Annotated in this window: 49 protein-coding genes (1 of these 49 running past the window's edge); 21 read left to right on the top strand and 28 right to left on the bottom strand. The window is 38.7% G+C overall.

The window, feature by feature from the left end:
* From nuoJ to ndhC, 9 genes are all read right to left on the bottom strand, one after another.
* Nucleotides 1–288 carry the 5' portion of an NADH-quinone oxidoreductase subunit J gene (gene nuoJ / locus AC1PJ9_RS02075; protein WP_014205902.1) on the bottom strand. Its footprint begins 231 nt before the window's first position, so only the first 288 of its 519 coding nucleotides appear in the window; it begins with the start codon at nucleotides 286–288; its stop codon lies off the left edge, out of view.
* Complete coding sequence (gene nuoI, locus AC1PJ9_RS02070; RefSeq protein ID WP_263613019.1) at nucleotides 288–830, bottom strand: NADH-quinone oxidoreductase subunit NuoI; 543 nt, start codon at nucleotides 828–830, stop codon at nucleotides 288–290. The genes nuoJ and nuoI overlap by 1 nt, the downstream gene beginning before the upstream one ends.
* 18 nt (nucleotides 831–848) lie before the next feature.
* Nucleotides 849–1,865, bottom strand: a complete 1,017-nt coding sequence (gene nuoH, locus AC1PJ9_RS02065) for an NADH-quinone oxidoreductase subunit NuoH (RefSeq protein WP_311070184.1) — start codon at nucleotides 1,863–1,865, stop codon at nucleotides 849–851.
* A gap of 3 nt (nucleotides 1,866–1,868) precedes the next feature.
* Complete coding sequence (gene nuoG / locus AC1PJ9_RS02060; protein ID WP_263613017.1) at nucleotides 1,869–4,553, bottom strand: NADH-quinone oxidoreductase subunit NuoG; 2,685 nt, start codon at nucleotides 4,551–4,553, stop codon at nucleotides 1,869–1,871.
* Nucleotides 4,554–4,564: 11 nt separating this feature from the next.
* A complete protein-coding gene (nuoF, locus tag AC1PJ9_RS02055; protein ID WP_263613016.1) occupies nucleotides 4,565–5,896 on the bottom strand; it encodes an NADH-quinone oxidoreductase subunit NuoF in 1,332 nt (443 codons plus the stop codon).
* Complete coding sequence (gene nuoE, locus AC1PJ9_RS02050; RefSeq protein ID WP_002050341.1) at nucleotides 5,893–6,402, bottom strand: NADH-quinone oxidoreductase subunit NuoE; 510 nt, start codon at nucleotides 6,400–6,402, stop codon at nucleotides 5,893–5,895. Before nuoE ends, nuoF begins: the two co-directional genes overlap by 4 nt.
* Nucleotides 6,403–6,415: 13 nt before the next feature.
* Nucleotides 6,416–8,203: an NADH-quinone oxidoreductase subunit C/D gene (gene nuoC / locus AC1PJ9_RS02045; protein WP_151687800.1), complete on the bottom strand. Its 1,788-nt coding sequence runs from the start codon at nucleotides 8,201–8,203 to the stop codon at nucleotides 6,416–6,418.
* An 84-nt stretch (nucleotides 8,204–8,287) separates the two neighbouring features.
* The gene (locus tag AC1PJ9_RS02040; protein WP_002050353.1) at nucleotides 8,288–8,965 is read right to left on the bottom strand and encodes a NuoB/complex I 20 kDa subunit family protein; all 678 of its coding nucleotides are present in this window, start codon (nucleotides 8,963–8,965) and stop codon (nucleotides 8,288–8,290) included.
* A gap of 6 nt (nucleotides 8,966–8,971) precedes the next feature.
* Entirely contained in the window at nucleotides 8,972–9,523 is a 552-nt protein-coding gene (gene ndhC, locus AC1PJ9_RS02035) for an NADH-quinone oxidoreductase subunit A (RefSeq protein WP_263613015.1), read from the bottom strand.
* Between the two features lie 425 nt (nucleotides 9,524–9,948).
* On the opposite strand from ndhC, the gene AC1PJ9_RS02030 reads away from it, so the two are divergent.
* Together AC1PJ9_RS02030 and AC1PJ9_RS02025 are read left to right on the top strand one after the other, a co-directional pair.
* Complete coding sequence (locus tag AC1PJ9_RS02030) at nucleotides 9,949–11,370, top strand: GGDEF domain-containing protein (protein ID WP_311086636.1); 1,422 nt, start codon at nucleotides 9,949–9,951, stop codon at nucleotides 11,368–11,370.
* A gap of 92 nt (nucleotides 11,371–11,462) precedes the next feature.
* Nucleotides 11,463–11,816: a hypothetical protein gene (locus AC1PJ9_RS02025; RefSeq protein WP_263613013.1), complete on the top strand. Its 354-nt coding sequence runs from the start codon at nucleotides 11,463–11,465 to the stop codon at nucleotides 11,814–11,816.
* 21 nt (nucleotides 11,817–11,837) lie between these two features.
* On the opposite strand, the gene bfmS is transcribed toward AC1PJ9_RS02025, so the two are convergent.
* Genes bfmS through AC1PJ9_RS02010 form a run of 3 tightly spaced genes read right to left on the bottom strand, consistent with a single transcriptional unit; the run spans nucleotide 11,838 to nucleotide 14,439 of the window.
* Nucleotides 11,838–13,487, bottom strand: coding sequence for a sensor histidine kinase BfmS (bfmS, locus tag AC1PJ9_RS02020; protein WP_004710386.1), 1,650 nt, complete (start codon nucleotides 13,485–13,487; stop codon nucleotides 11,838–11,840).
* Between the two features lie 32 nt (nucleotides 13,488–13,519).
* Nucleotides 13,520–14,236, bottom strand: coding sequence for a response regulator transcription factor BfmR (gene bfmR, locus AC1PJ9_RS02015; RefSeq protein WP_000076440.1), 717 nt, complete (start codon nucleotides 14,234–14,236; stop codon nucleotides 13,520–13,522).
* Nucleotides 14,233–14,439 carry a hypothetical protein gene (locus AC1PJ9_RS02010; protein WP_263613012.1) on the bottom strand — a complete coding sequence of 69 codons (207 nt, stop codon included), beginning with the start codon at nucleotides 14,437–14,439 and terminating at the stop codon, nucleotides 14,233–14,235. The genes bfmR and AC1PJ9_RS02010 overlap by 4 nt, the downstream gene beginning before the upstream one ends.
* Before the next feature lie 329 nt (nucleotides 14,440–14,768).
* Between AC1PJ9_RS02010 and AC1PJ9_RS02005 the strand changes: the two genes are divergently transcribed.
* From AC1PJ9_RS02005 to AC1PJ9_RS01990, 4 genes are all read left to right on the top strand, one after another.
* Nucleotides 14,769–17,603, top strand: coding sequence for a ribonucleoside-diphosphate reductase subunit alpha (locus tag AC1PJ9_RS02005; protein ID WP_311086635.1), 2,835 nt, complete (start codon nucleotides 14,769–14,771; stop codon nucleotides 17,601–17,603).
* Between the two features lie 56 nt (nucleotides 17,604–17,659).
* Nucleotides 17,660–17,794 carry a hypothetical protein gene (locus AC1PJ9_RS02000; RefSeq protein WP_002120013.1) on the top strand — a complete coding sequence of 45 codons (135 nt, stop codon included), beginning with the start codon at nucleotides 17,660–17,662 and terminating at the stop codon, nucleotides 17,792–17,794.
* 138 nt (nucleotides 17,795–17,932) lie between these two features.
* Nucleotides 17,933–19,216 carry a ribonucleotide-diphosphate reductase subunit beta gene (locus AC1PJ9_RS01995; protein ID WP_016804659.1) on the top strand — a complete coding sequence of 428 codons (1,284 nt, stop codon included), beginning with the start codon at nucleotides 17,933–17,935 and terminating at the stop codon, nucleotides 19,214–19,216.
* A 126-nt stretch (nucleotides 19,217–19,342) separates the two neighbouring features.
* Nucleotides 19,343–20,122, top strand: a complete 780-nt coding sequence (locus tag AC1PJ9_RS01990; RefSeq protein WP_311086634.1) for a tetratricopeptide repeat protein — start codon at nucleotides 19,343–19,345, stop codon at nucleotides 20,120–20,122.
* Nucleotides 20,123–20,222: 100 nt separating this feature from the next.
* Here AC1PJ9_RS01990 and AC1PJ9_RS01985 read toward each other — a convergent pair whose 3' ends face one another.
* The 3 genes from AC1PJ9_RS01985 to AC1PJ9_RS01975 all read right to left on the bottom strand — a co-directional run bounded on the left by AC1PJ9_RS01985 (nucleotide 20,223) and on the right by AC1PJ9_RS01975 (nucleotide 23,920).
* Nucleotides 20,223–20,798 (bottom strand): hypothetical protein, encoded by a 576-nt coding sequence (locus tag AC1PJ9_RS01985; protein WP_311086662.1) that lies wholly within the window; start codon nucleotides 20,796–20,798, stop codon nucleotides 20,223–20,225.
* 706 nt (nucleotides 20,799–21,504) lie between these two features.
* Nucleotides 21,505–22,875: a PIN-like domain-containing protein gene (locus AC1PJ9_RS01980; RefSeq protein WP_202724713.1), complete on the bottom strand. Its 1,371-nt coding sequence runs from the start codon at nucleotides 22,873–22,875 to the stop codon at nucleotides 21,505–21,507.
* A gap of 445 nt (nucleotides 22,876–23,320) precedes the next feature.
* Nucleotides 23,321–23,920, bottom strand: a complete 600-nt coding sequence (locus AC1PJ9_RS01975) for a TetR family transcriptional regulator (protein WP_311086633.1) — start codon at nucleotides 23,918–23,920, stop codon at nucleotides 23,321–23,323.
* A gap of 121 nt (nucleotides 23,921–24,041) precedes the next feature.
* On the opposite strand from AC1PJ9_RS01975, the gene AC1PJ9_RS01970 reads away from it, so the two are divergent.
* Together AC1PJ9_RS01970 and AC1PJ9_RS01965 are read left to right on the top strand one after the other, a co-directional pair.
* Nucleotides 24,042–24,371: a darcynin family protein gene (locus AC1PJ9_RS01970; RefSeq protein WP_311070337.1), complete on the top strand. Its 330-nt coding sequence runs from the start codon at nucleotides 24,042–24,044 to the stop codon at nucleotides 24,369–24,371.
* Between the two features lie 266 nt (nucleotides 24,372–24,637).
* Nucleotides 24,638–28,414: a YobI family P-loop NTPase gene (locus tag AC1PJ9_RS01965; protein WP_311086632.1), complete on the top strand. Its 3,777-nt coding sequence runs from the start codon at nucleotides 24,638–24,640 to the stop codon at nucleotides 28,412–28,414.
* Nucleotides 28,415–28,480: 66 nt separating this feature from the next.
* Here the strand turns inward: AC1PJ9_RS01965 and AC1PJ9_RS01960 are convergent, their stop codons facing one another.
* Nucleotides 28,481–29,035: a TetR/AcrR family transcriptional regulator gene (locus AC1PJ9_RS01960; RefSeq protein WP_311086631.1), complete on the bottom strand. Its 555-nt coding sequence runs from the start codon at nucleotides 29,033–29,035 to the stop codon at nucleotides 28,481–28,483.
* A 692-nt stretch (nucleotides 29,036–29,727) separates the two neighbouring features.
* On the opposite strand from AC1PJ9_RS01960, the gene AC1PJ9_RS01955 reads away from it, so the two are divergent.
* Nucleotides 29,728–30,144: an NF045616 family extracytoplasmic (lipo)protein gene (locus tag AC1PJ9_RS01955; protein ID WP_409070584.1), complete on the top strand. Its 417-nt coding sequence runs from the start codon at nucleotides 29,728–29,730 to the stop codon at nucleotides 30,142–30,144.
* A gap of 52 nt (nucleotides 30,145–30,196) precedes the next feature.
* Here AC1PJ9_RS01955 and AC1PJ9_RS01950 read toward each other — a convergent pair whose 3' ends face one another.
* The 4 genes from AC1PJ9_RS01950 to AC1PJ9_RS01935 form a co-directional block, all read right to left on the bottom strand.
* The gene (locus AC1PJ9_RS01950) at nucleotides 30,197–30,688 is read right to left on the bottom strand and encodes a flavin reductase (protein ID WP_032014964.1); all 492 of its coding nucleotides are present in this window, start codon (nucleotides 30,686–30,688) and stop codon (nucleotides 30,197–30,199) included.
* A gap of 185 nt (nucleotides 30,689–30,873) precedes the next feature.
* Complete coding sequence (locus tag AC1PJ9_RS01945; protein WP_311086630.1) at nucleotides 30,874–31,917, bottom strand: methionine synthase; 1,044 nt, start codon at nucleotides 31,915–31,917, stop codon at nucleotides 30,874–30,876.
* Nucleotides 31,918–31,938: 21 nt separating this feature from the next.
* Nucleotides 31,939–32,925: a DUF1852 domain-containing protein gene (locus AC1PJ9_RS01940; RefSeq protein WP_020992410.1), complete on the bottom strand. Its 987-nt coding sequence runs from the start codon at nucleotides 32,923–32,925 to the stop codon at nucleotides 31,939–31,941.
* A 370-nt stretch (nucleotides 32,926–33,295) separates the two neighbouring features.
* A complete protein-coding gene (locus tag AC1PJ9_RS01935) occupies nucleotides 33,296–34,168 on the bottom strand; it encodes a LysR family transcriptional regulator (RefSeq protein WP_311086629.1) in 873 nt (290 codons plus the stop codon).
* 255 nt (nucleotides 34,169–34,423) lie between these two features.
* On the opposite strand from AC1PJ9_RS01935, the gene AC1PJ9_RS01930 reads away from it, so the two are divergent.
* Complete coding sequence (locus AC1PJ9_RS01930; RefSeq protein WP_200000991.1) at nucleotides 34,424–35,032, top strand: LysE family translocator; 609 nt, start codon at nucleotides 34,424–34,426, stop codon at nucleotides 35,030–35,032.
* Between the two features lie 100 nt (nucleotides 35,033–35,132).
* Here the strand turns inward: AC1PJ9_RS01930 and AC1PJ9_RS01925 are convergent, their stop codons facing one another.
* Nucleotides 35,133–36,158 (bottom strand): fatty acid desaturase, encoded by a 1,026-nt coding sequence (locus tag AC1PJ9_RS01925; RefSeq protein ID WP_311086661.1) that lies wholly within the window; start codon nucleotides 36,156–36,158, stop codon nucleotides 35,133–35,135.
* 215 nt (nucleotides 36,159–36,373) lie between these two features.
* On the opposite strand from AC1PJ9_RS01925, the gene AC1PJ9_RS01920 reads away from it, so the two are divergent.
* Nucleotides 36,374–37,381: an AraC family transcriptional regulator gene (locus tag AC1PJ9_RS01920; RefSeq protein ID WP_311086628.1), complete on the top strand. Its 1,008-nt coding sequence runs from the start codon at nucleotides 36,374–36,376 to the stop codon at nucleotides 37,379–37,381.
* Between the two features lie 57 nt (nucleotides 37,382–37,438).
* On the opposite strand, the gene AC1PJ9_RS01915 is transcribed toward AC1PJ9_RS01920, so the two are convergent.
* Together AC1PJ9_RS01915 and AC1PJ9_RS01910 are read right to left on the bottom strand one after the other, a co-directional pair.
* Nucleotides 37,439–38,806: an amidohydrolase gene (locus tag AC1PJ9_RS01915; RefSeq protein WP_311086627.1), complete on the bottom strand. Its 1,368-nt coding sequence runs from the start codon at nucleotides 38,804–38,806 to the stop codon at nucleotides 37,439–37,441.
* A 33-nt stretch (nucleotides 38,807–38,839) separates the two neighbouring features.
* Nucleotides 38,840–40,225 carry an outer membrane protein transport protein gene (locus tag AC1PJ9_RS01910; protein ID WP_311086626.1) on the bottom strand — a complete coding sequence of 462 codons (1,386 nt, stop codon included), beginning with the start codon at nucleotides 40,223–40,225 and terminating at the stop codon, nucleotides 38,840–38,842.
* Nucleotides 40,226–40,523: 298 nt separating this feature from the next.
* Between AC1PJ9_RS01910 and AC1PJ9_RS01905 the strand changes: the two genes are divergently transcribed.
* The 6 genes from AC1PJ9_RS01905 to tcuB all read left to right on the top strand — a co-directional run bounded on the left by AC1PJ9_RS01905 (nucleotide 40,524) and on the right by tcuB (nucleotide 47,617).
* Entirely contained in the window at nucleotides 40,524–41,453 is a 930-nt protein-coding gene (locus AC1PJ9_RS01905; RefSeq protein WP_311086625.1) for a LysR family transcriptional regulator, read from the top strand.
* 278 nt (nucleotides 41,454–41,731) lie between these two features.
* Entirely contained in the window at nucleotides 41,732–43,042 is a 1,311-nt protein-coding gene (tcuC, locus tag AC1PJ9_RS01900) for an MFS transporter (RefSeq protein WP_311086624.1), read from the top strand.
* Nucleotides 43,043–43,128: 86 nt separating this feature from the next.
* The gene (locus AC1PJ9_RS01895; RefSeq protein ID WP_311086623.1) at nucleotides 43,129–43,923 is read left to right on the top strand and encodes a substrate-binding domain-containing protein; all 795 of its coding nucleotides are present in this window, start codon (nucleotides 43,129–43,131) and stop codon (nucleotides 43,921–43,923) included.
* 131 nt (nucleotides 43,924–44,054) lie between these two features.
* Nucleotides 44,055–44,984 carry a LysR family transcriptional regulator gene (locus tag AC1PJ9_RS01890; RefSeq protein WP_005302910.1) on the top strand — a complete coding sequence of 310 codons (930 nt, stop codon included), beginning with the start codon at nucleotides 44,055–44,057 and terminating at the stop codon, nucleotides 44,982–44,984.
* A 103-nt stretch (nucleotides 44,985–45,087) separates the two neighbouring features.
* Complete coding sequence (gene tcuA / locus AC1PJ9_RS01885) at nucleotides 45,088–46,494, top strand: FAD-dependent tricarballylate dehydrogenase TcuA (protein WP_311086622.1); 1,407 nt, start codon at nucleotides 45,088–45,090, stop codon at nucleotides 46,492–46,494.
* Nucleotides 46,484–47,617 (top strand): tricarballylate utilization 4Fe-4S protein TcuB, encoded by a 1,134-nt coding sequence (tcuB, locus tag AC1PJ9_RS01880; RefSeq protein WP_311086621.1) that lies wholly within the window; start codon nucleotides 46,484–46,486, stop codon nucleotides 47,615–47,617. The genes tcuA and tcuB overlap by 11 nt, the downstream gene beginning before the upstream one ends.
* A 77-nt stretch (nucleotides 47,618–47,694) precedes the next feature.
* On the opposite strand, the gene AC1PJ9_RS01875 is transcribed toward tcuB, so the two are convergent.
* Nucleotides 47,695–48,228, bottom strand: coding sequence for an HPP family protein (locus tag AC1PJ9_RS01875; RefSeq protein ID WP_311086620.1), 534 nt, complete (start codon nucleotides 48,226–48,228; stop codon nucleotides 47,695–47,697).
* 96 nt (nucleotides 48,229–48,324) lie between these two features.
* Here AC1PJ9_RS01875 and AC1PJ9_RS01870 point away from each other — a divergent pair, with 96 nt between their 5' ends.
* On the top strand, nucleotides 48,325–48,873 hold the full coding sequence (locus tag AC1PJ9_RS01870; RefSeq protein WP_004703632.1) for a TetR/AcrR family transcriptional regulator: 549 nt from the start codon (nucleotides 48,325–48,327) through the stop codon (nucleotides 48,871–48,873).
* A 14-nt stretch (nucleotides 48,874–48,887) separates the two neighbouring features.
* Complete coding sequence (locus AC1PJ9_RS01865; RefSeq protein ID WP_311086619.1) at nucleotides 48,888–49,547, top strand: VOC family protein; 660 nt, start codon at nucleotides 48,888–48,890, stop codon at nucleotides 49,545–49,547.
* Nucleotides 49,548–49,632: 85 nt separating this feature from the next.
* Here the strand turns inward: AC1PJ9_RS01865 and AC1PJ9_RS01860 are convergent, their stop codons facing one another.
* The 3 genes from AC1PJ9_RS01860 to AC1PJ9_RS01850 all read right to left on the bottom strand — a co-directional run bounded on the left by AC1PJ9_RS01860 (nucleotide 49,633) and on the right by AC1PJ9_RS01850 (nucleotide 53,683).
* A complete protein-coding gene (locus AC1PJ9_RS01860; RefSeq protein ID WP_311086618.1) occupies nucleotides 49,633–50,862 on the bottom strand; it encodes a CaiB/BaiF CoA transferase family protein in 1,230 nt (409 codons plus the stop codon).
* A 52-nt stretch (nucleotides 50,863–50,914) separates the two neighbouring features.
* Nucleotides 50,915–52,237, bottom strand: coding sequence for an MFS transporter (locus AC1PJ9_RS01855; RefSeq protein WP_311086617.1), 1,323 nt, complete (start codon nucleotides 52,235–52,237; stop codon nucleotides 50,915–50,917).
* A 225-nt stretch (nucleotides 52,238–52,462) separates the two neighbouring features.
* Nucleotides 52,463–53,683: an acyl-CoA dehydrogenase gene (locus AC1PJ9_RS01850; RefSeq protein WP_032048091.1), complete on the bottom strand. Its 1,221-nt coding sequence runs from the start codon at nucleotides 53,681–53,683 to the stop codon at nucleotides 52,463–52,465.
* A 245-nt stretch (nucleotides 53,684–53,928) separates the two neighbouring features.
* Here AC1PJ9_RS01850 and AC1PJ9_RS01845 point away from each other — a divergent pair, with 245 nt between their 5' ends.
* Nucleotides 53,929–54,876, top strand: coding sequence for a LysR substrate-binding domain-containing protein (locus tag AC1PJ9_RS01845; RefSeq protein ID WP_001254611.1), 948 nt, complete (start codon nucleotides 53,929–53,931; stop codon nucleotides 54,874–54,876).
* Between the two features lie 90 nt (nucleotides 54,877–54,966).
* Here the strand turns inward: AC1PJ9_RS01845 and AC1PJ9_RS01840 are convergent, their stop codons facing one another.
* Complete coding sequence (locus AC1PJ9_RS01840; RefSeq protein ID WP_311086616.1) at nucleotides 54,967–56,142, bottom strand: zinc-binding dehydrogenase; 1,176 nt, start codon at nucleotides 56,140–56,142, stop codon at nucleotides 54,967–54,969.
* A 401-nt stretch (nucleotides 56,143–56,543) separates the two neighbouring features.
* Here AC1PJ9_RS01840 and add point away from each other — a divergent pair, with 401 nt between their 5' ends.
* Nucleotides 56,544–57,539 carry an adenosine deaminase gene (add, locus tag AC1PJ9_RS01835; protein WP_311086615.1) on the top strand — a complete coding sequence of 332 codons (996 nt, stop codon included), beginning with the start codon at nucleotides 56,544–56,546 and terminating at the stop codon, nucleotides 57,537–57,539.
* Nucleotides 57,540–57,671 lie beyond the last annotated feature (132 nt).

The following is a 57,671-nucleotide window of genomic DNA, read 5'->3' as shown; positions in this document are numbered from 1 at the left end:
TGCTGGATATGCCCAAGCATCTGAAGAAAGCCATTTACGCTCTTGTTCCACAGTGTGTTGCCCTAAGTTAAGCATCATCACAACGAATACGAACAAGACCATAATTGCACCAGCATAAACAATGATTTCGAGGGCGCCGGCAAACGGCGCACCTACGATCATGAAAATACCAGCAACAGCAAGTAATGAAACAATCAGACTAAGCAATGCATGTACAGGGTTCGTGTTAGTCACTACACGAACCGTAGAAACGATGGCCACGAGCGCCATCAAATAAAACGGCCACATCATGGTAATAGACTCCGTACATCGATTGGTGCACTTTCTTTTTGTGCTTGACCTTTCTCTTTACCGTTAATTGCCATACCGGTTACGCGGTAGAAGTTGTAGTCTGGGTATTTACCTGGACCTGAAATAAGTAAGTTTTCTTTCTCATAAACAAGGTCTTGACGTACGTATTCGCCTAACTCGAAATCTGGAGTCATTTGAATCGCTGTGGTTGGACATGCTTCTTCACACATACCGCAGAAAATACAACGAGAGAAGTTGATACGGAAAAATTCCGGATACCAACGACCATCTTCTTTTTCAGCTTTTTGTAATGAAATACAGCCAACTGGACATGCAACCGCACAAAGGTTACATGCCACACAACGCTCTTCCCCATCTGGGTCACGCGTCAACACAATACGACCACGAAAGCGTGGTGGCACAATCTGTTCAGCCGGTACTTCTGGATATAAAATCGTGTCACGTTTACGCGTTGCATGGCTAAATACCATAAACAACGAACGTACAATCGATCCGAATCCAGCTAGAAATTTATACATTTTGTACTCCCTGCTGTCCTAGGCCTGATTCATCAGAATCACAGCACCAGTCACTAACAAGTTGACCAACGCCAATGGCAAACAAATTTTCCAACCAAAGTTCATGACTTGGTCATAACGTGGACGCATTAAAGAACCACGTGCCAATACGAACATCATTACGAAGAATGCTGTTTTAATCACGAACCAGAATACTGGTGGAACAAATGGAATTTCTAAATTGAATGGCGCTAACCAGCCACCAAAGAATAAAGTCACGATTAATGCAGAGATAAGTACAACGTTTACATATTCAGCAACGAAGAACATACCCCATTTCATACCGCCATATTCAACATGGTAACCTTCAGCCAATTCTTGTTCTGCTTCAGGTTGGTCAAATGGGTGACGGTGAGTTACCGCAACACCTGCAACAACGAAAATCAAGAAACCTAAGAACTGTGGAATGATGAACCAAACATCACGTTGTGCTTCAACAATTTCACGAAGGTTAAATGAACCAGCAATTGCAACCACGCCCATTAATGAGATACCCAAGAACACTTCATAAGAAATGGTTTGAGCAGCTGAACGTAAACCGCCGAGTAATGAATATTTGTTATTTGATGCCCAACCACCGAATAACACTGCATAAACCGCAATACCTGCCATTGCCATAAAGAACAACAGACCGATGCTCATGTCTGCAACACCCAATGCAGGGCTTACAGGAATAACCATGAACGAAAGCACCGCAGTTGCCATCGCAACTGCCGGAGCTAAACGGAAAGTTAATTTATCAGCAAATTTTGGTGTCCAGTCTTCTTTGAACATGATCTTAAGCATGTCGGCAACGATCTGGAACATACCACCAGGACCAACACGATTTGGACCATAACGGTCTTGCCACAAAGCAAGCAAACGACGCTCAATAAAAGACATCAACGCCGCAACTAAAACTACAACAAGCAAAATCACAACTGCTTGAACAACTGCGTAAGCAATTGGCCAGTTCTCAGCCCAAAGTGGCGTTTGACGTATAATTTCTTGATTCATGAATTACACTCCTAATGCCACTGAAACAGGCTCAGCTAAGGATACTGTCGGCGCTAAACCAACTGGGTAACCGATATAACCTGTAGGTAAATATTCAATTACTTGTACAGGTAAGCTCACTGTAGTTTCGCCTGCTTTAACTGTAATACGTTGGCCTTCTTGTAGATTCAAACGCGTTGCATCTTGTTCGCCCACAGCAAATACAGCTTCAGGAATACGAGTTTCCATTGCAGGTGTTTTAATCGTGAATTCACCAGAACCAAAAATGTGGTGCATTGGTACAAGACGGAAGCTTTCAGGGTTTGCAACTACCGCAGTTGGAGCAACATAGCTACGTGCTGGACGTTTTGCTAAACGATCGAATAAACGAACGCCTGAATCACCACCTTTTAAGTGACCACCCACTTCATCTTGGTATTTGTTCCAAGATTGTGGAGAGTTCCAACCTGGAGCCCACGCAAATGGTACAAGTGAAGATGCTTTTTGTGGACCTACATAACCTTCCATAGAGAATGTTAATGCTGAGTCTGGATCTGTTGGTTGTTTAGGTTCATGAACCGATAAAGGTGCACGAATTGCTGTACGACCAGAATAACGACGTGGTTCACGCGCAATTTTCAAACCATGTACACGGTAGCCTGCATCTGGTGCAACGTCTTGAATTGCTTCAAGTACCGGAACATTTTTAACGATAGTTTCAATCACGTCATCAAGCAATGTCCAATCAACTGGCTTACCTTTAAGACCAGTTTCAATGGCATGCAACCAACGCCACGATTCTTTAATCGCGTATTCAGGCTTGTAGTAGCTTGGATCGTAAACTTGATAGAAGCGTTGAGCACGGCCTTCTTGGCTTACAACGGTACCATCACCTTCGGCAAAGCTTGCTGCTGAAAGTACAATATCCGCCTGTTTCACAGTTTCTGTTTCGCTGTGATCAAGCACGATTACTGTTTCAGCTTTATCAAGTGCTGCTTTAACTTGAGCAGCAGGTAAACGACGGAACAAGTCATTTTCAACAATAACAAGTGTGTCGTAGTCTTGAGCAAATGCTTGTTCAAGGCTTAAACCGCCAAACAATGCTAAGCCCATAGAGTTCACTTCAGGAACTACAAGACTTAAACCAGCTTTTGAACCAAGGTTTTGCGTTAACTCTGCTGCCGCTTCCATAATTGAAGCATCTTGCAAGCTCGTACCCGCAATAATTAATGGTTTGTTTGCTGCTTTTAAAGTGTCTGCAATAGTTTGAGCAAATGCTTTTGCATCGTCATCCAAACCATTAACTGTTTCACCTTTAACTGCCGCAGCAACTGCAAAACCTAAACGCGCGATGTCATTTGGAGATGCAACAACTTCACCAGTCGCAACATCGGCAAGACGAGTTTGAGTTGCAGCCAAAATATAGATCGGAGATTTCGCTTCCTGACCAATACGTTGTACAGGCTCAGCCAACCAATCTGGCGTACGTGTTTTTGCAGCCATTTCGCGAGCTTTGTTTTTCGCAGCTTGACGAACTGACAAAGCCATACGTGGTGCAGTTTGAGTTAAATCTTCACCCAAAATTAATACTGCATCATAGCTTTCAATTTCACGCATGTTCGGGTTGTAAATGCCCTCTGTTTGCATGATTGAAGCAGCAAGTTCAACAAGACTTTGCTCTTTTTGTGCAACACCTGTTGAGTAGTTTGCTTGGCCTACAAGTTCACGTAATGCATAGTTTGATTCTAAGCTTGCACGTGGTGAACCAATACCTAAAACTTTTTTACCTTCAAGTTTCGCAATCGCTTGATCTAAAGCTTGGTCAACAGAAACAGTTGCTACTGTTTCACCATTACGGAATTGAGGTTGACGTGGACGATCTGCACGGTTTACATAACCTGTGCCAAAACGGCCTTTGTCACAAAGGAAGTATTGGTTAACCGAACCATTGAAACGGTTTTCTACACGACGGATTTCGCCATAACGCTCACCCGGAGAGATGTTACAACCTGAAGAACAGCCATGACACACGCTTGGTGCATATTGCATGTCCCATTTACGGTTATAGCGCTCTGAATGAGTTTTATCGGTAAATACACCTGTTGGACATACTTCAGTCAAGTTACCAGAGAATTCAGACTCTAAAGTACCTGACTCTGGACGACCAAAGTAAACACGTGATGCATTGGCAAACACACCAAAGTCTGTACCGCCCGCATAGTCTTTGTAGTAACGAACACAACGGTAACAAGCAATACAACGGTTCATTTCATGCGCAATGAATGAGCCTAGTTCTTGGTTGTAATGTGTACGCTTAGTAAAACGGTAGCGACGACGGTCATGACCAGTCATTACAGTCATATCTTGTAAATGACAGTGACCACCTTCTTCACACACTGGACAGTCGTGTGGGTGGTTGGTCATTAAGAACTCAACGATAGATTCACGAAAATCCGTTGCTTCTTTGTCTTCAATCGAGATATAGGTATTGTCAGATGCTGGTGTCATACATGACATCACAAGACGTCCGCGCGTATCTTCAGGATTTGCATACTGAGTTACGGCACATTGACGACATGAACCAACAGAACCTAAGGATGGGTGCCAACAAAAATACGGAATATCAATGCCAAGGGATAAACATGCTTGTAGCAAGTTTTCTGATCCATTGACTTCGTACGATTTTCCATCGACATGAATTGTAGCCATAGTCGAATCCCTTAAGCTTGTTCTACGTTGCTAGTTTGCACGACAGGACGATTCGTCACTTTCGCTTCAAACTCGCTACGGAAATGTTTGAGTGCGCCCATAAGCGGCTCCATCGCACCTGGTGCGTGGGCACAGAAAGTTTTACCAATCCATAATTTACGAGTAAGTTCTTGTAAATGGTCGATATCTTCTTTCTTACCTTCACCTGTCTCAAGTGCTTTAAGCGCTTTAACAGCCCATGGCAAACCATCACGGCACGGTGTACAGAAACCGCATGATTCACGCGCAAAGAATTCTTCAAGATTACGGGTCAACGACACCATACATTGGGTCTCGTCTACCACCATCAATAAACATGTTCCTAAACGAGAACCTGCTTTCATAATGGTTTCAGCATCCATTGGTAAATCAATGGTATCTGCAGGTAAAAAGTCAGTTGACGCACCACCTGGTAACCATGCTTTAAGCTTTAAGCCTTCACGCATACCGCCGGCATGATCTTCAATTACTTCACGTGCAGTCGTACCAAATGGTAGTTCCCAAAGACCAGGGAATTTGACTTTACCTGACGCACCATAAATCTTAGTGCCTGGATCTTTTGATTTACCAGCTGATAAACCGATATACCACTCTGGACCACGAAGCATGATTGCTGGCAAGTTGTTATAAGTTTCAACGTTGTTCACAATCGTAGGACGACCCCATGCACCAGCAACTTGCGGGAATGGTGGTTTAGTACGTGGGTTAGCACGGCGACCTTCAAGCGAGTTAATCAATGCAGTTTCTTCACCGCAGATATAACGACCTGCACCAGTGTGCACGTGTAACTCGAAGTTCCAGCCAGAACCTAAAATGTTGTCACCTAAGTAACCTTTAGCGCGAATTTGCTCAAGCGCTTCATTTAGGTATTGAGCAGCCTCGATGTATTCACCACGAATGAAGATATAACCTTGAGTTGCTTCTAGGGTATAACCTGCAATCAACATACCTTCGATCAATTGGTGAGGAAGTTTTTCCATCAACAAACGGTCTTTAAAGGTACCTGGTTCCATCTCATCGGCGTTACAGATTAAGTAACGTGGACCACCATCATTTGGCGCCATAAGAGACCATTTGATCCCTGCTGGGAAGCCTGCACCACCACGACCTTTTACAGTTGCCGCTTTAATGACGTCTAACACTTCAGCAGGTTTCATGCCTAATGCTTTTTTAAAGCCCGCATAACCTTCGAGTGCTTCATAGTCATCAGCGCTACGTACTGCTTCTTGTTTGCTTAAACGCCAAGTCAGTGGATGAGTTTCCGGATTACCGTCGCCATAAATTGGTTTTGGTTCAGTATTCATACATACTTCTCCAATAACTGTTTGACTGATGTCACTTCAACTAAACCGTGAGTATCTTCATCAATCATTAACGTTGGGCCTTTGTCACAGTTGCCTAGACAGCAAATTGGGAGCAGTGTAAAACGACCATCTTGTGTCGTTTGACCAAACTGAATACCTAATTCGCGCTGGAATGCTTCAGCTAGTGTTTCAGCACCCATTAAGAAGCAAGCAATTGAGTCACAAAGCAAAATTACGTGACGACCTACAGGTTGGCGATAGATACGGTTGTAGAACGTTGCTACACCCTCTAAATCGGCAACACTAATCGTCAATAATTGTGCGATGGCGTTCATTTGAGCATCATCTACCCAACCATTGCGGCGCTGTACGCACTTTAGTGCATCTAAAGAAGCTGCACGTGGGTATGGATAGTGACCAATGTGATGTTCAATTTCATGGATTTCTTCAGCAGTCAAAATCCCTTCAACATTCACACGTGGTTTTTTATCAGTCAGAATCATCATTTTGCGTTACCTCTTAGCGATCCACGTCAGCCATAACCACGTCAATGGTCGCCAGATAAATGATTAAGTCAGACACTAAACTGCCGTTAATCACTGAAGGAATTTGCTGTAAGTGAGTAAACGTCGGTGTACGGATACGAGTACGATAACTCATTGTTGCCTTATCCGAAGTCAAGTAATAAGTACTTGCACCTTTCACAACTTCAGTCATAAATGACGCTTCACCAGCAGGCATGACAGGACCCCATGACACGCTCAAGAAGTGCGTAATCAAAGTTTCAATATCTTGTAACGTCTTATCTTTTGGTGGTGGAACAGCCAATGGGTGATCCGCTTTATATGGACCAGAAGGCATGTTATCCAAACACTGTTTGATAATTTTGAGTGACTCAGTAATTTCACGGAAGTGAACAAGAACACGAGCGTACGCATCGCCTTCATACTCAACTGGCACGTCAAAATCGAAGTTTTCATAGCCACTGTATGGACGATATTTACGAACGTCGAAATCAATACCTGTTGCACGTAAACCAGTACCAGTTACACCCCATGCAAGTGCAGATTTTGCATCGTATTGAGCAACATTACGTGTACGACCAATAAACACAGAGTTTTTAAGCGCAGCTGTGTAGTATTCGTTGAGACGTTTTGGCATCCACTCTAGCAATTCTTTAACAAGTTTTTGCCAGTTGTTTGGAAGGTCATGTGCTGTACCACCTATACGGAACCATGCTGGGTGCATACGGTAACCCGTAATTGCTTCAACGATGTCGTATACTTTTTGACGGTCTGCGAACATATAGAATACTGGTGTCATACCACCGGCATCCTGAATTGCCGTACCACAGTAAAGTAAGTGGTTATTAATACGGAACAATTCGTTCAACATGACACGAATCACTTGCGCACGTTCAGGAACTTTAATTCCTGCAAGCTGTTCAACTGCCATTACATATGGCATGTTTTGCGCACAACCACCTAAGTAGTCAACACGGTCAGTATAAGGAATGAAAGAGTGCCATGTTTGACGCTCAGCCATCTTTTCCACACCACGGTGGTGATAACCGATATCAGGAACACAGTCCTTCACTTCTTCGCCATCTAACTGCAATACAATACGGAACGCACCGTGTGCAGATGGATGGTTAGGACCCAAGTTCAAGAACATGAAATCTTCGTCAGCGTTACCACGCTTAAGACCCCAATCTTCAGGCACAAAGCGTAAGTGTTCCTGTTCGAAATCTTGCTTCGCTTTGTCTTGCATATACGGCGTATATTCTGTCGCACGTGCTGAATATTCTTTACGAAGCGGGTGACCTTCCCAATACGTTGGCAACAAGATACGACGGAGCATTGGATGCCCTTCGAAATTGATACCGAACATATCGTAAGCTTCACGTTCATACCAGTTGGCATTTGGCCAGATATTTGTCGCTGTCGGGAGGTTAAGATCATTTTCGTTCAAGGCAACCTTGATACGAATGTCACTATTACGCTCAAGCGATAATAAATGATAGAACACAGTGAAGTCAGATGCTGGTAAACCATCACGATGTTGACGTAAACGCTCATCCATCGCTGATAAGTCAAACAGCATTACATAAGGACGTTCCACTTTACGCAGGAACATGAGGACTTCTTGCACGCGTGCGCGCTCAACCCAGACTGTTGGAAACTCTTCAAAAGTCGCCTGCACATAGAAGTTCTCACCAAATTTGGTTTTGAGCTCTTCTACGATTGCAAATGCTGGGCGTGAATCAACTGGTGTTGATTCTGGCATAGCAATGTCAGTTTCAGCCATTGGCTTGGCTTCCTATTTAATACAAATTCTGTCAATTTTCTCGATGAACATATCGGTTAGATATGTCAAAACACCGTCAAAAAATTATTTAATCTCATCCATAGAGCGTAAGTTTTTAACGGCAATACGCTGCGCATTCTTACGATCACGTTCTGGCATCATCTTTGGCTTATACACTGGCTGAAGATCATCACCGATCACGGCAGAAAGCGGGCGTCGCTCTAATTGAATCTGGTCTTGCAAAAGCATTAACGCTTGGATTAATGCTTCAGGACGAGGCGGACAACCTGGGACGTACACGTCAACAGGAATAATTTTGTCTACACCTTGTACTACTGAATAGATGTCGTACATACCTCCAGAGTTTGCACAAGCACCCATCGAAATAACCCATTTAGGTTCTAACATTTGTTCATACAAACGTTGAATAACCGGAGCCATTTTTACAAAGCAGGTACCTGCAACAATCATCAAGTCAGCCTGACGAGGTGAAGCACGAATAACCTCTGCACCGAAACGGGACAAGTCATGCACGCCTGTTAAAGTCGTTGCATATTCAACGTAACAACATGAGGTACCAAAGTTAAATGGCCACAAAGAGTTTTTACGTCCCCAGTTTACTGCTGTATGCAAGACATCCTCTAAGCGAGTCATGAATACGTTTTTATTCACTTCCTCTTCTAGCGGATCAGTCACAATTTGACGTTCTTGCAATGGGTATTGATCAGCATCCGGATTCGCGCGGGTCAGAGTATATTTCATCCCGACTTACTCCTTTTCAGATGACAATGCAGGTGTAGTTTTTGACTTAACACGACCTGATGATTGGGCTGGAATCTGGCCTGTAGGGTCAGTTACGAGCTCTTCAATAGAGTTAAAGCGTGTAATTTCAGCAATGTTCATTGATGGTGAACCGACTTTAATCTTCTCACCAGCTGATTTACGACGATCTGCTGGTGACCAACTTAAGGCACCTACAGAGAAGGCATAAACAAGCGCAATTAACAGGTCAACGACAAAGATCACAACAGTGGTATATCCCAACCACCCTACTTCACGCACCGAAGTAGACCATGCATAGAGGTAAAGTGCCTCTAAGTCGAAAACAACGAAGAAAATTGCAACTAGATAGAACTTTGCAGACAGGCGAATGCGAGCGCCACCAGCACTCACGACACCTGATTCAAACTGCTCTTGCTTAGCACGTCCCCACGATTTTCCCCCGAGGAGTAAGGGAACTGTGAGCATAAAGACGCAAAGAAATGTAACGCCGATCACGAAGGCGATAATCGCCCAGTCGTATGGAGTAATGGCACTCATGCGGGGATAACTCCTGGCAGGCCTATTATTTAACAAAGAATGTATGTATTGGCCTTTGAATACACCAAACACAAAATTAATCCCGCCAATTGTACCTGATTTCTAATTTCGCATGCTAGTTGAAGCGTCTTAGTCTTTTGGATGATTTTCTAATCAAAAGTATTCATCTATGTCTTGTAGAGGGGGTTTCACCGTTCATAATCGGTTTATTTGATAGTTTTTATACTTGTGATGATTTTTTTCATTTTTTGATTTTTAATATTATTTGAACAATTACTCATTTGGTCAAATTAAACAACTTACTTTTTTATAATATTAGGCGGTTTTTTATTGTATTCATCTTCCGCTCTGAATTATGATGAATGTTTAATCATGCATAATAGTTATTACTCTTGGATAAGGGTATTTATCATTAAGGGCAGCTGATGCCATACTCACTTCGTGAACTTTCATTTTCTTCCTTCTTGAAATTTTTTCTCTTATTTACTGTCATTATTTCAATATGCTGCTTCATTGGAATTGCGTCTCGCCCGCTTAGTTTTCTGGCTTTTTTCTGGCCTGCCAATTCGGTTCTACTAGGATTACTTGTTCGTTACCCTCAAACACGTAAACTCGGTACTTTTCTTGGCGCGTATACTGGATATGTAATTGCCGATCTTATTCAAGGCACACCATTTTTACTAACTATTATCCTAACCACTTCTAATTTTCTTTATGTGGTTACCTCTCTAACGCTATACCTTTTTTTAAATCAACATATTAAAGCTGCTCATCGTGGCTACTCTTATCTATTTTTATTTGCATTATGCGGAATTGGCAGCTTAGTAGGCGCTTATTTTGCTGCAACTTTTGTACCGATGTTTAATACCAAATTTATGCTTGGCAGCTTTTGGGCCGAATTTGGTTACTGGATGACTTCCGAATTACAAAATGCCCTACTTCTACTCCCTATACTCATAAACTTCCCTCCTTATCCTCAAATAAAGCGCTATCTGAAGGGTAATCGGCAACATATAACTACGATTGATTTATTACCATTTTTGGCAGTATTAATTTCAATTACCGTAAGTTATTACGACTCAGGACCGGGTTCTTTACTCTACCCTATAGCAGCCTTAACTTGGTGTGCTATACGCTATAAACCAATTATTGTGGCACTGATTACCTCATTTACCAGTGCTTATACTATTTATCATGTCTCTGGACATTATTTATTACTTTATCCAAATGAATACTTAAGCAATACCATCTCAATTCGTATTGGATTAATTATGATGACGCTTGCCCCTCTTACCGTTTCTAGTATTAGTGCGCTTCATTCTGATTTAATTCAAAAACTACAACATGCAATTGCCCATGATGAGCTCACATCTAGTTTAACTCGACGTCAATTTTTACAATCAGTTCGTCTACTTCAAGAAAAAGTACAAAAGGAAAATAAGACCTCCGCATTTTTTATGTTGGATGTCGATCACTTTAAAAAAGTGAATGATAGTTATGGTCATTTGATTGGTGATAGAGCCTTACAAACCTGTGTGATCACCATACAAAATATTCTGCATCCTCATGACTTACTCGGTCGTTTTGGAGGTGAAGAATTCGCAATTTTTATTCCAGACACAACTAAAGAAGCTGCTTTTGAACTTGCAGAAAGAATACGCATTAAAATTAGTCAGCAACCGATTTATGTCTATGGCAAATTACCCATTTTTGTGCAGGTCAGTATTGGCATTAGTTTATATTCTCCAAACTATCATCGCCCTATTGAAAGCTTGTTTAAAGAAGCAGATGACGCACTCTATCAAGCAAAGCGCCAAGGACGTAACCGAGTTTTTATTTCTTTGTAATATTTTCAAGTCATCATCTAGTGTAATGAATTTTATACAATAACTTCTGTTTTGCCATGTATGCTAGTAACAGATAATAAGGAGAAAAATGTATGAATCTAGAATATACGCATAAACCAGACTATTACTTGTTTGCACAATTACTCGTGCGACACATAGAAAGCTATATTCAAAAACATCCAGATGCAGATAATGCCATTTTTGACTTGCGTGATGTCTATGAAATTTTTAGACAAGATTTCGCGTCAACCACAACAAACCTAGAAGGCATTTTACATATTGCGGATTCATATAGAGTTGAAACATTGAATGGAGACCAACCTCTTATTCAAAAATATCAAATCGATGCTAAAAACAATTCGCTGTTAATTGACTTTAATATAGATGCGCTAAACAGTCTAAGAAGTGGAAAACCAATTTTAGAACCTGATGCCACTCAGTTATAAATAAACCAATAAAAAAGCACCTTATGCAGGTGCTTTTTTATTTGCCTTTAATGGCGGTTGTTTAAAGCGATGTGCTGGCCACGTCATAATAAAGCGTGCCCCACCCAAACTTGGACTTTCATCTACTTTAATCTCACCACCAAACCAGTAAGCAATACGACTTACAATGGAAAGCCCCAAACCATAACCACCAGATGCACGTGTACGACTGTCATCTAAACGTGCAAAGGCTTCGAATACGCGTTTGCGGTCTTGCTCAGGAATACCCGGTCCATCATCTTCAACACAAACAAAAGCCATACCATCGCTATGAATACCACCAGTAATACGCACTTTGTTATCACAATAGCGAACAGCATTACCTACCAAGTTTTGTACAACACGGTGAAGGTAACGACGCTCTGCATCTACTTTCACATATAAAGGTGGTGGAATGAGTTCAATTTCTTTCTGTGTTTTTAAAGCTTCGGTTTCAACAGCAACCTGATCTAACACTTCAAAAAGTACAATTTCTGCAAAATCTAACGAAGGTGTACCCTGCTCTAGTTTTGCGTAAGTCATGATTTCATCAATTAAGGTATTGAGTGCTTCAATATCTTTATCAATCATGTCAACCTGATGCATACGGTGATTGTAGTCATCTTCTTCGGCTAACATTTCTGTACCAAAGCGAATACGTGCAACAGGCGTTCTGAGTTCATGAGATACTGCTCTCATTAACTCACGTTGAGCTTCAATCAAACGCTGAATATGATCAGACATATTGTTATAACTTGAAGCCAAGTTTGCCATTTCGTCACTTCCTTCAATCGGAACACGCAATGACAAATCACCCGATTTCATACGGTTTAATGCATAACGCACTTGTCGAATTTTGCGCTCTAACGGCAAAATCAAACCGTAAACACCCAAACTTAATAAGAACAGGCTAAATAAGGTAATACCCGCAGAAAGCTGTAAAGGCATCCAGTTAAACATTGGAACTGGGCCCAACACCAACACTTGTGCAGGATGATTCGGGATTGGAGAGACAATCGAAATGGTTGTACCACGTACTGTTGCACTATCTTTGTACAACATGACACTTTGGTCTTGGCGTAAACGTCCAATCTGTTCAGAGTCCAGATTTACATCTTGAATATTTTGAATATTGATTGGATATGAGAAATGTTTTTGAATCTTGGCAAGGTACTCTTGTTCCTGCCCCGGATAAAACATTAAATAGTCGAGTACAAAAATAGGAAGAGCCTTCATTTGACGTTCACTAATTTTGTCGACTTTTATAGATAGATAATGTTGTGGGTCGTCACGCAAACCAATAATGACATATGCAATGCTATTACTGGCATCGTAACGAACAACAGATTTTTGTGCTTCGATCCGCTTTTTCTCGGTTCGAGACAATTCAACCTTACTTGCATCGGTATAGTAAATTGGAAGTTCGAGCAAATCAGATGCGTCAGAAATCCAATCTATCTTTTGCTGCTTCCCAGGTTGTCGAGCGACCCCTTCACTAATGACATAAGAAATACCATCAGTTAAAGATTCTCGGTATTCTTGTGCGCGTTGGTAGTTGATAATTTGTACCAGTAAATACCCAAAAACAGCCACCAAAACAACAAGAATTACCAGCCCCGCATATATTCGCAGGAATATACTGTGTTTAAACACTCGACCAACCTTATAGGAAGTTTAATCAGATTTTACAATCCATTGGTTTCTTTAACAAACAAGTAACCTTTACTACGTACAGTTTTAATACGTTTTGGATTTTCAGGATCATCGCCAATTTTTGGACGAATACGTGAAATACGCACGTCGATTGAACGGTCTTGACCATCGTATTCGATACCACGTAAACGCTCGAAGATATCTTCACGCGATAAAATACGACCAGCGTTTGAAGCAAGCAACCATAACAAGTCATATTCAGCACTTGTAAAGTCAACAAGCTCACCATTTAAGGTCACAGAACGGCCGCCGTTGTCGATCACAAGGTCGTCAAACTCAATACGTTGAGCAACTTCGTCTTCAACAGTTTTATCTGTGCGACGTAATAGTGCACGAATACGCGCTAATAATACACGTGGTTGAACTGGTTTAGCGACATAATCGTCTGCACCCATTTCTAGACCAAGTACTTGGTCCATGTCTTCAGTACGTGCAGTCAACATCAAAATAGGTTGATGGTAGTGTGGGCGAACTTCACGACAAACGGTTAAACCATCTGCACCCGGCAACATGACATCCAAGACCACAAGATCTGGTTGCTCACTAATAATACGACGAATTGCACGGTTACCATCAGTTTCTACACCAACTTCCAAACCGTTGCGGATTAAATACTCTTGAGTTAATCGCGCTAAACGCTCGTCGTCTTCAACGATCAGAATCTTTGGTAACTTTTCTTCTTGGCTCATATCATTGCCCCTATAAATCTCATTACATGCATCTTAAAAATCTTGCAGATACATTCGTTTATCATTTGCAATATACACACGTTTACATTGTAAACAAGTAGGCGTTCACCAAACTGATACATGACAACCATGTTTTGTTGCATTTTATTAACCTTTGAATTTTCAAGTGTTTTTGATATCTGTTTATTATTCTTATATGTCATAATCTATTCATATTTCCTATGTATGAATATTAAACAAATTATTTCTTTGATGAATTTAAATTCGCTCAAGTGCTTGTTTTTTGAGTTATCCACAAAGTTATCTATAAGTGTTTTTTCATAGCTTTGGTATGCTATCTCCCGACAAATCATACAGATAAAAAATTACTAAAAAGTCAAGATTGATCTAGCTTAAAAAATCCCGTATCTTGTGTTGAAAATAAACTTTAACTACTAAGTCTTGTGTTTATCCCTCAAATATCGTGGCATGTTTTTTGCTCGGTTCAAACGGTCTATGAACATAACAAAAGTGACAATGGAGCTATGCTGGCATGAGCGTAATTACTTCGACTCCTGGTCAAATTCAGGTGATTAAGCGTACTGGAGATGTTGCTGCATTTGATGCAGAGAAAATTTCTGTTGCGATTGGTAAAGCTTTTCTTGCTGTGGAAGGTCAACAGAGTTCGGATTCAAGCCGTATTCATGACCGTATTACCCAGTTGACGGAAATGGTATTAAATACTTTTAAACGCCGTTTACCATCGGGCGGTACGATCCATATTGAAGAAATTCAAGATCAAGTAGAACTTGCTTTAATGCGTACTGGGGAACAAAAAGTTGCCCGCGCTTATGTAATTTACCGCGAACAACGTGCTAGCGCTCGTCAGCAAACAAATTCAAACCACCACCCTACCTTGCAAGTTACTGATGCAAACGGTCAGCTTCAACCACTTGATTTAAGTGCGTTACAAGCCACTGTAAATAGAGCTGCTGAAGGCTTAGAAGGTATTGAGGTTCAAGCAATTATCGATGAGACCGTTAAAAACTTATATAACGGCGTAAAAGAAAGCGATATTGCCACAACCATGATGATGGCAACACGTACGCGTATCGAACAAGAACCTAACTATACATACGTAACTGCGCGTTTGCTTCGTGATGAGTTGGTCAGCACTGGTTTAGCATTCTTAGGTTTACCGGCAGATACAGCTGAAAACAATGCACTTGAAGCATTCTTGAAAAAAGGTGTAGAGCTTGATTTGCTTTCACCAGACTTGCTTAAGTTCGATTTAGAAAAACTAGCTGCAGCAATTCAGCCTGAACGTTCTAACCAGTTTACCTACTTAGGTTTACAGACTCTATTTGACCGTTACTTCATTCACTCAAATGGCGTTCGCTTCGAATTACCACAATTATTCTTCATGCGTGTGTCTATGGGTCTTGCACTTAATGAGCAAGATAAAGAAGAGCGTGCAATCGAGTTCTATAACTTATTGTCTAGCTTTGACTACATGGCGTCTACGCCTACCCTGTTTAACTCAGGTACATTACGTCCACAGCTTTCAAGTTGTTACTTAACAACGATTGGTGATGACCTTTATGACATTTATGGTGCAATGCGTGACAACGCGATGCTCTCTAAATGGGCTGGTGGTTTGGGTAATGACTGGACACCTGTACGTGCCTTGAACTCTTATATTAAAGGTACAAACGGTAAATCTCAGGGTGTTGTTCCGTTCCTTAAAGTTGCGAACGATACAGCCGTTGCAGTAAACCAAGGTGGTAAGCGTAAAGGTGCGGTATGTGCGTACTTAGAAACTTGGCACTTAGACATCGAAGAGTTTTTAGAACTTCGTAAAAACACGGGTGATGACCGTCGTCGTACTCACGACATGAACACTGCAAACTGGGTTCCTGACCTATTTATGCAACGTGTATTTGAAGATGGCGATTGGACACTATTTACTCCGTCTGAAACTCCAGACCTACACGATTTAACTGGTGCTGAGTTTGCTGAACGCTATGCATACTATGAGTCTGTTGCGAAAGAACAGAACATGTTGCACAAGAAAGTACGTGCTAAAGACTTATGGCGCAAAATGCTTTCTATGTTGTTCGAAACTGGTCACCCTTGGATCACGTTTAAAGATGTATGTAACTTACGTTCACCACAACAACACGTTGGCGTAGTTCACTCATCTAACCTATGTACTGAAATTACGTTAAACACAAACCAAGACGAAATTGCAGTATGTAACCTAGGTTCGATCAACCTTGTTCAACACGTTAAAGGCGGCGTATTAGACCGTGAAAAGTTAGCGCGTACGGTTAAAACAGCAGTTCGTATGCTCGATAACGTTATCGACATTAACTACTACGCTGTACCACAAGCGAAAAACTCTAACTTGAAACACCGTCCTGTTGGTATGGGTATCATGGGCTTCCAAGATGCACTTTACGAAATGGGTATGGCTTACGGTTCTGATGAAGCTGTGAACTTTGCTGACGAGTCAATGGAAGTGATTAGCTACTATGCAATCCAAACTTCAAGCGACTTGGCTGTTGAACGTGGTGCTTACTCAACATTCAAAGGTTCATTGTGGGATCAAGGTATCCTTCCAATCGACTCTATTGAAATTGTTGCTAAATCTCGTCCAGAACGTATGTTCGAAGTTGACCGTACTCAACGTTTAGACTGGGACACTTTACGTGCCAAAGTTCAAAAAGACGGTATGCGTAACTCAAACGTAATGGCGATTGCTCCAACTGCAACCATTTCGAACATTTGTGGTGTTTCTCAGTCTATTGAGCCAACATTCCAAAACTTATATGTGAAATCTAACTTGTCTGGTGAGTTCACTGTTATTAACCCTTACCTTGTTCGTGCATTGAAAGACCGTGGTCTTTGGGACACAGTAATGGTTAACGACCTTAAACACTTTGAAGGTTCAGTACAAAAAATTGCTCGTATTCCTGAAGAATTAAAAGCAATCTTTGCTACTGCGTTTGAAGTTGAGCCACGCTGGATTGTTGATGCTGCATCACGCCGTCAAAAATGGATTGATCAAGCACAGTCTCTTAACCTTTACATCTCTGGTGCAAACGGTAAGAAACTTGACATCACTTATAAGATGGCATGGTTACGTGGTCTTAAGACGACTTATTACCTCCGAGCTTTAGGTGCAACTTCTGCTGAAAAATCTACAATTAACACAGGTGCGTTAAACGCGGTTAAACCTGCAACTGTAGAAGCGGCAGCCCCTGCAGCGGCTCCGGCCGTAGAAGCGAAAAAGCCTGAAGCAGTTGAAGAAGACGGTTTCACTCAAGCAGCTCCTGTACCAATGGCTTGCTCAATCGACAACCCTGATTGTGAAGCTTGCCAATAACATTCAATAAAATTGCTCTTTTTCACTAAAGAGCAATTTTAAAAGAGGTAAAGATTATGCTTTCTCATCTCAGCCATAATTATATGCTTGGTGTTGGAGTATTAATCTTTGCCTTTATTTTCTTTTATATGCCGATGGTTTACGCATTCATTACGATACGTAAGCAACAGCGTAAGCAAAATAAGTTGTAGTGAGTAGAGACCAAAGGCCCAAAATTTGGTCATACCTTAATAAAACTTAATTTTGTTTACACATTAAAAGCGTATAGTAGGGACATCTTCGTTTAAGAGATGTCAAATATAGATATATACAACGAAGAGAGAACAAAAATGTCTATCCTTAGTTGGGACGATTTTGAAGATGATTCGCAAAAACCGGCTGCACCTGAACACAAGTCTGCGCCCATCCAACCGGAAAAAACGTCTGATTCGCAGAATGTATCTGCTGCGCAGCCATCATCGCAGAGCGTGGCAGCTCCACAATCCGCTGGAACCCATTCCGTGCGATCAACAAATCCAACCGATTCAATGGCTCGAGCATCTGCAGCCTTAGAACATTTGGATGTTGCTCCTGGCCTTGAAGAGTTAGAAATGGGCGCGCAACGCGTTCAGGTTGACGACAAAGCCATGATTAACTGTCGCGCTGACTTGAACCAGCTTGTGCCATTTAAATACGAATGGGCTTGGCAGAAATATCTTGACGGGTGTGCAAACCACTGGATGCCGCAAGAAGTTAACATGAACCATGACATCGCACTTTGGAAGTCTGAAAATGGCTTAACTGAAGATGAGCGTACTATTGTTATGCGTTCTTTAGGTTTCTTCTCGACTGCGGACTCTTTGGTTGCAAACAACTTGGTATTGGCGATTTACCGTCATATTACTAACCCTGAATGTCGTCAGTACATCTTGCGTCAAGCGTTTGAAGAAGCTATTCACACTCACGCTTACCAATACTGTATCGAATCTTTAGGTATGGACGAAGGCGAAGTCTTCAACATGTACCGTGAGATTCCTTCTGTTGCGCGTAAAGCATCTTGGGGCCTTAAGTACACTCAATCTTTAAGTGACCCTACTTTCCACACAGGTACTCCTGAAAACGACCAACGTTTACTTCGTAACTTGATCGCATTCTACTGCGTACTTGAAGGGATCTTCTTCTACTGTGGCTTTACTCAAATTTTGAGTATGGGCCGTCGTAACAAGATGAACGGTGTTGCTGAGCAGTTCCAATACATCTTGCGTGATGAGTCTATGCATTTGAACTTTGGTATCGACATGATTAACCAAATCAAGATTGAGAACCCTCACCTTTGGACTGCCGAGTTCCAACAAGAAGTCATTCAAATGATTCTTGAAGGTACTATGCTTGAAATCGAATATGCTCGTGACACAATGCCACGCGGTGTATTGGGTATGAATGCAAGCATGATGGAAGAATATTTGAAATTCATCTGTAACCGTCGTTTATCTCAGTTAGGTTTACCAGAGCAATTTGCTGGTGTAACCAACCCATTTGCGTGGATGTCTGAGATGATGGACTTACGTAAAGAGAAGAACTTCTTTGAAACTCGCGTAACTGACTACCAAACTGGTGGTGCGTTAAGCTGGTAAGTTTAAGCATTCTTCCTCAAAGTAATTTGAGGCTATAAAAAATCCGACTATATGTCGGATTTTTTATATTTATTTAAGATAACTATTAGTATGAATTGCAGTAGATTAAATTATAAGAGATACATTATGAATATAAGATATTTAATAATTTCTAGCGTCATAAGTTTATCGACTTTAAGTACTATATGTTGCTCTAAACCACTTTCACAACTAAATAATACTCAAAGTGAATTAAGTGAAATATATGAGCAAGGTGGGAAATACTTCTTAGGTAAAGAAGTACCTAAGGATTATTCAAAAGCTTTTTCATATTTTAAAAAGGCAGCCGAAAAAGGACTACCCATTGCACAAAATGATTTAGCAGGAATGTACCTTAAGGGAATCGGGACGCAAAAAAGTGAAGAAAAAGCTTACTATTGGTATGAGAAAGCTGCGAAAAATGACTTTCCGGAGGCCCAATACAATATGGGGCTCATGTATGATAATGGCTATTATGTAAGCAAAAACAGATCTAAAGCCTTAGAGTTTTACAAATTAGCTGCTCACCAAGGTTATGCTAAAGCTCAATATAATTTGGCAAATGCTTATCTTTCGGGAAATGGCGTACAAAAAGATATTAATTTAGCTTTAGAGTTATATAAAAAAGCTGCCGATCAAAATCTTTCAGAAGCTCAATATAACTTAGCAAATATTTATTCAGATGGTAGCTTAGTTAAACAAGATAATAAAAAAGCTCTGGAGCTATACACACAAGTAGCTGAGAAAGGTATACCTGAGGCTCAGAACAATCTAGCTTATATGTATGCTAATGTTTACTCAGATTATGAAAATGCAAAGTTTTGGTTCAAAAAAGCTGCTGATAATGGATATGAACCCGCAAAAGAGGCTTTAGACCAGTTTCAGTAATCCACAATATATTACTTAGATCAAAAGGGTTGCTAATAGCCGCCCTTTTTTATATCTATCTCTCAACTCAAAATAAAGATAAAACTATTTTTAAATAAAATTAGGTTTCTTTCTTATGCTTAATTAGTTTTAAAAGTAATATTAAAACAACCACCATTAGCCAGATTAAAATTAAATACCTCATCAATAAGGTGGGGAACATAACCCAATTCCACCAAGAAGCAATTTTTTCTTCACTTGTTGAAAAATTAATTACACTCCCTTTTTCATCTTCAAAACGAATTTTATTAACTACAATATATTTATTTTTAAAAAACAATGATGAATTAGGAAAAAAACCTCCCTCAACTTTAAGTAGTTTTCTAGGCTTATATAATTCACAAAATGAACCATTCTCATTTCTAAAATATGCGCAATTAATAATATTTTTTTTATAATTATCTTTTATTATCAACGATGTCATACGTCCATATTTGATATGAAATTCAGGCTCATAAACAACAAAACTCTCTTTTCTAGGAGTAAAAACTATACTTGGGTTAAGAGCACAAAGCAGTACAATCGCACAGAAACTTAAGGAAAAGACAAGAACAAAATTTTTATAAATATACGAATATAATGAAAAAAATGGATCAACCACTTCCCTAGAGATCCACATTTTAAGTTTATAAATCACAACTATCCCCCTATAAAACAATAGTAAAAAGCCAGAGGCTAATAAAATACCTGTGCTAAAAGTACCAACACATACAAGAAAATTTACAATCCATATTCTTTCTTGTTTTACATAATTTTTTAATAGTTTTGCTAAGATAAATAGCAAAAAAATACAAGAATATGTGTTGTGATAAAAATTAGCTTTTATTCTAATTTCGAATTCAAAAAGAAAGTTTAAGTTAAACCGAGTTATATCTCACTCAAGTTATACAGAGTAATTTTAGTCAAAATGATTAGCAGGAGCTATCAAATTTGCTCACAAAAAAGCCGATTTGTATCAAAATCGGAATTTTGCTGTTTTCATGCTGAATCTCCTGCTTGTATCTTAAGAGAAAATTCTACTTTTAGATCCTATTATTTTTAGGAGGGATTACCGAGTTCCTATTTTAAGAGCTAAGAACCTTATACCTAGAGAAGAGAGAAAACCATTATCACTAGAAGACATTAGTAAGGAGTTAGACGATGAAGTTGATGAGTTTAATATGGAAGATTAAATCTAACATATGTTACAAAAAGTTTAAAATAAGTTCTATTATACTGAATTTTAATTATTATTTAAAATGAAAAGCCTAGATCTGGATCTAGGTTTTCATTTAGTAGAAGAGATTTTATATTAAACAAAATACACTTAACTTGATGTTTTTTTAAATTTTTATGTAAAGTATTTATGTTAAATCTATATAAACCAATGGATTGAATCCTTCTATCTCTCCACTTGCTTTTATTTCATTAGGCTTGCCTAATATCACTTTTATGTTACTTTTCATTTCTGTATATCTTCTTTTAATCATTTCCTCAGCTCTATATATAGAATCTTCATCTAGTAAAACTAAAATAAGAGTTAATTCGCTTAAGTTTTCTTCGTTCATTATATAATAAGATCGATATTCTAAATTTTTGAACATTATATTTATATTGTTTATATTTCTTAATAACTTAGCTTCGAACCCTAATTTTTTATTGTCTTCATAAGCAATAAAATCTGGAAAGTTATTATTTATCTCAATGTTTGAATATTTTATTGATAACCATTCATATACAGCTCTTTCTGCATATCGTACCATTGGAACAAAACCTTCCTTGATATCATAAACATTCCTAATATCATGAGATATATCACGAATTTCTTCTATAGTTTCTTTTGTCACTTGAGTACCTAGATGTGAGTTAGCATATCTTAAGAAGCTCTCCGTATTATAAACATGGAAATTATCTACTTTTCCTTGTCTAGTTAACTCATCTTTTAGCTCGGGTCTGACACCAATAGTCTTAGGTCCACTACTACTATTAACTTTCCACCACCAGTCTGCTTTATTATCATCAGTTATAAATATAATATTTTTATGTTCATTTTCTTCAACAAATTTAATGATTTGTTTCCAAATAATTAGATCTCCAAATTTTCTTTTATATAAGATTCCTCCATAACTAAATTCATCTGGATTTTTATCTCCTTTGGATGAGTCTTTATAACCAGGAGGGATACTATTTTTATATCGATTTTCACCATCTTTAGATATGTCATCGATAATTTTTTGGTTTGAAGGTGGAAGCCCAATTTTATCTTTGAATAAGGTATCGAGTCGTACTCTAATTTGATCATTTGAGTTTATATTGATACTTTGTTTTTCTAATTCATTAAGTTCATTAAAAAAAATGGATGCTAGTTTTTTAGTTTCTTCAATAAGTTTGTCTGGATTAATATGAGTATGCCTATTTCTTAATTGAAGTTCTTCAAACTCCTTTTCCATTGTAGATATCGCTTCCTCTACAATATTCTTTACTTTAGAAAATCGGTTATATTGCTCTGCAATAACGGTAAGTCTATTTCTTTGAAACTCTAACCCTACATGATAAGGAATCCACACTCTTTGTGCTAATTTTTCGATAACTTCAAGCAAGGCATCTCTTGTAGAAGCTTGGTATCTATATAAATTAAGCAGAACATTTGTATCAAATATAAAGATGGCGCGTTCCCATAAGATTGAAAAATCTTTTTCGTCTAGGTTGTAATATCCTTTAAAAAGTTCTTTCATAATAATATTTAGCTAGTTAAAATGCTTGCAAATCTATCAAAAAATATTTTATTTTCAAATGATTATCAATATTTTTTATAAAAAAATCTAAACTCAACATAATACGTCTTATACAAAATTCACTTTTTATTTCATATAAATCAAAATATTACTCTTTATTAAAAAGCCCAATTCATAATATTTGGGCTTTTTTAATGATTTGCCACGTTTTACTATTACTTATTGATCAACTCTCCAAAATTTCATGTAATCTCTATTAATTCTAAAGCAGATAATATCTACTCTAATCTAAAATCATTCTTACAATGACTCACTACCCTATCCTGCATACATACACTTAAGTAATTCGAGTATCTAAAAGCATCTTCCAAAGAATTTATCAAATCTATATGCTCTTTCTTTATAATGACATGGGTTGTGCCGCTGTAACCTTAGCTTATGTCCGCTAGCTTAAATCCAAATAACCAAATACAGCTTTTTCAACTCGCTGTTGTAAATGATTTAAATCACTTTCCCCTGCTATGCCTGCCGCGTTAATCATTCCTTTACTTAAAGCAATTACATCTTGTGCCGCTATCTGTCCATGTGAAATGTCAGAGCGTATGAACAGATCAGAAATTATGGTTTCAAGCTCATGCTGATGCTCACTTTCCTCAATGTCTTTTCCAATAAGTTCAGAAGTAAACTCTAGAGTTCGTGCCAACTGAGGACGGCTTAATTGATGTTGCACAGCAGCTTGGATGATGAGTTTTAGTTTTTCTTTTAAATCTGCGGTATCACTTTGCTGTATGGCTTCAATAATATGATTTGAAAGTTTAGTGCGCTCACGTCGAATTAATTCAACAATTAAAGCATCTTTAGATGGAAAGTATTGATATAGGCTACCAATGCTTACGCCAGCAAGTTCAGCCACGGCATTTGTGTTAAATCCAGCAAAGCCTAAAGACTCCAGAATACGAGCAGCTGCCTCTAAAATAGCTTCAAAGGTAGCCACTGAGCGTGCTTGACGCGGGCGTTTACGTGGGTCTGGGAGGGTTTCTGACATGAGCCGAAATGCGAGTATTTAATGTGAGTAATCACTCATATACTGACTGAGTCATATTGATATGACAAGCAAATGCTGTCTTTTCTGTTGAGCTTCAACTCAGCCCAGTCATGGAGTGGTTATGTCTAGAACCTATACTTTTTTTATTCATTTAAAAGCTTTGCCTGCTTGGTTGACATTAGCTCGTGAAAAGCGGGCTGAGTTTAGTGCACAGAAGCTTGAACCTATTTTTGAGAAGTACCGGACTGTAAAAGTTCGGTGGTATGACGTTGAAGCGTTTAGCACTAAAGCCAGTGATATTGCTGTGTTTGAGACGACTTCTTTGCAAGATTATTATTTTGTGATTGATGCGATTCGAGACTCTGAGTTTTGTACAGTGCCCTACTTTGAGTTTGTAGAAATTATTCCTGCAATTGAAGATGGGTATGTGGAGTATGAAAGTTCTTTATAGAAGTTGTGAAAGATTTTTAAATTGAATAACCAGCAGTTAGTCTAGTCACGATACTTTAAATAACAGTATTAAGAATAAGGTAATCAAAAAATAAAAAGTAGATGGTCTACTAGGTGCTACTAATAAAATCACTATTCATTGTGTATTTTAATTTTACTACTAAAAGATCATATTCTTTAGTAGTAATCTAATATAAAACAATTAAGTATCAAAAATTATAGTGTAATATACACCCATTTACTTGGGCTATATAAGCGAATACTTCAATGTCAAAAGAGAAATTTATAAAAATAAAATTAATGCATAGAGAGTGGAAAAAATTTCTAGGGAATATTCAATTAATTATTAAACCACCAGAAAAACTCTCAACACATCAATATTTCCCCTTAACGCCTGTCCCAAATGCAGATGAAGACCAAGTCTACAATGAGATGTTAACTTCTGCTTTACAACAGAAAGATGTAAAGAATATCGCTTTAACTGGCCCATATGGATCAGGAAAAAGTAGCGTACTGCTAACTTTTCAGAAATCAAATCCCAATTGGAATTACTTAAATATATCTCTAGCAACTTTTAAAGATAATTTAGAAAAGGATACAAACGAAAATAGTAATAAAGAAGTTGATATTGAAGCAATTGAAAAAAGTATATTACAACAGTTGTTCTACTCAGTTGATCAAAAAAATCTACCTAAATCAAGGTTAAAGAGAATTGTATCTATTAAAACAAGAGAACTAATTGCAAATACACTTTTTATTATCATTTGGATTTTCTTAGCACTACTAACATTTTCTCCAGAAAATATTATTATAAATAATTTCAGCTTACTACAAAATTTACCTATAATTTCTAAAATTATAATAAAAATTCTTTTTATATCATACTGTATAGTTGGTTTATTTGTATTCTTACAATATATAGAAAAAATTAAAGAGCTAAAATTAAAATTTCAAGATACAGAAATTACTCTCAACAATAATACACAAGAGTCTATTTTAAATAAGCATTTAGATGAAATATTATATTTTTTTGAAGAAACCAATTTTGATATTATTATAATTGAAGATCTTGATCGCTTTAATAACACAGAAATATTTATTAGACTAAGAGAACTTAACACTCTTATAAATGCAGCTAAACAAGTAAATCGACGAATAGTTTTTCTCTATGCTATCAAAGATGATATGTTCAAGAATAAGGATCGTGCTAAATTTTTTGATTTCATAATACCTATTATTCCAGTTATAAATCCTACAAATGCATACGACTTAATCAAAAAAAATTATATAAATGATAAAGTTAACACGAATTTAAACAATCAAATTAATGAAGTATTTTTACATCAAATTTCACTTTATTTTGATGATTTAAGATTGGTAATTAATATATTCAATGAATTTGAACTATATGTTAAAAAATTAAATAACAACCACTTAAATAAAAACAAATTATTAGCAATTATAATCTACAAAAATTACTATCCATCAGATTTCACAGAGCTTCACAAAAATAGAGGTCAAATATATAATATTTTCAATAAAGTAAAATTAAATTTAATTAATAATTTAAAAGAAGATTTACAGTTAGAATTAAACGTTTTAGAAAATATTATAGACCAATCTAATACTGAACAAAATGATTCTATTATAGAATTAAGAAAAATATATTTATATGAAATTCAAAAGAAAACACCAATTATTAAAAATACTCAATGCAATCAATATGGTGGCTCTTCCAATTATAAATTATTTTTATTAGCTGATGATCATAGATTTAGTTATGATGAAATCTTAGATAATTTTTTATTAGAAAATGAAAATTTTGAAATATTACAAAAATCAGATACTCTACAATGGAATATAGAAGTACATGCAAATTATACAAAAACAGACATTGAAGAAAACAACATTCCTTTTACTTTTAATACTATCGAAAATCTAATAGATAGTAAAAAAACTTATAAATTAAGAGAGGAAAGTATTAAAAATAAAAATTTAGAAAAAAGAAATGAATTAATAAATAAGAGAAAAATTATTTTAGATAAAATTAACACACTTAAACAAAGCACACTAAAAGAACTTCTAAATTTATCAAATTCTAGTTTCTTTGATGATGATAAACAACCTAAGTTATTACAATTCCTTATACGTGAGGGATATATTGACGAAAATTATTCAGATTATATATCCTTTTTCTTTAATAGTGTTATTACAATAGAAGAAAGAGACTATGCACAAAGAGTTTTAAATCAAATTGAAAGTGACTATACACAACCACTAATTAACGTTAAAAAGATTTTCGATAGATACTTAACACCTAGACAATTTAGTCATTCAAGTATACTTAATTTTGACATGGTAGACTATGTTATTAAAAATAAAAATTTACTGGCAGATCATTTTAGAAATTTATTTATTTTACTTTCTAATGAAGAAGATCGCTCAAAAGAATTTATTATTGCATATATAGAAAGAGGAAAAAATCTTATTGATTTTATAAATACGATAGTTTCGTACTGGGGTGACATTTTTAAATTTATATCAGAGAATTTCCCTAATGATCAAATAGATATAAATTTAAAAACAATATTGAAAAATATTACAGATGAAAACATTAAAAAACTGAATAAAAATGGCCTTTTAACAGAGTATATTTCTGAAAAAGAGGATTTCATTAATTTTGTTATAAACACTTATGAAACTAATGATGAAGTTTTAAAATTATTAGAAATTTTATCTCCAGAATTTAATTTTCTTAATGCTAGCCATAAAGATCTAGAACTATTTAATGAAATATGTGAACAAAAATATTTTATTCTGAATAAAAAAATGATATTTCAAATACTAATTTTAAATAATGACCAGAAAGATTATGAAAAAATTCAGGAACAGTTTGATTCAGCACCTTATGGAACTATACAAGATTCTCAACCTCATTATTTAATTAAGCAGATAGATCAATCAATCGACTTTTTTTTCGAAGAAATTATTATCCCACACACAAAAACTTTAAAAGAAAATTCCATTAACTTTTTGTCATTAATTAACAGAGAAGATCTTAGTTTAAAGAATAAAGAGTGGCTTATAAAAAATAATAATATTAAAATTTCAAGTATTAATGAAATTAAAGATAGCAACTTATGGGAATTAATAATTATTAATTTGAAAATTATACCAGATTGGGAATCATTAATTCTATATTTTAAACACAAAGAATCTATAGTAGATGATACTCTTATTACATACTTAAATAATCCTGAAATTTACAGTATTCTTTGCGATAAAAAAATATTTGACTCTGAATCTGCTAAAAATGATGACAAACTTGCCACCAGCTTTGAATCTAATTTATTAAAAATTAATAAATTAAGTATTTCAGCTTATAAAGCAATTCTTAAAGCTCATAAATATAATTATACAAATTTAGATATAACCAACTTATCTTCAGACAAGGTCTTATTATTATGTCAAAATAAAATACTAAGTCTAACTGAAATAAATCTACAAAATTTAAGAAAAAAACCTATTGAAATATTAGTTGAGTTTTTATTTCAACATCAGAGTGCTTTATTAAAAAAAATCCCCGATGAATTTGAATTAACAAGTAAAGAATTTGAACTAATTTTAGCTTCCGATAAAATCAAAAATAGTATAAAAAAAGAGATTATAGATAAATTTAATGATGAGCTTTTTTCAACTTCAGAAACAACTAGAATACTAATAATTGATTTTTACCAATCATTACCACTTCAACTTCCAACTTCTTACCTTGATATTTATTTTGAAAAGACACTATCTAATGATAAAAAATTAGAAGCACTCATTTCTCAAATAAAATATTTAGAAACTTCACTTATTACCAATTATTTAAACTTACTAGGATCACCATATAATGGGATAACCACACCTGCTCGACATAGGTTAGACCTAACAAATCTTAATAATAAACTGACTACAGAATTGGAGAAAAAAGGCTATATTCATAGACGAGAAATTAAAAACTATAAAATTGCTAGTGATAAAATACTTTTCTACACAAAGTAAAACTCTTCAAACTATCTTTTCTACTTTCTAGGCAAGATAGTTTATTTACTATCAAAAAGCCATCCCTCAGATGGCTTTCCCCCAAAACCTCTCCACCACCACATCCCGTTCATCCAAACTGTTAGAGCTTAAAACCTGTAGCAGCAAACCATCGATCAGGTTTACCACCATGTTGGCATCAAATTTTGGCTCGCGGGTTTCCCCGCTAAAAATCAGGTCAAAAATTTCATGGCGCAGCCACTTTCGGTATTCAACCGCCATGTTGTAAGCCTTCGGGTAAAGCAGTTTTATTTCAAAAATGGCTTTAAGTAAAAGGTTGTACAGACTATTTAAATTGGCATGTAACACAATAATTGCTTTAAGTTTATCTTTTGAAGTGTAGTAACAGTTTGAGTAAATAATGGAGAGCACTGCTTCTTTCAGCAGACTTTTTTGAAAAGCGATGCACATTTCAATTAAGCGTTCTTTCGAGTGGAAATAGTTATAAAGCGTACCTTTGGCGATTTTGGTTTCTTTAGCAATCAGGTCGATGCCTGCATTGTGGAACCCATGCGTTGTAATGAGTTGGATTGCGGTTTGAATAACCTGTAATTTTTTGGAAGATATTTCTAAAGTTGGCATAGTTTTACCGTTTTAAATTCTTGTTGTGTCTAAATGAGATAAAAAGCCTGTGCCCTTTTTGGGAGAAAAAAGGCACAGCAAAGCCGCAAGACGGTGCTTGGCACATCTCAAGTTTTGTTGTTGCTAAGTTTTAAGTAAAAATGACTTAAAGCCTGAAAACCCTACGGCATTCAAGCTGCTGTAATTTTTTAAGCTGTGTTGTTATAGCTTTTGGCGCGGAGTGCCAAAAAATAATGGATGTGCATAGCCAACTCCTGATTATTAGAGTTCTGCCAAAACATTCATTTAGGATTATGGTGGCAGAACGAAAGAGGGTTAGCAGACTGGCTTCGAGAACCCAGCACACCCGAAGGTGTCCCCCTTCCGTCCTACCGCTACAAAAAGGGAGACGAGTGGGTCTACATCAAAAAAATGAATTTTTTCAATGTCCTCAAAGAACGGTCTGCTAAAACCGGCTGGCAATGTGGCCAGCACGCAAAGCATAATCTGAGAGTTTAGAAGTGTCAATGTAGCTTTTATGACAAGTGATTAAATATCTTATTGTTTTTCATTAGATTAACTAAATTATTATTTTAGATATTATATTCAATTGTATTTATTTATTTTTTAAAAAGAGCCAGATACGGTAAGCTAAACCTCATAAATTTTACTTTTTGATTTTGAATATTTTTTAAAACTTTACGAGAACATAAATGATAAGACTATCTTCAAAGTCCATTTTAATATTAACAACTGGGTGTTTGTTAAATGGCTGTAGCCAAGGCCCTCTTCCATTAGAGGTTACGCTACATCAGGATTATGTATGTGCCTTTACCAATAAACCTCCAAAAACCACTTATCCTGTTGATAATAGTTTTTTGATTTATATGGGGAAAATCGACAATAGAAACGCATATTCAAGTTCTTATGAGAAGTTTTACCCAAGCGGTCCGTTGCCAATAGAAGAAAAGGATTGTGCAAAAATTCCTCTAAAAGAATTTAAAAAGAATGTGGTTTATGACATTACTTTGGATACATACAAAACTTTTGATACACGTATTTGTGTAGTAGAACATAACAATAAGCTAGAAATTCGAGAGCCTGAACTCGGTGAAACAACTTGTAAATAAGATTATTCTTAGGCCTCATTTCATCATTTTAGAAACAACAAAAAGAGTGGGTTTAGACAATCTCTGTCTGCCCCACTTGGTGATAAGCGCGGTTAAAGTAAACCAAACTTTGGTCATGCTGGCTTTGTTTAATTGCCACAATCGGACATATAAAAATTGTGTGTGTACCGACTTGTTGAATTTGTTCAATCTCACAATCGAAACTCACCAACGCATCGTCTAACACAGGTGAACCTGTTTCTAACTCAATCCATTCGCCATGTTTAAAGCGTTCTTCAGGTGTGAGCTTAGATGAAAATGCTTTTGAAATATGTTCGTGGTGTGCGCCTAAAACATTCACCGTTAAGATTTTGTTATCTAGGAAATGTGCATGTGAACTCGCAGATTGGTTCATACAGACCAATAATGTCGGCGGTGTGTCAGTCACACTACAAACAGCAGAGGCAGTAAATCCAAAACGGCCAGACATGCCTGCCGTGGTCACAACGCTAACCGCACTTGTGAGTAAAGACATTGCATTTCTAAAGTCTGTTGCTTGAACCATGACATTATTCCTAAATTGAACCGTACCTTGTCCTGTGTGTTTGCTATACCGCCCAACTCCATCAGGAAGGTACTATCGACATGCGTTCTGATTAGAGCGACATGTAGTAAGTAAAATGAGGGTTACTTGTTTGATTATCAACTACCATCAAAAAAGTAACCCTTTATACCACTTATTGGTAAATATTAAGCAGTAAGATCAAAACCAGTAAGTTCTCTGCGAACGATTTCTGCACCTGCCGTTAACGCATTTAACTTGCCACGTGCCACTTCACGTGAAAGAGGCGCCATACCGCAGTTTGTGCAAGGGTAAAGCTTGTCAGCATCTACAAACTGAAGCGCTTTACGAAGTGTATTCGCCACTTCTTCTGGTGTTTCAATTTGGTTAGATGCAACATCAATCGCGCCGACCATGACTTTTTTACCGCGAATGAGTTCGAGTAAATCGATAGGCACATGTGAGTTGTGACATTCTAACGAGATGATATCGATGTTAGATTTTTGCAGTTTCGGGAAAGCTTCTTCGTATTGGCGCCATTCTGAACCGAGTGTCTTTTTCCAGTCAGTGTTGGCTTTAATGCCGTAACCATAGCAAATGTGAACCGCAGTTTCACATTTTAGACCTTCAATTGCACGCTCTAAAGTCGCAACGCCCCAGTCATTTACTTCGTCAAAGAATACGTTAAATGCAGGTTCGTCAAACTGAATAATGTCTACACCAGCAGCTTCTAACTCACGCGCTTCTTGGTTCAAGATTTTAGCAAATTCCCAAGCCAGTTTTTCACGGCTCTTGTAGTGACCATCGTAAAGCGTATCAATCATAGTCATTGGGCCAGGTAATGCCCACTTAATAGGTTGATCTGTTTGCTGACGTAAAAACTTCGCATCTTCAACAAACACAGGCTTTTGACGAGACACTGCACCTACAACAGATGGCACACTTGCATCGTAACGGTCACGAATACGAACTGTTTCGCGCTTTTCAAAATCTACGCCATTTAAGTGTTCAATAAATGTCGTCACAAAGTGTTGGCGGGTTTGTTCACCATCGCTCACAATATCAATGCCCGCACGTTGTTGTTCGTGAAGTGCTAAACGTAGCGCGTCTTTTTTACCTTCAACCAAGCCTTCGTTTTCGAGTTTCCAAGGCGACCAAAGCTTTTCAGGTTCTGCAAGCCAAGACGGTTTTGGTAAGCTGCCAGCAGTTGAAGTCGGTAATAATTTTTTCATGTTAAATGACCTGTATGTTGATTAATTAGGAGCGTAATTCGCAGACCACTGCTCAAGAATCGCTTGGTATGGTTTGATAAATTGCTCTTCAACAAACTTCCCCTGCTCTATAGCCAAACGGCTACGTTCTTCACGGTCATACACAATTCGAGTAAGTGAATAATCTTGGTGTTTCAAGCTTGGTTGATAAGATTTTCCAGCCACTGAATTTGCATTGTAAATTTCAGGACGGTAAATCTTTTGGAATGTTTCCATCGTACTAATCGTACTAATCAACTCAAGGTTGGTGTAATCACTCAACAAATCACCAGTAAAATAGAACGCTAACGGCGCAACGCTATTTGGCGGCATGAAGTAGCGAACTTTTAAGCCCATTTTTTGGAAATATTCATCGGTTAATGAATAGTCTTCTTGCTTGTATTCCACGCCCAAAACAGGATGTTCGTTTTCAGTACGGTGGTACTCTTTAGTCGTCGAAACGCTGAGGCAAATCACAGGCGCTTTTTTAAAGTTGGCTCTGTAAGTTTCAGAGTTAATAAAGCTCTTAAACAAGTTGCCGTGCAGTTCACCAAACTTTTCTGGCGTGCTAAAAGTCGACTTGTTTTTGTTGTGATCTAACAACAGCACACTAAAGTCATAGTCACGTACATAAGACGAGAAGTTATTGCCTACAATACCTTCGATGCGTTCATTAGTCTTTTTATCAACAATATTGGTTTTCAATATTTCGATTAAAGGAAGCCCGCTAGTACGGTTTTCAGCATCAATATTCATTTCAACCGAAATGATTTCAAGTTCAACGCCATAGCGGTCGCCCTTAGGGTTGTCCCAATGAGCTAAGGCATTGAAGCGATTGTCGATCATCCGTAATGTATTGCGCAAATTTTCTTCGCGGCTCATCCCTCTTGCCAAGTTAGCAAAGTTGGTGGTAATACGCGTATTGTCTGCTGGACGATAGTTCTCATCGAAACAAATACTCTTAATCGTAAATGTAAATTCTTTACTCATTTTGATCAGTACCCTAATTTCTGAGATAAAACCTAAAAAAAATTTCGAGCTCTTTTTTGAACTTTCCAGCCTTGTCAGTTTTGTGCCTTATGGTCTTATCAAAAGTGAATTACTGGAGCGCTTCAGAGCATGAATAGATTTATACCGCAATCACAACATGAATAAAAATGATTTAGTCTCATTCAAAACTGAGTGAAATTCATGTTTAGGGTTTAATAAATAAGTATGAAGTTAAATATTTTTCATCTTAGGTTTTTTTAGACAGCACAAACGAGACATACGTCGCTCTCGTTTTAATGCCTGCATTTTCTATAATTTATGATTATTTTCAATAAATTAAACAATTTATCTTTAAATAAAACTGCTCAACCTAAAGCAATTTATGTTGAATCTCGCTCATCTCTGCTTTTAGCCATTCTAAAAATATGGTTTTGCGTGGATCTTCCTCAAAAGAACTATGAGAAAGTAGAAAATAGGCTGAGCCATCTTGAACGATTGGTGAAATTTTCTGTATTGCGTTCCACTCAAGTTCTTTTTCAATCATATAAATTGAGATGACCGTCGCGCCGAGTCCAGCTAAACAACCTTCTAAACATAGATAAAAATGTTCGAGTTCAACTTTAGTGTAGCCTTTTAAACTTTGCTTTAACTCAGCAATACGACTCATGCTTTTGAAAAAATTTGGTCTAGAAGTCGAAATGAGTACGTCGTTTGTGTCGGGTGGCTTGGTTGCTTGAATTAGAGCGATATATTCATCGGCAATCTTTTCGCTATAGATATGCTCTCCCCAATCAAAATCATTTCGGCGAATTGCGATATCAATATTATCTTTTTCAAAATCGACCACGCCGCCTGCAGTGAGTAGCACAACCTCAAAATCATGACCGAGCTTTTTAAATTTTGATAACCGCGGTATGAGCCATTTCATGGAAAGCGTCGGTTCACAGGACAAAACCAGTTGTTTGTTGGGAGTTTTAGGCTGGCTGAGTTGTATTAAACATTCATCGAGTTGACCAAAAACGTGATGGCAACAACTTAATAAAATCTCGCCCTGCTCGGTCATCACAAGTGTTTTATTTTTTCGCTCAAACAAAGTGGTGTTTAAAGCTTCTTCTAAATTATAAATCTGTTTACTGACCGCACTTTGCGTCACAAATAATTTCTTTGCAGCTAAAGTGACGCTGCCATACTTCGCCACAAAGTAGAAAAATTTTAATGAATTCAGCGATATTCTTTCAATCATTCCAAAAACTCATAGATGTGTAGTCGTTTTTATCGATTTTTATTTTTAGGTTTCTGTTCAAAATAAAAATCATCTTTATTAAGCCCCATTTTAGATGATGAAAAATATATTAGATATCTATATCTATCTTCATAAATGTAAAGCCGCAATCTTTCTCACGAAAAGAATAACAGCTTTAAGTAAAATAATTCTCCTCTCGAATACATTCCAAAAAGTACAGACCGATCTCTTCATTTTCAGTGAGGGTGCAAGATAATGGCAGAGTTTATTGCGGTTATTCTCATTACGATTTTGGCGGTGGTTAGCCCCGGCGCTGACTTTGCGATTGTCACTAAAAATAGTTACTTGTACGGCAGAAAAATAGGTGTATTTACTTCACTTGGAATATCGCTTGGCGTGTTGGTGCATGTGACCTACACATTAGTTGCCGTTGCCTTTGTGATGACTTATACGCCGCAAATTTTGAATATTGTTAAGTATATTGGCGCGCTTTATTTAATTTATATTGGCTATAAAACCTTTACTCAAAAACCAGTTTTAGACACTGCTGCTTTAACCGCTATAGGTACTTTGCAAGCTATAAAGTATGGCTTTTTTACCAATGCTCTGAACCCTAAAACCACGCTATTTGTGATTAGCACCTATACGCAAATTGTGAGCTTAACTACGCCTAAAACCATACTTTTGGCTTATGGCTTTTTTATGTCTTTTGCCCATTTTATATGGTTTTCACTGGTTGCTGTGCTTTTCTCTTCAATGCTGTTGAGACAAAAAATGTTAGCCAAGCAAGTACAGATTAATAAGGTCATTGGCTCAATTTTATGTGTATTAGGCGTGATTCTGCTTTTTACTAAGTTTCAGTAAAGCCTTTAATTTTTAAGAAACTGTATGGTGAGTTTATGGTTAATGGACTGAGCGCTTCGTACAGAACTCAGTCCATTTGAGTGAGATAAAAAGCTATGTTTTAACTTTTTGACTCTGATAAATCATTTACGTTCCAACGATTTGCTCTTTTAAAGGTTCCAACATCGTTAAACCGCACTCCCATATCACGCATGACTTTATGGGCAACTGGTGCCGTCATTTGGCGAATGTAGAATGGTTCTTTCACTACAAAATGGTGGATGGCATGCGTTGAACCAAAGTTAAAGCAAAACAATTGGAACGGCATCATCCACCACGGCGTTAATACTTGAGTTTGTTGAATGACATTACCCAGTTCGACATCGCCGTAGTAATGCATATTGCTTGTCACAAAATGCAAGCAAAAGGTACGCAGCACATTCGGTGCAATCCAAACAACGGTCAAAATATTAACCACATGCATGATATTTAAAGTGGTAGCTGACCAAGCAATCGGTGCATTTGCCCAACTTGAAACAGCATCAACTGCATGAAAACCTAAAAAGATATACCACAGCGACCAATGAATAATGCCTAGCGGGAAATAAGCCATAAATGCACGTTTAAAAATTACTTTTCTAACCGTCCAATTGCTTGCAGAAATAATACGGAATAAGACCGCCAAGCCGTTATCACCAATCGCGATGAGACGACGTATGCTCCACTGTTCTCCGTTGGTTAAAGCTCTTTCTTCTAAATCAACTTCGGTGCCTGAGTTTTTATGATGGTTAAAATGCAGCTCACGACGTTTCCACGGGTTAATGGTACTGGGGCGAGCTAACCAGACTAAGCCCATCATTAAATGATGTGCCCATGGTTTCTTTCTAAAATACATCCAGTGAATCAGGTCATGCTCTAACTCATGGGTGAGCGATGCAAAAAAAGCAATAATTGGAATTGCAAACCAAGCTGAAAGTTGATGATTTATATAGAGCACGGCAGTCGCTATCATGCCCACCAAAGATATAAATAGAATCATCGCCCCAATAGCATTTTGATGGTTCAAAATAGGATGGCGTTTGCGTAAAGCCACGCCTTCTGCTGTTACTACTTTTTTAATATGTTCCGTTTTTTCGCTATCGGTCATTCCGGCAGGATTTTTATAAATATAGGTCATCCGTTATTCCTCAGTTTTTCATGCCTCTACTTTATTTAGATCACCCTAAGTGTGCTTAGCTCGAAACGCCAATCTATTGGCTATGGATGCCAAAATAAAAAGATTCAGAATAAACAAAAGATTTTTTAGTTTTGAATCTTTTATACTGTTCAGAGGAATATGAATCACAAGTTATAGGACATAACATGCCACAGACAGCAACGGCACTGGCTAGCTGGGTGAAAGCGATTCAAAAAGCGCTCGAAAAAGCCGGTGTTGATAGTCAACCTTTATTACAACAAGCAGGTTTAGATATTCAGGCTCTGAGTAATCCTGATGCACGATATTCATTAAAACAAACAGCAAATTTATGGAAATTAGCAGTTCAGAAAACTCAAGATTCATGTTTTGGCCTTAAAGTTGCCAGCCAAGTCAATCAAAATACTTTTCATGTGTTGGGGCATTCACTGATTACCAGCACCACCCTAAAAGAGATGTTTCTAAGAATTATTCGTTATTTTCGTGTGGTTACGGATATTCCAGAGCTAGAGTTTTATGGGCAAGGAAATAGCCATTATTTCGTTATTCATGTTCCCGACGAAGTTCAACCCGAATCTATCGATGCATTTATTTCCGTTTTTATTCGCTCAAGTCGTGCTTTACAAGGCTCTGTTTTTTCGCCATTACGCATTGAACTTAGACGTTCAGAGCCCGAAGATTTAGAAACTTTTCAGAGTATTTTAAAAGCTCCGATTGTTTTTAATGCACCCAAAGATATGATTGTGTTTGATACGGCAACGATAGAACAACCACTAGAAGGTGCAAATCCGACTCTCACTCAAGAATATGATGAAATTATTAATCGTTATCTGGCACGGCTCGATAAAGAAAATATATTGGCTCGTGTGAAAGTAAAATTAATTGAAAAATTATCTACAGGCGACTTTCAACAACAAGACGTTGCGAAAAGTCTAGGCTTAAGCATACGGAGTCTGCAACGCAAACTTTCTGCCGAAAACACCTCTTATAGTGAGTTACTTGATCAGACTCGGCATGAACTCGCCTTATCGTATATTAAAAACTCAAGCCATAATATTACTGAGATTGCTTATATTCTTGGCTTTACCGATGTCAGTAGTTTTACCCGCGCGTTTCGCCGCTGGACCGATTTATCACCAATCCATTATCGAGAAAAATATCTGGCTTGCTCTTAACTTTTAAAAACTTAGAAAAAAAAGATGCATGTGAATGCATCTTTTTTTATGAGTAACTTACTTTTTAGTGAGTAGTTCTAACATCGAAACTGTAGTGACCTTGGCACCAACTGGCAAAGCTTTTAAATCAACAATGTAGTTTGGACTATGTGGAATATAAGGTACAGGTTTGCCTTGCTTGACTGCATTTGCAAACACAACTGGGTCTGCCACACCAATAAACATAAAGTTAAAAGGAATATCTTTTTGGTCGCCTAACAAATGATGAACATCTTCAGACCCCATAACCGCAGGATACTCAGTTAGAACATGTTTATCGCCTAATAATGCTTTTAAAGGCCCATTTAAACGTGCCGAAAATTCTTTATTGTTAACTACAGGTGTGCTCGAACCTTTAAACGTAAAGGTAGGTAATTGATCTTTACCCATCCCCTGCATTTGGGCCGCACCTTCACTCATAGACTTAATATTATTTAGCATGGTTTCACGCACTTTTGGATCAAACCAGCGCAAATTCATTTTGACTAATGCCGTAGAAGGAATCACGTTATTCGAATTTCCAGCCTGAATTGAGCCAATCGATAACACTGCTGCTTGTTGCGGATCAACTGCATTACCCATAATGGTTTGATATTGAGTCACTGCGTTTGCAGCCATGCTAATCGGGTTCTTGGTGAGCATTGGTAATGAGCCATGCCCACCCACACCTTTAAATAAAACATCAAGCTGGTCGGTTCCCGCCATACGTGGTCCCGGTGCATTGATGACCACGCCCACAGGTGCAGGTGTGGTATGCACGGCAAAAAAATAATCAGGTTTTGGTAAGTTGTATTTTGTCCATAAGCCATCGGTCACCATAGCTTTTGCACCTGTGATCGGCTCTTCGGCAGGTTGCGCGACTAAAATAATAGTTCCGCTCCATTCCTTTTTTAAAGCCACTAATGTTTTTGCCATGCTGAGCATCCATGTCACATGTGCATCATGACCGCACATATGTGCTACAGGTGTTTCAGTTCCATCATCGAGTTTTACGCGTACTTTACTCGCGTATGGTAAACCAGTCGCTTCTTCAACAGTATTGGCATCCATATCGGCACGGTACATGACCGTTGGCCCCTCACCATTTTTTAAAATGCCGACCACGCCTGTTTTGGCTATTCCCGTTTTAACATCAAAACCTAGTGACTTAAGCTCTTTGGCAACAATGGCAGAAGTACGCGTTTCCATAAACCCAAGTTCTGGGTGTTCATGAATGTCTTTATAGACCTTATTTAACCACTCTGTTTGCTCATCAATAATGGTTAACGCTTTTTGCGAAACCGCCGGCAAATTTGTTGGACTTGCTTCCGCATGGAGAAGAGTTCCATAACCTGCAATGAAAGTCGATAATCCTAAAAATAGGCTGTTTTTAATGATTTTATTCATGTAATTAAAACCTTATAAATGACTGATTTAATTTTAAAATTTATATCCAATTTTTAAGCCATAGCTGACTGAGTGGTTATCCTTAAACTCACCTACATAATAGTCACTACCCGCCTGTGCGCCAAGCTGAGCTTTTGCATCGCCTAACCAGTAATACTTCACACCACCAGAAATAAAGTATTGCGATGTCGGGCTATATTGAGCACCCACGCCCAAGTTGTAATATCCCTTAGTTGGGCCACCCGTTGACACTTTATCACCTGCTCCTGAGTCCCATCCAACCGACACAGAACCTAACCATTTAGGTGAAAAGCGTTGTCCAACCCCTAAGTTTAAAGACCATTGGTCATCATAATAACGAACCAAATTAAAACCTTCCGGACGGCTTGGCGTTGATAGTACGCCAACAACTTTTGAGATCTCACCGAAGCGATAAGGCTGTAGAGCGAGGTCACTCCAATTTACCCAGCGTAAACTACCAAACAGTAACGTTCCCTGACGAAGTCCTGTCTGGAACTCCAAATTCACTGAATCAGGAGATTTAAATTTTGTTGTACCTGTATCTTCTTGTTCTGGCAAATTAGCAATAATCTGATTTAAGTAAGCTTTCTTTTGTGGAGTCATCTGACCAATAGAAATCATGTAGTCTAGATGCTGATTAACTAAATCACGACCTTGTTGAGTGCTTAACATCTCAATGAGTGGGACATTTTCAGTCGCGTTTAGTTTGTGAGTAATGGCTGAACGGTAGGTTAATGAGACTTTCACAGCTTTTTCTGGAATCTGGTAGGCAAGCCCTGCTAACCATCCCAAGTCACCTACAGTTTTGGTGTGAAAGTCATAGCCGTTATAAAGACTAAATACATTACCCCTTAATTCAACCTGACTTTTAAAGGTTTGATAGACTGGCCCCGCATAAAGATTCCAGTTTTTTGTGGGTTGATATCCCAAAATAAAGCTTAAATTTTGTATATCAAATTCTGATTTTGCATTTCCTGTAGGAGCCTGACCAGAAGTAGCATTAGCAAGCCCTGCTGTTGTAATGCCAGGTAACATAACTGTGTCTTTTGGCGTTGCAACAAAGCCATTTAGGCCTGAATATTCCGTGTCGGCACCAAATGGTTGATCGTAAAGCAAGCCAAATGAATACTGTGGTGCTAACTGTAGTTTTAAGGCTGCGGTAGGTCGATAATCGGTGTTGGCTATATCTGAAATTGAATGATGTGAAGGGTTGGTGCCCGATTCTACACCACTTAAATCAGCATCTGTGATTCCTAAACTGGCCTCAAAATAGTTACCCGGTTGTAAAAATGCAGCTACAGATTGCCCTGTTTTATCAAATGCAGCCGCATGTAAGGTGCTTGTGCAAATTGAAGTTATTCCTAAGATCAATATTTTTTTATTCACAACAAAACTCATGGATCCATCCTGGATATTTTTTATTTTGATTCCTCACTTTATGTAGATTTGAATGCTTCTGCTTAGCTCCAAACGCCAATGATTTGACCGTAGATGCCATATTGAAGAGTTAGGGTTTATGTAGCTGTAAGCAGAACATCATCTTTTTATTAACCATAAAAATTGATTGGACTTTTAGGCTAGAGAGTGATTTTTTAAGAAACTTTTATATTTTTTGCTGTTAATATTAAAACGCATGATAGATTTCCCAATCCTTCATATCTCTATAAATCAAGGATGATGAGCGAATACATTTATTATGGAAATCAAGCAAATAAAGTATTTTTTGACGGTCGTTGAATCAGGCAGTATTGGTAAAGCTGCCCAAAAACTCGATGTCGGTGCTTCGGCGATTAGTCAGCAAATTAGTAAGCTCGAACAAGAGCTAAGCATTCGCTTATTACAGCGTAATGCTTTTGGCGTGACCCCAACCCCAGCAGGTCTTGCCTTTTTAAAGCACTCGCAACTTATTTTGCGTCAGGTGAACTTTGCCATAGATGCTGCGCATTCGGCACGGTTGTCTGGTCATGTCAGCCTTGGTTTTCCACCGACCATTACCGCTTTGATTGGTATCCCTTTAATGAAACTGATGTCTGAACGCTATCCAGACATTCGTTTAGAGATTGTGGAAACCCTGTCAGGTAACCTGATTCAATACATTAACTCGCGTCAGCTTGATATCGCCATTATTTTTACTAATGAGATTGATAAGCAATGGTCTATACAGCCCTTGGTACGCGAGCAAATGTATTTAATGGCGCGCAAAGAAGTGCTCGAAAAATACGGTCTTAGCGAATGTATTAAAAGCGGCATTATTCAGTCGCAACAAATTGGCGATATTCCATTAGTGTTGCCACGTCAGCGTCATAGCTTACGAAAGCTGCTTGAACACAAGATTGGGCAGCTTAATGTCGTCTATGAAATTGATGGCTTACACTTACTCATGGACAGTCTAATTCACCTCGACCTTGCCAGTGTTCGCCCCGGAAGTGCTTGCTTGCAAGAGTACAAACATCAGCTGCAATTGCTTAAAGTGATTGACCCAGAAGTGGAACGAATTAACTATTTGGTGAGCCTTGCCGAAGAAGAATTATCACCCGCTGCACTTGCTGCCAAGTCAGCCATTAAAGCATGTGTGAAAGAGTTGATTCAAAACCAAATTTGGCCGTGTTCTGAAATTATTGTTTAAAGGGTCATTAATTTTTCTAAATACCTAATTAATTTTCGCCTCTCACTCCTCCCTGCTTTTTAAGATTACATTTTTATACGAATGATAAGTGGTTTTCTGTTTATCGAAATATAGATGTGTAGTTTTAACTGGAAACAAGGCATCACATTTTCTACCAAGGACACCTTTAAATCTCATCTCTAACCCATTTCCTATTTAGGTTTATTGATTGAATCAATTTACGTCCAAACTTTGAAGATCGTGAATGTTTCCATTTTGTCAGGCCAAGGAGGTCTCCAATGGATGTCGTTAATAACCGTAGGGCTACTTTAAAAAAAATATTAAATGTAACAAGTGGCAACTTTTTAGAACAGTACGATTTTTTTCTTTTTGGTTTCTATGCCACTTATATCGCAGCAAAATTTTTCCACTCTGAAAATGAATATGTCTCGTTAATGATGACATTTACCGTATTTGCTGCGGGCTTTCTTATGCGTCCTCTCGGCGCTATTTTCTTGGGTGCTTATGTCGACAGAATCGGTCGCCGTAAAGGTTTAATTGTGACTTTAAGCCTCATGGCTATTGGTACGATCTTAATTACCTTTGTACCGGGTTATGACACCATTGGTATTATGGCCCCAATTTTAGTGGTCATTGGACGCCTGTTACAGGGCTTCTCGGCAGGTGTTGAATCTGGCGGTGTGTCTATTTACCTTGCAGAAATTGCAACCGATAAAAACCGTGGTTTTATCACAAGCTGGCAGTCTGGTAGCCAACAAATTGCGGTGGTGTTTGCTGCGTTATTTGGTTATTGGCTCAACACCGTCTTAACTCATGCACAAGTGAGTGAATGGGGCTGGCGTATTCCTTTCTTAATTGGTTGTTTGATCATTCCTTTAATCTTCTTATTCCGCCGTACTTTAGAGGAAACTGAAGCATTTAAAGCGCAAAAAACTCATCCTTCAACCAAAGAAATTTTCAGCACACTGGCAAGCAACTGGCGCATTGTACTTGCGGGTATGATGATGAGTGCCATGACCACAACTACGTTCTATTTCATTACGGTTTACACCACAGTGTATGCAAAACGTACTTTAGAAATGTCGGTCACAGATAGCCTGTTAGCAACTGTATTTGTAGGTTTATCGAATTTCTTCTGGTTACCAATGGGTGGCTTACTTTCAGACAAAATTGGTCGCCGTCCAGTGTTAGTCGGTATTACGACTCTTGCGATCTTTACCAGCTATCCAGTTTTAAGCTGGTTGGTGAGCGACATTAGTTTTTCAAACTTACTGATCACGCTTGCTTACTTCTCGTTCTTCTTTGGTATGTACAACGGGACTATGGTGGCAACACTTGCCGAAGTAATGCCGAAACGTGTTCGTACCGTTGGCTTCTCTTTAGCGTTTAGTCTTGCAGCCGCTATTTTTGGTGGTATGACGCCAATGGCATGTACTTACCTTGTGGAAAACACAGGCAATGCAAGCACACCAGCGTACTGGCTCATGCTTGCTGCGGTATGTAGTCTCATCTCAAGTTTATATCTATGTCGCGGTTCTAAGCAGAACAAATCTGACGCGATTGCTGAACCTGCAAAGGTTAGCGCTTAAAACAACTCCTTAACCTGAAATTTTAATGAACAGTACGGCGCATGTTGCAGCCGTACTGTGCTCTCCTATCATTAAAGCGAGATAATATGAAAAAGTCCCCTATCTTCATGACCATTTGCCTAGCTGGTGCAGGCTTAGGCTCAACCCTTGCTAACGCAGATACCCTCGAAGTGATTAGCTCAGGCGGTTTCTATTCATCTATGGAAAAACTCATTCCAATATTTGAAAAGCAAACTGGTCACACAGTTCACCTTTCGTCTGGTTCATCTATGGGTGCATCACCAACTGCAATTCCAAATCGACTCGATCGTGGTGAACGTTTTGATGTGGTGGTGTTGGCTGCTCCTGAACTGAACAAGCTTGCAGAAAAAGGTTATGTAGACCCAAATTCACAAAGTGCTTTAGTCAATTCAAGCATTGGCATGGCTGTGCCTAAAGGTGCACCAAAACCAGATATTAGCTCTGCGGCAAAGTTTGAAAAAGTTTTATTAAATGCTAAGCACATTGGTTATTCAGCAAGTGCGAGCGGTACACATCTTGAAAAAGATGTTTTCCCAAGCTTCCCTCCTGTCGAGTACAAAGTGATTGCTGGTAAAGCAGAAAAAGTGGTCGGTGATCGCGTTGCAAAACGTATTGCTGAAGGCCAGTTTGATATTGGTTTCCAGCAAATTAGTGAAATCAAACCGTTTACCGGCAAATATGGTCAAGTTGATTTAGTCGGTCCAATTCCTGCGCCTTACCAAAAAGTCACTGTATTTGCAGCGGGCATTGGTAAAAACTCGCAACATGAAAAAGTCGCAAAAGAACTCATCAAATTTGTGAAATCGCCTCAAGCGACACAAATTATTGAAGAACAGGGTCTTGAGCAGGTTAAACAATAAAAGCTCTAAAAGGCAACATTTTGAGAGGGTGTTGCCTTTACTCTTTGAGCGGTTTACTCAGCACAATAGAACAAAATGTATAGTGATAAACCAGTGTAGAATAATTAACAAAGGACAATGTAGTATTTGCCGTGGAACTCAAACAATTAAAGTATTTTATTGCAGTGATCGAGTCTGGAAGCTTGGGTAAAGCTGCAAAAAATCTCGATATTGGAACTTCTGCATTAAGTCAGCAAATCTCAAAATTAGAAAGCGAGCTTTCTATTCGCCTTTTACAACGTACTGCTTTGGGTACGGTTCCCACCCCTGCGGGTTTAGCTTTTTTTCAACAAGTTCAACTGGCACTTAGGCACTTAGACCATGCTGTAGACTCTGCACACTCTTCACGTTTAAGTGGTCATGTTACCGTCGGTTTTTCGCCAAGTGTCGCGTCGGTTATAGGCACACACTTTTTAAAACTCATGAGAAACCGTTATCCCGATATTAAAGTCCGTCTCATTGAAGGGTTATCGGGTGACCTCAAAGCATTAGTCAATGCAAGGCAGCTCGATGTTGCCATCATCTTTAGTGACGATGTCGACCCGCAGTGGGCTATACAGCCTTTAGTCAAAGAACAGATGTTTTTAATCTCGCCTAAAGAAGTGCTGAGTCAGTACCATCTTGAAAGTTGTATCGACACTCAAACCATTACTCATTCACAGCTTAAAGAACTTCCGCTGATTTTACCGAGCCAACGACATGGACTACGTTTGTTGCTCGAACAGAAAATTCATCAACTTAAAGTGGCCTATGAAATTGATGGGCTGCATTTGTTAATGGAAAGCATTAGCCAACTCGAAATGGCAACTATCCAACCTGCGGGTGCATCGTTAAACTCACGGCAAGACCTATGTTTACTGCGCGTTGTAGAACCTGCTATTGAGCGTATTAACTATTTAATTAGTCTATCTGAAGAAGAACTCTCGCCTGCTACTTTAGCCACCAAAGTGGTGATTCGTGCTTGTGTCACCAACCTGATTAATGAAAAGCGTTGGCCCGGTGCGAAACTCATAAACACTTAAGCGCTTAGTGTTTATTTTTACTAAACACCCATTCAAGTTTAGCCTCTCACTTCACATTCTCTTTTAAAGCTACATTAGCCCTAGCTGAGAAAGGGAGAAATCCATGCATGATGTGATTGTAATTGGTGGTGGGAATGCCGCACTGTGTGCCGCGCTCACGGCAAAAGAATGTGGCGCGTCTGTGCTGGTCATAGAAGCAGCACCTAAAGAATGGCGTGGTGGTAACTCACAACACACTCGTAACCTTCGCTGCATGCATGATGCTCCTCAAGATGTATTAGTCGATGCTTACCCAGAAGAAGAATATTGGCAAGACCTACTTAAAGTGACTGCGGGCAAAACTAATGAGCACTTAGCCCGACTGGTCATTCGTAGTACGGCGACCTGTCGTGACTGGATGCGTAAACATGGCGTGAATTTTCAGCCACCACTATCGGGTGCTTTACATGTTGCACGTACCAACGCCTTTTTTATGGGTGGCGGTAAAGCCCTCATTAATGCGTATTACCGAAGTGCCCAAGAGCTTGGCATTGAGATTTTATACAACACAAAAATTAAAGATCTAAAGTTAAACCAAGGACATTTTGAAGCTGCAATTGCGGAAGATGGCCGTGTGTTTAAAGCGAAAAGCTGTGTATTGGCCGCAGGTGGTTTTGAGTCAAATCTGGAATGGTTAAGAGAAGCATGGGGACAGAATGAAAACGGTGAATGGCCTGCCGATAATTTCATTATTCGCGGAACCCGCTTTAATCAAGGCAACTTACTCAAATTTATGATAGATCAAGGCGCCGATATTATTGGTGACCCATCACAATCGCATTGCGTCGCTGTAGATGCAAGAGCACCGTTATACGACGGCGGCATCTGCACTCGTATTGACTGCGTTTCACTAGGGATTGTGGTCAATAACAAAGCCGAACGTTTTTATGATGAAGGCGAAGACTTCTGGCCAAAACGTTATGCGATTTGGGGCCGTCTTGTAGCTAAACAACCTCAGCAAATCGCCTATTCGATTATTGATTCAAAAGCCATTGGTCGCTTTATGCCACCTGTGTTTGCGGGTGTGAAAGCAAATAGCATTCAAGAACTGGCCGAAAAAATCGGGCTAGATGCAAAAACCTTCTGTCACACGGTAGAAGAATTTAACCAAGCTTGTATGCAAGGCACCTTTAACCACACGGTTTTAGATGACTGCACCACCCAAAATATTGTTCCCAACAAGACCCACTGGGCAGTTCCTCTCGATCGCCCACCTTTCTATGCCTACGCGCTTAAACCCGGCATTACCTTTACCTATTTAGGTTTAAAAGTCGAAGACGATGCTGCGGTGCGTTTTAACAATAAAGCCAGCCGCAACCTGTTTGTCGCAGGTGAAATGATGGCAGGTAACGTACTCGGTCAGGGTTATACCGCAGGCGTTGGTATGTCGATTGGCACAACCTTTGGACGCATTGCTGGAAAAAATGCAGCCCACTATGCACTTTCACAAGGAGTTGAACATGAATGCTAGTACTAAAGCCCTAATTCCAGTTGTTCAGCTCTCTGACCATGAGCAAGAAGTTCAAAGAGCCCTACAGATTTGTAATGCTTGTCGTTACTGTGAGTCATTTTGTGCTGTATTTGCGGCCATGACCAAGCGCCTTGAGTTTAATCAAGCCGATATTCATTACCTCGCAAACCTATGCCATAACTGTGGTGCTTGTTTACATGCTTGCCAATATGCCCCGCCACATGAGTTTGGTGTAAATATTCCAAAAGCAATGGCGCAAGTACGTTTGGAAACTTACCAAGAGTTTGCGACCCCTCAACCGCTAGGCCGACTTTATAAATCAGTGGGCATTCCTTTTGTTTCGGCGTTATCAGTTATTTTCTTTTTATGCATGTTAGCTGTGGTGTGGTACAAAGGCACTGGCCTGTTTGCAGGCTATCAAGGTAATTTCTATGCGATTTTTCCTCATAACTTTTTAGCTCTACTGTTTGGAGCGACCTTTACAGTTGCGATTGTTTTGCTCGGCATTGGAATTAGTAAATTTTGGCGACAGACCTCTAAAGTTATTCACGGCAAAGTTGAAAAACCAGACCTTATTCAAGCCTCTCAAAATGTATTAACGCTTAAGTATTTAGATGGTGGGCATGGTAAAGGCTGTAATGAGCAAGATGACCGTTACACACAAATCCGCCGTGTGTTCCATCACCTGACGTTTTATGGTTTTATGCTGTGCTTTGCAGCCACAGGCGTAGCAACTTTATATCACTATTTCCTTAACCTACATGCGCCGTACCCTATCTTTAGCTTGCCTGTTATTTTAGGTACGTTGGGTGGACTTGGCTTAGTGGTTGGGCCATCTGGCTTGCTCTATTTAAACCTTAAACGCCATCCATTACATGGTGACCGCGAACAAAAACCTGTAGATCGAGGCTTTATTTTCCTTTTAATTTTAGTCAGTGCTTCAGGCTTAGCCCTCATGGCATTTCGTAATTCTCCATACATGGCGCTTTTACTGATTTTCCATTTAGCTACGGTCATGACATTCTTTATTACCATGCCATTTGGAAAGTTCGCACACGGTTTTTACCGCAGTGCTTCTTTACTCAAATTTGCCATCGAAGAACGTATGTCTAAGAAGTCATAATTTCATTCAAAAGTATTCACTATCTTGGCGTAGTGAATACTTTCATTTTTTTAAGCTCAAAATACTTCATAGCTTGCCTATTTTTTACTATTTAAAATTCCCAAGCCATACATCGGCCACTTGGTACTCGCTTTAATATTATTAATCAGCATCGCCACCAAAACTAAAGACACTGCACCGACCAAAACAGGGAAAATTAGAAAACTCCACTGGTAATGTATGCTGCTTGCGGTGAGTAAAATAACTAAAGGATTGGCCCCAGCAGGTGGATGAACGCATTTAAACACTTGCATGAGCGCAATGGCACAGCCCACTGAAAAAGCAATTGTAAAAATGGAAATACCGACAAATTTTAGAAAAAACAAACCTACAAAACCCGAAATAAGATGCCCAAATATGATATTTCTGGGCTGTGCCAAAGGTGACTGCGACACGGTATAGAGCAATACACAGGTCGCACCAAACGGCGCCATGATAAAGATATTGTGTGTGAGCTTACTCAACCATAGAAGTATAAAAATACTGACTGTCCCCCCAATAAGGCTTCTTAAAACATCAACTTTAGTGGGCGATGGAGCCAATTTTTCTTTGCCATAAAACATCGAGAACATGGTTTTTTCCTCAAACAGACATTGCTTTTTAAAAAGCATATAGATAAAATTTCAAATAGTACAGATCTGTACTATTTTATTTTTTGGAAAAGTTTTATGTCAAAATCTGCCTTAAAAATATTAGATACAGCCGAGAAGTTATTTAACGAAAATAGTTTTGTCGGGGTGGGTGTCGACCTGATTCGCGATGAATCTGGCTGCTCAAAAACCACGATGTACACGTACTATAAAAATAAAAATCAACTGGTTAAGTCTGTGCTCGTTGCACGTGATGAAAGGTTTAAGCAAAGCCTTTTGGGCTATGTTGGAAATGCAACAGGGTTAGAGGCCATCAATAAGATTCTGGATTGGCACACCAATTGGTTTAGACAAGATTTTTTTAAAGGCTGTTTATTTGTAAGAGCAGTCGCTGAATCTAACCAAGATGATCAAGACATTATTTCTATTTCTAAAGCCCATAAACAATGGATTAAAGTGTTGATTGCGGAAAATTGCAATATACCGAATGGTGAAGCTTTATCTGAGCTGATCTATACGGTGATTGAAGGATTAATTAGCCGCTTTTTAGTCGATGGTTTCGATGAAACACTTGCGATAAACATGAAAAATTCTATTAATCAATTATTTAATATTCATCAACATTAGCATGAGAACTTAAAATGGAAGTGGACCATATTTTTATTTGTGTACAATCAGGCGCTCCCGAAGCTGAAACTTTAAAAAAATTCGGTCTAACAGAAGGTTCATCCAATAAGCACCCGGGTCAAGGTACAGAAAACAGACGCTTTTTCTTTAAAAATAGCTTTATCGAATTAATCTTTTTAAATAACCCCGAAGAAGCTTCAAGTGATCTCACAAAACCGACTCTGCTTTTTGAGCGACTAAGTACTCAAAATAATATCGCGTCCCCTTTTGGTATTTGTTTTCGCCCTAAAAATAAAGATGATAACGGTGCAAAATTTCCTAATTGGGTTTACAAGCCAAGCTATTTACCTGCCAGCTTAGAAATAAATATTGCCAAAGATGCTGTTGTATCTGAACCAATGTGGTTCTTCCTCTCATTTGCTTCACGACCAGACCTTGCCGTAAAAGAAAAACAACAACCACTTGTTCATAGCAAAGATTTATCAGAAATCACCGCGATTAAAGTTTCTATTCCAAACCTAGAGCAGCACCCGACTTCGTTACTGTTCAATACAGTTGATAATTTTGAAGTGACTAATGGATCGGAGCATTTAATGGAAATTAGTTTTGATCATGAACCTCAAGGAATGATTCATGATTTCAGACCAGAGCTACCGCTTATTTTTAAATATTAAAACGCTTAGTTTCTAATAAAAAACTGTGATTTATTGCAAATCACAGTTTTTATTTAAATTGAATCACATTAAAAACGACAATGCCCTAAGCAATTTTCCCATCAATAATGCCTTTCTCCTTTAATGCAGCAAGCTCTTCTGCTGTTTTAAATCTTGATAAGATTTGAGCAGTATGTTCACCTAACTCAGGCGGTGCATGATGATATTCAACTGGAGTATCAGACAGCTTGATTGGTGAGCCAATCGTTTGGAGGTTTTCATTTAAACGATGAGGAATATTCACTACCAAATTGCGATGGACGATTTGTGGTTCAGCCAAAGCATCTTCAATAGAGTTGATAACACCTACGGGTACTTTAAGCGCATGAATCATGTCGACCCATTCTTTAGCAGTTTTCTGTAAAAAGTGCTCCGACAATAAAGGAATCAGTTCATCTCGATACTTTACGCGATCCTGATTACGCACAAACTTTTCATTTTCGAGTAACTCTGGATAACCAATCGCAACACACAAATCTTTAAACTGTTTATCGTTACCGCAAGCAATAATAAATTCTTTATCTTTAGCCTTAAAAGTTTGATACGGCACAATACTTGGGTGTTGATTGCCCATACGCTGTGGGGCTTTACCCGAAGCTAAATAGTTCATTCCCTGATTTGCCAGTGCCGCGACCTGCACATCAAGGAGTGACATATCAATATATTGACCGCGTCCTGTGTGTGAGCGTGCAATCAGTGCCGCTTGAATGGCAATGGTGGAATACAATCCAGTTTGAATATCTACAACAGCCACTCCAACCTTTTGCGCACCACCACCTGCCACATCATCAGGCTCACCAGTAATGCTCATTAAGCCTGACATACCCTGAATAATAAAATCATAGCCGGGCTCTTCTGCACGTGGGCCATCTTGCCCAAACCCAGTAATTGAGCAATAAATAATATTTGGGTTTAACTCACTTAAGGAAGCATAGTCCAAACCATATTTAGCCAAAGACCCTGTCTTATAATTTTCAATTACCACGTCGGCAGTCTTAGCAATTTCATAAATTAAAGCCTGACCTTCGGGTGTGGTAATGTCCACCGCAACAGAATATTTATTGCGGTTGGTACACTGAAAGTAGCCAGATTCACGGGTCATGTTTCCATCTTGATCGGGCATCCATGGTGGCCCCCACATGCGGGTGTCATCACCGACTCGAGGACGTTCAATTTTAATGACTTCCGCGCCAAGGTCTGCCAAGATTTGCCCGCACCATGGCCCCGCAAGCACACGACTTAAATCTAAAACCCGAATTCCTTGTAATGCACCCATAACGATACCCTTATCTTTTTAGAAGGTACTCAACGTACCTTCCTGTCATTGTTTATGATTGTCTTTGCGGATCGTATTGACGATCTTTAATAAATAAGCCTGGCAATACACCCGCAACAAAATACGCAGCACCCATCACAATAAAGGCCATGGTAAACGTACCGCCCGATGCCAAGAAACCAATGGTAGCTGGTGCAATCGCTGCCCCGACACGACCAATGTTGTAAGCACCGCCAATGGCTGTTCCGCGCACATCGGTTGAAAAACTTTCAGCCATATAGGTCGCGTTTACACCATATGGAATGCCATATAAAAAGCCAAAAGTGATCAATAAATACAAAATATTGTCAGGAGTATTGAAGAAAATAATGATTGGCAAGAACACTGCGCTGGCTATTGTTCCAAACACAAAAACAGCACGGCGGTTAAATTTGTCAGCAAGATACCCTGCTAAAATTTTTCCTAGAATCATTGCTGTATATGAACCCACCATATAACTGGTTAAGTTTTTAAAGTTCATATGCACTTCTGTTTCTAAATAACTTGGCATCCAGTTGTTAATGCCGTAATAACCAAACTGTAAGAAGAATGCTGTGGTCATCCACAACAAAAACATTTTACGGTGCTTAAAGTTATTAAAGATTTGCTTATAAATGCTGCTACTCTTTGGCTTTTCAGCTACTGCTCTTTCTTTAGGCTGTCTGTTACCTTGCAAGCTTTCAATTTTGGTAAGCTGCCAAGATTTTGGCTCTGGTACAAACCGTTGCAGGAAAATATTAACAAAAGCAGGCACCACGGTCAGGAAGAATAAAACACGCCAGCCATGATCTGGAATAATTGCCCCTGCTAAAAGGGTTGCAGCAATATAACCTACAGTCTGGCCCGTCTGTAACGTGCCCAAGACCGTTGTACGGTAAGTGGTTGGCACATATTCAGCCATTAAGGTATTACACGCCATATAGAGTGCTCCGATTCCTAAAGCACCTATAAAACGTAGAGCCATAAATTGCTCGAAGCTTTGCGTAAAGCCTAACAAACAAGTCGCTACAGAAAAGAAAGTCACCGAGTTGGCAATGGTTCGTACACGGCCAAACTTGTCACATGCCCAGCCACCCAAAATACCGCCAATACCCATACCTGCTAAAGAAGCACTGCCTAATGCACCAGCCTGAAAGGTACTTAAACCAAACTCTGCCTTTAAACTGGTCAAGCTATAAGATAGCAGCATAATATCAATGCCATCGACCACCATCGCAAAATAGGCAAATAACAACGCCCATTTCCATGTATGAGGTCCAATCCTTTCGTATGTTCCAAGGTTACTTGGAAATGTATTTCTTAATTCTTTCGATATTACTTGAACGTCATTGTTCATCTTTAGTTCCTCATTTTCCCAAATGAGTCATCGGTAGCTTACTTATGTTTTCTGCATAACTTAATCTTCTATATTTTCAATACCTTAAATTTTGTTTTAAGTACACAGAGGCACATCTTCACATGAGTATCCTTACGATGAATCTTGTCATTTTCCATAAATTTTTGCGTAAAAAAACCTAAAGATGCTCCCGAAAGAACACCTCTACCTTTAAAAATGAATGAGTTAGTTACTAAATGCGGCTATGCCTGTTTGTGCACGACCTAAAATCAAGGCATGAACGTCATGTGTGCCTTCATAGGTATTTACGACTTCAAGATTGACCAAATGACGTGCCACACCAAACTCGTCACTAATGCCGTTTCCACCCATCATGTCACGTGCCATACGAGCAATATCAAGCGCCTTTCCACAGTTATTGCGCTTAATTAGGGATGTGCCTTCAACTGATGCAATACCTTCATCTTTCATACGGCCAAAACGTAAAGCCACTTGCAAACCTAATGCAATTTCAGTTTGCATATCTGCCAGTTTCTTTTGAATTAACTGATTTGCAGCTAACGGGCGACCAAATTGTTTACGGTCCATGGTGTATTGATGTGCGGTATGCCAGCAGAACTCGGCAGCACCCATTGCGCCCCATGCAATGCCATAACGGGCGCTATTTAGACAGGTAAATGGGCCTTTTAAACCTCGAATTTCAGGGAATGCATTTTCTTCAGGTACAAATACGTTATCCATCACGATTTCACCTGTAATCGATGCACGTAAACCAACCTTGCCATGAATGGCAGGTGCAGATAGACCTTCCCAGCCCTTTTCTAAAATAAAGCCGCGAATATCACCGACATTGCCTTCAGCAGAAACTTCTTTTGCCCAGACGACAAATACATCGGCAATTGGACTATTGGTAATCCACATTTTTGCGCCACTTAAACGATAACCACCATCAACTTTTTTAGCACGGGTAATCATACTGCCCGGGTCTGAACCATGATCAGGTTCGGTCAAACCAAAACAGCCAATGTATTCACCAGTAGCAAGTTTAGGTAAGTACTTCTGCTTTTGCTCTTCGGTACCAAATTCATGAATCGGAACCATGACCAATGAACTTTGCACGCTCGCCATAGAGCGGTAACCCGAATCTACATATTCAATTTCACGCGCAACCAAACCATAACTCACATAGTTCAAACCCGCGCCGCCATATTGCTCAGGAATGGTTGGACCCAGTAAGCCAAGCTCTCCCATTTCACGGAAAATAGATGGATCTGTTGTTTCATGACGAAATTGTTCAAGTACACGGGGTTGCAAACGTTCTTGACAATAGGCATGAGCCGCATCACGAATCATGCGCTCATCTGGGCTAAGCTGTTGCTCAATTAAAAATGGATCTTGCCAGTTAAATTGAACTTTTGCTTTTTTTGTTGTCACCATGTGATTCATCGCATCCTCTGCTTGATTGGATCTTCTTTATTTAACTCGATGTTATGCGTGAAAAATGCAGTAATCAAACGATAAATGTTCATGCAGATATGCGCTTTACGCATATTTAAAATAAGAGGCATTAAATTTACATATTTAATTCGTTGTATTTCATTAAAAATGGCTTATTTTTATACTAAACTCTGATATCTGCATGTAGGTCATATGCTGTTTTGAAATATGATGACAAATAAAAGGATTTATTTATGCGAAGAAGTATCCCATCCATTCAGGGCCTGATTTGCTTTGAAAGTGCAGCAAAACATCTAAGTTATACCTATGCTGCCCAAGAGTTATGTATTACCCAAAGTGCAGTCTCGCGCCAAATTCAACAATTAGAAGATTTCTTGGGCGTTGAACTCTTTATACGTACTCGGCATGGCGTTGAACTCACCATTGCAGGTCAGCAGTATTTTAAAAGCATTAAACCTTACTTGTTAGGACTAGAGAAATGTACAGCCGATGTGATTTCTCATAAAGGTTTAGGTGGCACACTAAAGTTAGGTGTAGTACCTACCTTTGCAACGCGCTGGTTGTTACCCAAGCTCCATCTTTTAAATCAAAAACACCCTGAAATTACGGTTCACTTAGAAACCAGTACCAAGCCCTTTTTATTTAATGACAATATTTTTGACGCCGCTATTTTTGCAGGTACGCAGCAGCAAATTGATCACTGGCCCGGCATACAAGCACATTATTTAATGGATGAAGAAATTGTACCCGTGTGCTCGCCGAGGCTCATCGAAAAGTATTTTCCAGATGCAGTCATGATCAATGAAAATACCTATGATTTAAGCCCAGAAGATTTATTAAAAATCCCTCTCCTACAACAAACCACTCGGCCTAGCATTTGGCAAGAATGGTTTCTAACTCATCAGATGCAGCACCCTAAGCCTTTTGATGGACAGCGCCATGAGTTATTTTCGATGCTTGCCGTTGCTGCCAGTCATGACATGGGAATGGCTTTAATTCCACAAATGTTGATTGAGTCTGAACTACAAAAAAAAGAACTGGTGATTGTTTCCAATAAGAAACTAAAAGGTAGCCGAAAATACTATCTCATCCATTCAAGCCAAGACATAACCCCAACCATTCAAAAATTTGTTGAATGGATTTACCAAGAACTAGAACAACTAAAGACTAATACGAATTAGCTGAGCCACTTTGTGTGATCTATACGCATAAAAAAAGATTGTGATTAATCAAATCACAATCTTTTTAGTTGAGCATAAATGACTTTGAAATTAATGACTCATTAATTGAATATCTGAAGCGCTACGTTTCGGGTCAATCAAGATTTTGGCGTGCTGTTCAGGATCACGTAACGCTTCAAATGCATTAGTTACGCCTTCTAGGCCAACAACACCGGTAATGAGCGGTGAACAGTTCACTTTACCTTCTGCAATCATGTGCAGCGCATCTCTAAACTCAAGTGGTGTATAGCCCAACACAAACTGAATTTCTAGCTCTTTATTAATCGCAAGTGCGGGTTCGATTTTGTCACTTTGCATGCACACGCCCACCCCAACAATTCGGGAAAACAAAGGTGCACCTTCAATAATTTGCTGCAAAACACCCGGTACGCCGACACACTCAAAAATAACAGGACGTTTTGGTAGAGCGCCTAATTTATCAATCATGCGCCATCCATGCCACCACGGTAAGCGAGTCGCTTGTAACTTATCAAACAGCCCCATACCTATGTTAATGGCATCAGAAACATTGCCAAGCAAACCAAACTCTTTCCAGTTGGCAAATGGCGATGTCTCTTTAGGGTCTACCACAATATCGGCACCACATTGCTCGGCAAGCTTACGTCGGTTTGGAGAAAAGTCACTGGCAACTACGGTTTTAACCCCAGCAGCTTTAAGCATTAATATGACACCTAGCCCGACAGGACCACAGCCAATCACAATCGCAGGTTCACTTGTTTTTACACGGCTACGGCGAACAGCATGCAATGCAACCGCCATAGGTTCAGTCATGGCAGCACTATCTGCATCTAGACCATTGGGTACTTCAAACATCAAGCTTGATTGAGCCAATACTTGCTCGGCATAACCACCCGAAGCATTTGGGGAAAGCCCTGTAGACAAATAACCATGCTGATCTACCTTTAAAAGCGGCATTGCACAAACGAGTGTATCGGCTTTAAATTTATGACGTGTTTTGGGACCGTAGTCTAAAACCCTGCCGCAAAATTCATGTCCCAATACAAATGGGTCTGTAGACTTGGCTAAACCATTAAACCCTACACGTGCAGCCAAATCATGCATGTGGTCGCAGTGATGCTGCATATGTAAATCTGAACCACAGATCCCACATCGCACTACTTCCAATAAAACTTGACCTTTTGCAGGTGTTAAGTTCGGTTGGTCTACTACTTGCAAAGTTGCTTGATGACAAAGTACCGACTTCATTTGAGTGCTTCCTATTTCTTCTTTTTCATTTACTTGCCAGAAATAGATTTCTACAGATAAATTAATCGCTTTATCGGTTTGGTCTTTAGCAAGCCTTTATTCATCTTTACAACTAAAAGGCAAAATACCAATGACCATTCTTCAGCCAATCCACTCTTAAAGAGTCAACAAAAAAAGGCTCAGCGAAATTAAAAACAATAAAAATCTTGGTGCTCGTATCTTACACAGACTGCGTTGTCTTCTTAGGCCAGAACAATGTCATCAAAATTAAAACTTATACAAATATAGTAAGTTCAAAAAACTCAACTCAACGCTTTTCACAAAAACATAGCAAAACCAAACTTTTATCAGCGCAACTAAACAGGCATGATAAATTAAGATGAACAGATAAGAAGAAATCTATGATTACAAAAACGCTCCCGCTTACAGATATACACCGCCACCTTGATGGCAACATTCGCATTCAAACTATTTTAGAATTGGGGCAACAATACAATTTAGATTTGCCTGCTTACGACATTGAATCTTTACGACCACACGTACAAGTGATGGATAACCAACCCGACTTATTAAGTTTTTTATCTAAGCTCGATTGGGGCGTAAAAGTATTAGCCAGTTTAGATGCCTGCAAACGTATTGCTTTTGAAAACATGCAGGATGCAGCACAGCAAGGCCTAGACTATGTAGAACTACGTTTTTCACCGGGTTACATGGGTATGACCCATCAACTTCCACTTGAAGGCGTAGTTGAAGCTGTGATTGCTGGAGTAAAAGAAGGCAGCCAAGCGTACGGCGTAAAAGCGAATTTAATTGGTATTATGAGTCGTACTTTTGGTCAGGAAGCCTGCGAAAAAGAGTTAAATGCCCTACTTGCCCATAAAAATGATATTAAAGCGCTGGATCTTGCTGGAGATGAGCTTGGTTTTCCGGGCAATTTATTTATTAATCACTTTAAAAAAGCACGTGATGCAGGTTGGCACATTACCGTACATGCAGGCGAAGCTGCTGGTCCCGAAAGTATTTGGCAAGCCATTGAAGAATTAGGTGCTGAACGAATTGGACATGGTGTTAAAGCAGTTCAAGATTTAAAACTTCTAGATTATTTGGCAAAACATCAGATTGGTATTGAATCTTGCCTTACTTCAAATATTCAAACCAACACAGTGCCTTCTTTAGCAGAGCATCCATTAAAGACTTTTTTAGAACATGATGTACTTGCCACTATTAATACGGATGACCCAGCAGTAGAAGGCATTGAGATACAGCATGAATATTTAACTGCTGCCCCATTGGCAGGTTTAAGTCCTGAGCAAATTTATACAGCTCAAGAAAATGGACTTAAAATCGCATTTTTATCACATCAAGAAAAAGATGAGTTAAGACAGAAATATCAATAACAGAGAACAGAGAACAGAGAACAGAGAACAGAGAACAGAGAACAGAGAACAGAGAACAGAGAACAGAGAACAGAGAACAGAGAACAGAGAACAGAGAACAGAGAACAGAGAACAGAGAACAGAGAACAGAGA

The sequence above is a fragment of the Acinetobacter sp. 70_2 genome (assembly GCF_056736115.1).
Note: the sequence above shows the minus strand (reverse complement) of the source record. Positions and strands in the feature narration are given on the sequence as shown.

Excerpts from the sequence above, each read along its gene's own strand:
- nuoI (WP_263613019.1), bottom strand. The coding sequence starts at position 830 with ATGTATAAATTTCTAGCTGGATTCGGATCGATTGTACGTTCGTTGTTT.
- nuoH (WP_311070184.1), bottom strand. The coding sequence starts at position 1,865 with ATGAATCAAGAAATTATACGTCAAACGCCACTTTGGGCTGAGAACTGG.
- nuoG (WP_263613017.1), bottom strand. The coding sequence starts at position 4,553 with ATGGCTACAATTCATGTCGATGGAAAATCGTACGAAGTCAATGGATCA.
- nuoF (WP_263613016.1), bottom strand. The coding sequence starts at position 5,896 with ATGAATACTGAACCAAAACCAATTTATGGCGACGGTAATCCGGAAACT.
- nuoE (WP_002050341.1), bottom strand. The coding sequence starts at position 6,402 with ATGATGATTCTGACTGATAAAAAACCACGTGTGAATGTTGAAGGGATT.
- nuoC (WP_151687800.1), bottom strand. The coding sequence starts at position 8,203 with ATGGCTGAAACTGACATTGCTATGCCAGAATCAACACCAGTTGATTCA.
- AC1PJ9_RS02040 (WP_002050353.1), bottom strand. The coding sequence starts at position 8,965 with ATGAAATATACTCTGACCCGCGCGAATCCGGATGCTGATCAATACCCA.
- ndhC (WP_263613015.1), bottom strand. The coding sequence starts at position 9,523 with ATGAGTGCCATTACTCCATACGACTGGGCGATTATCGCCTTCGTGATC.
- AC1PJ9_RS02030 (WP_311086636.1), top strand. The coding sequence starts at position 9,949 with ATGCCATACTCACTTCGTGAACTTTCATTTTCTTCCTTCTTGAAATTT.
- AC1PJ9_RS02025 (WP_263613013.1), top strand. The coding sequence starts at position 11,463 with ATGAATCTAGAATATACGCATAAACCAGACTATTACTTGTTTGCACAA.
- bfmR (WP_000076440.1), bottom strand. The coding sequence starts at position 14,236 with ATGAGCCAAGAAGAAAAGTTACCAAAGATTCTGATCGTTGAAGACGAC.
- AC1PJ9_RS02010 (WP_263613012.1), bottom strand. The coding sequence starts at position 14,439 with ATGACATATAAGAATAATAAACAGATATCAAAAACACTTGAAAATTCA.
- AC1PJ9_RS02005 (WP_311086635.1), top strand. The coding sequence starts at position 14,769 with ATGAGCGTAATTACTTCGACTCCTGGTCAAATTCAGGTGATTAAGCGT.
- AC1PJ9_RS02000 (WP_002120013.1), top strand. The coding sequence starts at position 17,660 with ATGCTTTCTCATCTCAGCCATAATTATATGCTTGGTGTTGGAGTATTA.
- AC1PJ9_RS01995 (WP_016804659.1), top strand. The coding sequence starts at position 17,933 with ATGTCTATCCTTAGTTGGGACGATTTTGAAGATGATTCGCAAAAACCG.
- AC1PJ9_RS01990 (WP_311086634.1), top strand. The coding sequence starts at position 19,343 with ATGAATATAAGATATTTAATAATTTCTAGCGTCATAAGTTTATCGACT.
- AC1PJ9_RS01980 (WP_202724713.1), bottom strand. The coding sequence starts at position 22,875 with ATGAAAGAACTTTTTAAAGGATATTACAACCTAGACGAAAAAGATTTT.
- AC1PJ9_RS01975 (WP_311086633.1), bottom strand. The coding sequence starts at position 23,920 with ATGTCAGAAACCCTCCCAGACCCACGTAAACGCCCGCGTCAAGCACGC.
- AC1PJ9_RS01970 (WP_311070337.1), top strand. The coding sequence starts at position 24,042 with ATGTCTAGAACCTATACTTTTTTTATTCATTTAAAAGCTTTGCCTGCT.
- AC1PJ9_RS01965 (WP_311086632.1), top strand. The coding sequence starts at position 24,638 with ATGTCAAAAGAGAAATTTATAAAAATAAAATTAATGCATAGAGAGTGG.
- AC1PJ9_RS01960 (WP_311086631.1), bottom strand. The coding sequence starts at position 29,035 with ATGCCAACTTTAGAAATATCTTCCAAAAAATTACAGGTTATTCAAACC.
- AC1PJ9_RS01955 (WP_409070584.1), top strand. The coding sequence starts at position 29,728 with ATGATAAGACTATCTTCAAAGTCCATTTTAATATTAACAACTGGGTGT.
- AC1PJ9_RS01950 (WP_032014964.1), bottom strand. The coding sequence starts at position 30,688 with ATGGTTCAAGCAACAGACTTTAGAAATGCAATGTCTTTACTCACAAGT.
- AC1PJ9_RS01945 (WP_311086630.1), bottom strand. The coding sequence starts at position 31,917 with ATGAAAAAATTATTACCGACTTCAACTGCTGGCAGCTTACCAAAACCG.
- AC1PJ9_RS01940 (WP_020992410.1), bottom strand. The coding sequence starts at position 32,925 with ATGAGTAAAGAATTTACATTTACGATTAAGAGTATTTGTTTCGATGAG.
- AC1PJ9_RS01935 (WP_311086629.1), bottom strand. The coding sequence starts at position 34,168 with ATGATTGAAAGAATATCGCTGAATTCATTAAAATTTTTCTACTTTGTG.
- AC1PJ9_RS01930 (WP_200000991.1), top strand. The coding sequence starts at position 34,424 with ATGGCAGAGTTTATTGCGGTTATTCTCATTACGATTTTGGCGGTGGTT.
- AC1PJ9_RS01925 (WP_311086661.1), bottom strand. The coding sequence starts at position 36,158 with ATGACCGATAGCGAAAAAACGGAACATATTAAAAAAGTAGTAACAGCA.
- AC1PJ9_RS01920 (WP_311086628.1), top strand. The coding sequence starts at position 36,374 with ATGCCACAGACAGCAACGGCACTGGCTAGCTGGGTGAAAGCGATTCAA.
- AC1PJ9_RS01915 (WP_311086627.1), bottom strand. The coding sequence starts at position 38,806 with ATGAATAAAATCATTAAAAACAGCCTATTTTTAGGATTATCGACTTTC.
- AC1PJ9_RS01910 (WP_311086626.1), bottom strand. The coding sequence starts at position 40,225 with ATGAGTTTTGTTGTGAATAAAAAAATATTGATCTTAGGAATAACTTCA.
- AC1PJ9_RS01905 (WP_311086625.1), top strand. The coding sequence starts at position 40,524 with ATGGAAATCAAGCAAATAAAGTATTTTTTGACGGTCGTTGAATCAGGC.
- tcuC (WP_311086624.1), top strand. The coding sequence starts at position 41,732 with ATGGATGTCGTTAATAACCGTAGGGCTACTTTAAAAAAAATATTAAAT.
- AC1PJ9_RS01895 (WP_311086623.1), top strand. The coding sequence starts at position 43,129 with ATGAAAAAGTCCCCTATCTTCATGACCATTTGCCTAGCTGGTGCAGGC.
- tcuA (WP_311086622.1), top strand. The coding sequence starts at position 45,088 with ATGCATGATGTGATTGTAATTGGTGGTGGGAATGCCGCACTGTGTGCC.
- tcuB (WP_311086621.1), top strand. The coding sequence starts at position 46,484 with ATGAATGCTAGTACTAAAGCCCTAATTCCAGTTGTTCAGCTCTCTGAC.
- AC1PJ9_RS01875 (WP_311086620.1), bottom strand. The coding sequence starts at position 48,228 with ATGTTCTCGATGTTTTATGGCAAAGAAAAATTGGCTCCATCGCCCACT.
- AC1PJ9_RS01870 (WP_004703632.1), top strand. The coding sequence starts at position 48,325 with ATGTCAAAATCTGCCTTAAAAATATTAGATACAGCCGAGAAGTTATTT.
- AC1PJ9_RS01865 (WP_311086619.1), top strand. The coding sequence starts at position 48,888 with ATGGAAGTGGACCATATTTTTATTTGTGTACAATCAGGCGCTCCCGAA.
- AC1PJ9_RS01860 (WP_311086618.1), bottom strand. The coding sequence starts at position 50,862 with ATGGGTGCATTACAAGGAATTCGGGTTTTAGATTTAAGTCGTGTGCTT.
- AC1PJ9_RS01855 (WP_311086617.1), bottom strand. The coding sequence starts at position 52,237 with ATGAACAATGACGTTCAAGTAATATCGAAAGAATTAAGAAATACATTT.
- AC1PJ9_RS01850 (WP_032048091.1), bottom strand. The coding sequence starts at position 53,683 with ATGAATCACATGGTGACAACAAAAAAAGCAAAAGTTCAATTTAACTGG.
- AC1PJ9_RS01845 (WP_001254611.1), top strand. The coding sequence starts at position 53,929 with ATGCGAAGAAGTATCCCATCCATTCAGGGCCTGATTTGCTTTGAAAGT.
- AC1PJ9_RS01840 (WP_311086616.1), bottom strand. The coding sequence starts at position 56,142 with ATGAAGTCGGTACTTTGTCATCAAGCAACTTTGCAAGTAGTAGACCAA.
- add (WP_311086615.1), top strand. The coding sequence starts at position 56,544 with ATGATTACAAAAACGCTCCCGCTTACAGATATACACCGCCACCTTGAT.